The organism is Streptomyces sp. NPDC043738 (assembly GCF_056436545.1).
The window spans coordinates 47303-95495 of the sequence record NZ_JBWKCJ010000023.1 but is presented as its reverse complement, the minus strand read 5'-3'; the positions used below and the strand labels follow the sequence as shown (position 1 = coordinate 95495).

The window sequence follows — 48193 nt, the reverse complement described above, 5'->3', positions numbered from 1 at the left end:
AGGAGGGGCGTTCCGGCGTTGCCCTTCCTGGGGGGGTTGTTGGTGGGTGGGGGGAGGGGGGCAAAGCCCAGCGGGGGGCGGCGGTGCCCCAGCCCCCCCCCCGCCCGTGAGAGGCGTCCCGTCCGGTCAGCGGGAGGTCACGGACGCCCGCTCGGTGTTGCGGCCGAGCCGGTCGCGGAGCAGGGAGATCGCGACCACCACCACGGCCAGCAGCACCGACAGCAGCACCTGGATCCGGCCGCCGCCCGGGCTGTCGTCCGTGAGCATGTAGACCAGCACGAAGGAGATCATCGCGATGGTCGCCCAGGTCAGGTAGGGGAAGAGCCACATGCGCACGACCAGCTTGTCCGGGTTCTCGCGCAGGATGATGCCGCGCATCCGCAGCTGGGAGAAGCAGATGACCAGCCACACGAAGAGCGCGACCGCACCCGACGAGTTCAGCAGGAACTGGAAGACCGTGTCCGGCCACAGGTAGTTGAAGCCGACGGCGACGAAGCCGAAGACGACGGAGACCAGGATCGCGGCCTGCGGCACGCCCCGGGAGTTGGTGCGGGCGAAGCTCTTCGGCGCGTCGCCGCGCTGTCCGAGCGAGAACGCCATCCGGGAGGCGGTGTAGAGGCCGGAGTTGAGGCAGGAGAGCACGGCGGTCAGCACGATGACGTTCATGAACTGGCCGGCGTGCGGGATGCCGATGGAGTCCAGGGCCGCGACGTAGGAGCCCTTCTTGGCGATCGAGGGGTCGTTCCAGGGCAGCAGGGAGACCACGACCAGGATCGAGCCGAGGTAGAAGACGCCGACCCGCCAGATGACGCTCTTGGTGGCCTTGGTGACCGCGCGCTGCGGGTCCTCGGACTCGCCGGCGGCGAGGGTGACGATCTCGCTGCCCATGAAGGAGAAGACGACCATCAGGACACCGGTGAGGATCGCACTGGGCCCGTTCGGCAGGAAGCCGCCGTGCGCGGTGAGGTTCGCGAAACCGGAGGCGGGGTTGTCGGAGCCCGGCAGGAGGCCGAACATCGCAAGGCCGCCGAGGGCGATGAACGCGACGATGGCGACGACCTTGATGCCCGCGAACCAGAACTCGAACTCACCGAACGAGGCCACCGAGGCCAGGTTGGTGGCGGTGAGCACGACCATCACGATCAGCGCCCAGGCCCACTGCGGGACGGCCGGGACCCAGCTGGTGAGGATCGCCGCACCGGCGGTCGCCTCCACGGCGAGCACCACGACCCAGAAGAACCAGTACAGCCAGCCGATGGAGAAGCCCGCCCAGCGGCCCAGCGCCCGGTCCGCGTAGGCGGAGAACGAGCCGGAGGTCGGGTTGGCGGCCGCCATCTCGCCGAGCATCCGCATCACGAAGACGACCAGCGCACCGACCAGGGCGTACGACAGCAGGATGCCGGGGCCGGCCGCGGCGATGCCGGAGGCGGATCCCACGAAGAGACCGGCGCCGATGACCCCACCGACGGCGATCATGGACAGATGGCGGTTCTTGAGGCCGGAGTGCAGTCCTGATTGCCCCGGAGCCCCACCGTTGCCCGGGGGAGCGGGCGGTGCGGCCACGTGGCTGGAGGGAGGTGTAGTCATCTCGACATCCGTTGAGGGTTGGAGGGGTCATGCACGGGGTGCCTGCTGGGATCGCCTCGGAGTGGACGCACGAAAGGGCCGGGTGCTGGCAGGTGGCGATCAAGGCCCTGACGGATTCGAAGGCGGCGGCACGGGGCCGCGGTCTTCGGATGCCCGCGCGGGTGGGGGAGCGCTGGTCGCGCCTCCGCGCTGTTGCCCGTCCTCCTTATGAGAGGTGAGCCGCATCACGTCCGGATATGGATTTGCGTCAGCGTATGTGGCGGTGCGCGGTGGCGTATTTGTGAGGCTCGACAAATTCGTCCCCGATGGCTGTGCGACCGGCCAATGCACATTGCCCGATGTGTGGACTCGCGACCTGGTGCGGGCCGCTGGTCCGGCCGTACAACGGCGCCCGCGAAGACTTGGCCGACCGGACAGATGCCTCCGACGGCCCGCGCCCTAGCGTGAGTTGGGCCCACACCACCAGTGCTGTGCGACCACAGCGGGACGGGGGACAAAATGCCCGATGAACGGGACGCGGAAACCGGCGCGATCGTGGTGATCGGGGCCACGACGCTGGCCCGCCGGGTCTGTGCCTCACTGCGGGAGGCCGGCCGCCCGGTCGGCCACCTCGCCGCACCGGACGACCAGGACCTGCGACGGACGCTCGCCGCCCGGCCGTCCGCGGTGGCCGTCCTGGTGGGCGAGGACCTCGCCGCACTGCGCTACGCGCTCGCCGTACGGCACGTCTGCGACACCGTCCGCATCGTCGTCACCGTCTTCGACCGGACGGTGGCCCAGCAGCTCCGGTCGCTGTTGTGCCACTGCGTGACCGTCTCACCCGCCGACCTCCTGGCACCGACGCTGGCCGGTCTGTGCGCGGACGCCGACACGCTGGCCGTACGGCCCGAGGGGCGCGGCGCGGTGGCGGTCCGCCGGCGGGCGGGACGGCTGGTGGAGACGGCGTGGCGGCCGAGCGCGGCCGCCCGCCGGCGGGGCCTGCTCGGCCGGCTGCACGGACACCTGCAGCCGCACGACGCGGACGCCCGCCTGCTGCTCATCGGGCTGCTGGGCATCGTGACCGTGCTCGCCCTGGACTGGCTGTGGCTGGTCACCGCCCTCCACACGCCGGCCGCCACCGCCTTCCTGGAGGCCGCCCGGGTCGTCGCCGGGGTCGGGCCGGCCGCGCCGCACCCGGGCCATCCCGGGTACGAGGTGGTGTCCGGGGTGGCGATGCTGGTGACGGTGGGGTTCACCGCCGTGCTGACGGCGGGCATCGTCGACCGGATGCTGGGCCCGCGGCTGGTCGGCGTCCTGGGGCCGCGGGTGCTGCCGCGTTCCGGCCATGTGATCGTGGTCGGACTGGGGCAGGTGGGGCTGCGGCTGTGCCAGACGCTGCGGCAGCTGGGCGTCCCGGTGATCGGGGTGGAGCGGGAGCCGGCCGCCCCGAACCTGCGGCTCGCGCGGTCCATGGGGATACCCGTGGTGCTGGCGCACGGCGAGGACCGGGCGGTGCTCGCCCGGCTCGGCCTGGGGCGCGCCCGGGCGCTCGCCGCGGTCGGCTCCGACGAGCTGGACAACATCGCCGTTGCGGTCGCCGCCCACGCGGTGGCGCCGGACGTCCGGGTGGTGCTGCGGGCCGGCGAGGACGAGGCGAGCGCCGAGACCCGCTCGCTGCTCCCGCTCGGGCTGACCCGCGACATCACCAGGACCAGCGCGGCCTATGTGACCGCCCATCTGACCGCCGGCCCGGCGGGCACCGCGCCCCGCCACGTCGTGGCCGACACCGACTGCGACTATGTGGCCCTGCCCGGGGACGGCCTGGTCGCCCGTCCCGTCCCGGCGGGGGACGACTGCGGCCATGTGCCCGGGACGGGTCCGCACGATCCGGTCGTCTCCCCGAGGGCCGGGCGGGACTTCGTGGATGTGCCTTAGGGGCTGTCACCCATCGGACAGACCCTGATCCCCGGCCGGCATGCTCTGCTCGGTCCAGATGACCTTGCCGGTCGGGGTGTAGCGAGTGCCCCAGCGCCCGGCGAGCTGCGCGATGATGAACAGCCCGCGCCCGCCCTCGTCGGTGGTCCGGGCATGGCGCAGATGCGGTGCCGTGCTGCCGGCGTCGAAGACCTCGCAGATCAGGACGTCCTGCCGGATGAGCCGCAGGGTGATCGGCCCGGTGCCGTGACGGATGGCGTTGGTGACCAGCTCGCTGACGATCAGCTCGGTGGTGAACTCCAGCTCCTCCAGGCCCCACCCCGACAGCTGCCGGCCGGCCAGCGACCGCGCCCTGCCGACCTCGGCCGGATCGGTGGCCAGATCCCAGGACGCGACCTGGTGCCCGCCCAGCGCGCGGGTCCGGGCCAGGAGCAGCGCGGCGTCGTCGGACGGGGGACCGGTCAGCAGCGCCTCGACCACCGTCCGGCCGATCTCCGCCAGCGCCGGTCCGGACGAGGTGAGCGCGGTGCTCAGCCGGTCCATCCCGACGCCGATGTCCGGGTCGCAGGTCTCGATGAGCCCGTTGGTGAAGAGGGCGATCAGACTGCCCTCGGCCAGCTCCAGCTCCCTGGACTCGAAGGGCAGCGTCCCCAGGCCGAGCGGCGGCCCGGCGGGCAGGTCGGGGAGGTCGACGGCGCCGTCGGGCCCCACGATCGCGGGCGGGAGGTGCCCGGCCCGTGCCATGCCGCAGTGCCGGCTGACCGGGTCGTACACGGCGTACAGACAAGTCGCCCCCATGAAGGTCGCGGCCACGTTCGCGTTCTCGGTGTCCGCCCCCGGGTCTGCGCCGTGCGTCTTGACCAGCCCGATGACCAGGTCGTCCAGCCGGGCCAGCAGCTCGTCGGGCGGCAGGTCCAAATTGGCCAGCGTGCGGACGGCGGTGCGCAGCCGGCCCATCGTCGCCGCGGCGTTGATGCCGTGCCCGACCACGTCCCCCACGACCAGGGCCACCCGGGCCCCGGACAGCGGGATCACATCGAACCAGTCACCGCCCACCCCGCTCGGCGCGTCCGCCGGGAAGTACCACGACGCCACCTCCAGCGCGGAGCCTCCGGACAGCTCGTGCGGCAGCAGGTTCTGCTGCATCACCCGGGCCGCGGTGCGCTCGCGGGTGAAGCGCCGCGCGTTGTCGACGCAGACCGCGGCCCGGGCCACCAGCTCCTCGGCGAGTCGTACGTCGTCGGGCACGAAAGGGCCCAGGCGCCGGGTGCGGAAGAAGGTGGCGGCGCCCAGTGTGACGCCGCGGGCCTGCACCGGCGCCACCATCACCGAGCGGAACCCGAACCTGCGGATCGCCGCGGCCCGCGCCGGGTCCTCGGTGACCCAGGCGCTGTGGACGAAGTCCAGCTCCGGTTCCACCAGGGGCTCGCCCGCGAGCAGACAGCGGGCGATCGGCGAGGAGGGGGAGCGCTGGACGGCTTCGCCGACGGCCAGTCCCGCCTCCGGGCAGCCCTCGTTGACCGACTGCTGCCCGGAGCGGCGCATGGTGGGAACGTCGTCGACCGGCCCGGGACTCGGCTCCTCGCCATGGAGGACGGAGTCCAGCAGATCGACGGCGACGAAGTCGGCGAGCGCCGGCACCGCGACGTCGGCCAGCTCCTGTGCGGTCCGGGTGACGTCCAGCGTGCTGCCGATCCGGACGCTGGCGTCGTTCAGCAGCGCGAGCCGGTCCTGCGCCCGCCAGCGCTCGGTGACGTCGATGACCATGTACCAGATGCCGATGCGCCCGCCCCGGGGGTCCGCCAGCCCGAAGAAGGACGCCGAGTAGGCGCGCTCCTGGGTGGGGTCCGCGTAGGTGGGGCTGCGGAACTCGTAGTCCATCTCCGGTGAGCCGGTCGCCAGGACCCGCCGCATCCGTTCCTCGAACGCCTCGGCCTCCAGTCTCGGCAGCACCTGGTCCACCGTTCTCCCCAGCCGGCGCTCCAGGGGGATCAGGCGCTCCAGTACCTCGTTCACCCAGACGTAGCGCAGTTCGTCGTCCAGTACGGCCATGCCGACCGGCGCATGCGCCAGGAACGGTTCGAGCATCAGCTGGTTCACCCCGCCGCCCGGCAGCCGCCCCTCCTCCAGCGCGAGGACCGACCACCGCTCGCGGTCGCCCCCGTCGAGCACGGGGGTGACCTGCACCGCCAGCCGCAGCTCCCGGCCGTCCCGGTGGCGCACCGCCACGGAGCCGCCCCAGCCGTCCCCCGCCCGGCACCAGCGGGCCACGGCGGCCACCCGCTCCTCGTCGCCGGGGAACGCCAGCAGCCGCGTCGCCGGGCGGTCGAGGACCTCCTCGGCCGGGTAGCCGAGCAGCCGCTCCGCCGCCCGGGTCCAGGAGACGACCCGACCCCGCGCGTCCAGCTCGGCCGTGGCTGCCTTCGCGATGTCACACGCCCGGCCGGACCCGCCCGGCAGCGCATTCTCCGAGGTCATGATCGCCAGCCCGTCAGCTCAATGGGGCATATCGCTCAGTTTAGGAGAATCCCGGACGAGGGGGTTGATCGACGGAGTGGCGGGGGCTGCCCCATGGAGGCCTACGAGCCCCCCGGGTGGTGGGTGGTCGCACCGGCTCCGGTCCATGGGAGCGGCCGCCGGCGGATCAGGTGGCGGGCGGCAGTCGCAGCTGAAGCATGGCCAGCAGCCGCTGGTCCGGCCGGCTCAGATCGAGACCGGTCAGCTCCTCGGCCCGGCGGATGCGGTAGCGCAGGGTGTTGGGGTGCACATGCAGCTCGGCGGCCGCGGCCCGCACATCGCCGAAGGCGTTCAGGTAGGCCAGGACGGTCTCCGCCAACTGCCCCTGGTGGCGGGTGTCGTGGGCGACCAGAGCGGTCAACCGGGGGTCCCGCATGGCGGGGTGCGCGGAGAGCAGCGCCAGCACCTCGCTGACGAGCACCTCCGCCTGGATGTCGGGCAGTGCGGCGACGGTGGTGGCGAATCCGACGCTCACCATCGCGTCGAGTATCCGGTCCGCCTCCCGGCGCGACGCGGGGACCTCCCCGAGCGCCGGCACGATGCAGCCGACCGAGCCGCGCAGCGACAGCCCCAGGTGGCGGCGCGCGGCGTCGGTGATCTCCTGCCCCCAGCCGCGCAGGATGCCGAGGTCGATGCTGCGCGGCAGCTGGGGCAGCAGTACATAGATCCGCGAATCGCCCTGGGTGACCAGCGCGCTGCGGTGCCGGGCCGCGGTGTGGACCGAGACGAGGTTGCTGACCTCGGCACGGGCCAGCTCCGGCGGGGTGGCCTCGGTGGAGCCGTAGGAGAAGCCCAGGACGGCGGCCGGCCGGGCCGGGTCCAGCCCCAGATGGGACGCCAGCGGCTGCGGCCCCGTCGTACCTTCCAGCAGCCCGGCCGCCAGCGTATGGGTCAGCGTCAGGTCCGCCGACAGCTCCCGGCGGCGGCGTACGAGATGGTGTGCGGCGACCCGGGCCGCGCCCACCAGTGCCTGGTCCGACTGCTCGGTCAGCGGCGTCGACCCCTCCTGGACCCAGATGATGCCCAGCTGCCGCTCCCCGGACCGGATGGACACCGCGAGCCGGCGGCGGATGCCCAGCTCCGGGTGGCCGTCGATGTTGATCACGTCGTCGGAGGCGCGCAGCCGCTGGAAGACGCCCCACTCGCGCAGCCGTGAAAGGTACTGCTCCGGGCCGTGCCAGCCCAGGATGGACAACCGCCGCAGGTCGTCGACCTCGTCGGAGTCGGTGGACCGCGAGTAGGCCAGCACGCGGTTGGCGGTGTCCTCGATGCTGACGATGCCGCCGGTGAGGACGGCGGTGGTCTGGGCGAGCGCGAAGAGGTCCCCTTCCTGGGCCTCCTCGCCGGGGCGCCCCGTAGGCGCGCTCTCCAGGGCCGCCCGGGCCAGCGCGTCCACCTGCTCCCAGCGCGCCTCGGTGCGTACGGACAGCAGCGCGACGCCGGCATCGACGGCGGTCTCGCTCAGTGCGGCGGCCTGGCCGGGGGTGTCCATCTTGACCGCGACGGCGCCGGCCCCGTCCCGTCCGCCCGCCCGCAGCGCGGGGAACGCGGCGCGGCCCCGGGCGCCGATGGCGAGGACCAGCTCGCCGGGGCGGGCCATTGGCGGGTCCTCGGGGTCGAGCAGGGCGACGCTGCGGATCTCGACGTCCAGCCCGGCGGGCGCGGCCTGCAGCTCGACCAGGGGGTCGCCCAGTGCCATGAGCAGCTGGCGCAGACTGATGCCCGTAGGGGGTGACGGTGCCGCGGCGGCTGGATCCATGATCGGCGCCTCTGCTGGGTTCGGGTGGCGTGGGCTCACTTCACTGCCGGCCCTCGCGCATACGGTCCCGATGTGTCACGCCAAGCAGCCGATCGGCCAAAGGCTGAGCCGCAACCGCGCGAATGAGCCACGCCAACAGTACTGATGCTATCCGCCGGGACGATCGCCCCCGCCCCCGCCGCCGTGGGCGTCCCACCGGACCGTGCGCGTCCCGCCGGGAGCCGGAGGTGTCCGCGCACCGTCCTCCTTCGTCTACAGTGTTGTAGACCGTCTGGGGCGCGGTGGACGCCGCTCCGCCCCGAGGTGTGGCTGCGCCCCCCGTCCACCCGTCGCCAGAAACGGATCCCATGAGCGCGATCAGCATCGGCCAAGCCGTCGTCCTCGGAGCCATCGAGGGGGTGACGGAGTTCCTGCCCGTCTCCTCCACCGGCCACCTCAAGATCGCCGAGGGGCTGATGGGGATCCCCGTCGACGACCGGACCGTCGTCGGCTTCTCCGCCGTCATCCAGGTCGGCGCGATCGCCGCGGCACTGGTCTACTTCGGCAAGGACATCGTGCGCATCGTGGGCGCGTGGTTCCGCGGGCTGCGCGACCGCGAGGAGCGCTACCACCACGACTACAAGTTCGCCTGGTGGGTCGTCTTCGCCACCATCCCGATCGTCGTCGTCGGCCTGGCCGCCAAGCCCCTGATCGAGGGCCCGCTCGCCTCCCTGTGGGTGGTGGCCGGCTCGCTGATCGCCGGCAGCGGCGTGATGTGGGCGGCGGACCAGATGGGCCGGCACAAGCGCGGAGAGGACGACACCTCCCTCAAGGACGCCATGTGGGTCGGCTGCTCGCAGATCCTCGCCCTCCTCTTCCCCGGCTTCTCCCGCTCCGGCGCCACCATGTCCACCGCCCTCATCCTCGACCTGGAGCGCGTCGCGGCCACCCGCCTGTCCTTCTTCCTCGGCATCCCGGCCCTCACGGGAGCGGGCATCTACGAGCTGAAGGACGCGGTCGGCAGCGGCGCGGCCGTCGCTCCGCTGGCCATCGGCACCGTCGTCTCCTTCCTCGTCGCCTACGCCTCGATCGCCTGGCTGCTGAAGTTCGTGGCCAAGCACTCCTTCAACTCCTTCGTGCTCTACCGGATCGTCGTCGGCGCGCTGCTGTTCGGGCTGCTGGGCATGGGCGTACTGCACTGACGGCCGCCGCGCCGGACCGGGATGCGGCCTCGCCGGTGGTATGGGTGCATCACCGACGCACCCGCCCGACGCGGGCGCCGCGCCCTGGAGGTGGCCTTGTCGAACCGGGACGGCTCGGATGCGGGCCCAGACGCCGATCACGCACGCGTACTGGCCCGCCTGCGGGTGATGGAGGAAGCCGCCGAGCACGTCGGCACCACCTTGGACGAGCAGACGATCTGCGCCGAGCTGTCGCGGTTCGTGTGCCGGCACCTGTGTGACGCCGCCGCGGTGGACCTCCTCCCCGAGAACACCGCGGCGGCCCGGCCCCGGTCCCGGGAGCCGGCGCTGCGCCGGGTGGCGTCGGCGGGTCTGGTGAGGGTGCTCCAAGCGCAGCCGTCGGACGACGGCGGCGGCGCGCCCGGCGGTGGCTCACCCGCCTCGCGGGCACTGGAGGAGGGGCGCCCGATTACCACCACCGCCGCCCTGGGGAAGGGCAGGTCCGCCGAGGCGGTATCGGTGCCGCTGCTCGCGCAGGGCCGGCGCTACGGCGTGCTGCTCGCCCTGCGCGCGGGCGGCGGCTTCACCGAGCACGAGACCGCCACCATGCAGTACGCGGCCCGCCTGGCGGCCGTCCATCTCGCGCACGCCCGCCGCTACGCCTCGGCGCAGCGCACCGCGATGGACCTGCAACGGGCGCTGCTCGCCGAGCCGGGCCGGCCGCACCCCAACCTGGAGCTCGCCACCCGCTACCTCCCGTCCGGCACCAGCGCCCTGGTCGGCGGCGACTGGTTCGAGACGGTGCGGCTCCACTACGGGCGCACCCTGCTGGTCATGGGCGACGTCATGGGGCACGGGCTCGACGCCGCCGTCGACATGAACGCCTACCGCTCCCACCTGCGCTATGTCGCCTCGACGGACCTGCCGCCGCACCGCGTGCTGCGTCAGCTCGACGCGGCCGTTGCCCAGGACGAGGCCCGCCGTCCGGCGACCTGTCTGCTCGCCCGGGTGGACCCGGCGCGCGGGCTCGCCGGCTTCGCCAGCGCCGGCCATCTCCCCCCGGTGGTCTTCCGCGGCGACGGCGGCGCCGACCTGGTGCGCGTCCCCGTCGGCCCGCCCCTGGGCACCGGCGTGGGCGGCTATGAGCTGATCACCCGCACCCTCACACCGGACGACACCCTGCTGATGTTCACCGACGGCCTCATCGAGCGCCGCGGTGAGGACATCGACGACTCCCTGGCCCGGCTGGCCCGACTGCGGCTGCCCGCACGGGCCGGCGTGGCGGAGCTGCTCGACGAGGTCCTGCTCCGCCTCGACGGACTGCACGCCGAGGACGATGTCGCCGTCCTCGCCGCACGGCTGCGCCGGCACCCCGGGCCGGAGACCGACCCCGAGGCATGAGTCACCGCCTCCTGGCGCCGCGCCCACTTCCTGACGCCGCATCATGCATCTGCCCGCTCCGCCCTGGAGGCGGAAGCCGAAGGGGCGGCCACGGCACCGGGCCATGGCCGCCCCTGGGGCTGCGCCGGGTCAGGCGCTCGGTGGGACCCGGGACGGGCGGCCCCGTCCCCGGGTGGCGCGATAGCCGGCGATGCCCGCGAGCGCGGCGAGCGCTCCGCCCGCAGCGGTCCAGATCCAGCGGTCGGACCACCGTCCGGAGGACCAGCCGCCGTCCGGCTCACGCAGCGCCGCGGGCCGCGGGGACGAGGCGTCCTCGTCGTCCTTCGACGCCGCGGCCGCGGCACCCGGCACCAGGGGCGCCGCGAGCCTGCCGTCCACCGCGTGCGCGCCGCCCTGGTCGGCAACGGACGCCTCGACCTCGGCGTGCACCGGAAGCCCCAGGTCCTCCTGCGCAAGATCGGCGACCGTCAGGCGTACGTAGTAGCTGCCCGGCAGCGGATCGTTCGCCCAGGGCTCCGCCCAGCCGCGCACCGTACGCAGCGTGCAGGACAGCTCCACCGATCCGGCGTCCTTGGCCGCCGCCCTGGTCCGGGTGCCGTACACACACGCCTGGCGGCGCCGCAGCCCGTCGTACACGTCGAGCTGCCAGGTGGCCGCGCCGTGCCGGGCGGCGGCCGCCGGCAGCGTCACCTTGGCCTTGACCGTGGCGCGCTGTTCGGCGTCCACGGGCAGCACCCAGTAGAGGTAGTCGCCGGTGGAGGCGTCGGCCGTCGCCGGCTGGTCCGGCTTGATGGCGGTCGCCGTGCGGAACGAGGTGCCCGCCTCGGTCGGACCGGCCGTCTCCGCGCTCTCGCTCGCGCTCGGAGTCGGCGTGGGGCTGTCGGCGACGGCGGCTCCCGCCAGGCCGAGGAGGCTCGCGCCGGCCAGCGCGGCGCTGGTCAGTAGGCGTACGGTGCGCATCAGTTGGTCCTCCAGACGGTCACGCGCCAACGGGAGATCCAGCCCCACAGCAGCCCGGCCAGCAGCCCGGCGAGGGCCAGTGAGACCAGCAGCCACCAGCCGTGGCCGAGGCCGAAGGAGGCCGCGTCGGAGGCGTCACTGGGACCGTCCACCAGGTCGATGGACAGCTCCATCGGCAGGCCGGGGTCGGTCTTGACCGATGCGGGCGCCGAGAAGGAGTTGCTGACCTGCAGGCAGACCGTCTCCGCCGCCGGCTTGTCGTCGTCGCCGTCGGTGAGCGGCGACTTGGGGTAGCGCAGCCCGGAGGAGATCACGTCCGTACGGCCGTCGCCGGCCTCCGCGCCGCGGACGATCTCCCGGCCGTGCACGGTCGAGGCCCGCAGCAGGACCCCGTAGTCGTTGTTGACGGCACGGTCGGCGGCGATGCTCACCGACGCGCGCAGTTCCTGGCCGGGGCGGACGTCCACCCGGTACCAGCGGTGCTCGGCGAACTTCTCGCGGTCGTTGTAGAGACCGGGCTTGAGCTTCGGCGCGGTGGCGCACTGCCGGGCACCTTCAGTGGGCACCGGGGTGACCACCGGATCGGCGGCCCGGTCCACCAACTGGTGTACGCGGTCGCGGAGTTCCTTGGTGTGCTGCACGGAGGTGTAGGTGCCGCCGGTGGCCTCCGCGATGCAGCTCAGCTGCTGGCGGGTCTTGGCGTCCGGCAGCAGCCCGAGGGTGTCGACGGTGAGGTGGATGCCCTCGGCGGCGATGTCACGGGCCACCTGGCAGGGGTCGAGCGGGGCGCAGGTGTCCTCGCCGTCCGTGATGAGCACGATCCGGCGCGTCCCGTCACCGCCCTTGAGGTCCTGGGCCGCGCCCAGCAGCGCGGGGCCGATGGGGGTCCAGCCGGTGGGGGTGAGGGTCGCCACCGCGGTCTTGGCCTCGGTCCGGTCCAGCGGACCGACCGGGTAGAGCTGGCGGGTGTCCTTGCAGCCGACCTTGCGGTCCTCGCCGCGGTAGTTGGCGCCGAGGGTCCGTATGCCGAGCTGTACGTCCTCGGGCACCGCGTCCAGCACCTCGTTGAACGCCTGCTTCGCCGCGGCCATCCGGCTCTGCCCGTCGATGTCGCGGGCCCGCATCGAGCCGCTGACATCGAGCGTCAACTCGACTTTGGGTACCGGCTTGGCGGACGGCTCATCGGCGACGGCGGGTGTGGGCGCAAGGGCGGCGGCCATCGCGGCAAGCAGCCCGCACACCCCGACCGCCAACCGTTTTCTTGTGATCATCGCTGGATCGTATGGAGAAAACCACCCCGCTCCAAAACGGTCCCGAAGCCGGGGCCCGGCCAGGCGTGTTGACCGTCTGCCGGCGGTTGCTCCAGGGGAAGGGCGGAGGGACCGGCGGGCGCGGGCGAGTCCGGCGCCGGCTCCGTCGCCGTGGCGTCAGGCCGGAGTGGCGGCCATCCGCCGCACCGCTTCCGTGAGCACCTCGGGGGAGGTCGCCAGATTGAGCCGTACGTGGCCGGCACCGCCGGTACCGAAGTCCGGGCCGGGACTGAGGGCCACCCTGCCGCGGGCGAGGAACACCGCGGCGGGGTCGTCGCCGAGGCCCAGCCGGCGGCAGTCGAGCCAGGCCAGACAGGTCCCGGGGGCGGGGCGGTAGCGGACCGCGGGCAGATGCTCGGCCAGCAGTTCGGCCAGCAGCCGCCGGTTGTCGTCGAGGCCGGCGCACAACGCGTCGAGCCAGCCGCCGCCGTCCCGCAGTGCGGCGGTGTGGGCGATGACGCCGAGGTGGCTGGGGCCGTGGCCGACCTCTTCGGGTACGCGTGCCAGGTCCTCGGCGGCGGCGGGCCCGGCGACGGCGAGCGCGGCCTTGAGGCCGGCCAGGTTCCAGGCCTTGGTCGCCGACATCAACGACAGCCCGTTCTCCGCCCCGGGCACGCTCAGGTAGGGGACGAAGGCGGTGCCCGGCGCCACCACGGGGGCGTGGATCTCGTCGGCGACGACCCGTACGCCGTACCTGTCCGCCAGTGCCGCGACGGCGGCCAGTTCCTCGGCGCTGTGCACGGTGCCGGTGGGGTTGTGCGGGCTGCACAGCAGATACGCGGCCCGGGACCCCTCCGCTGCGGCCTGCCGGAACGCACCCTCCAGCGCGGCGAGGTCGACCCGCAGATCCGGTCCCAGCGGCGCCTCCACCACGCGCCGGTCCATATGCGCCACGAACTGGTAGAACGGCGGATACACCGGGCAGTTGACGATCACCGGATCGCCGGCGCGGGTCACCACCTTCAGGACCTCGACGATGCCCAGCATGACGTCGGGCACGATCGTCGTCCGCGGTACGGCGAGCCCGTGCCAACCCCAGCGCCGGCGGGCGAAGCCGGCCAGTGCCTCGGCGTACGCAGTCCCCGCCGGGTAGCCGGTGTCGCCGAGCCCGACCGCGTCCGTGATCGCCCGCACGACCGGTGCGGCCAGCGGCACATCCATCTCCGCCACCCACAGGGGCAGCACGTCGGCCGGATGGGTGCGCCACTTCAGGCTGGTACGCCGGCGCAGCTCGTCGAGGGAGAGCCGGCGCAGCGGATCGGTGTGGTCCGGGTCGTCGGATGGTGTCGGCGCTCTTCGCCCCATGAGGCCAAAATAGGCGTGCGTGGCTGGTCGGTCCATGCGGCCTGGTGCGGCCGACCGCGAGGAGTTCGGCGTGCGGAGTTCAGGCGGCCGTGTTCAGGTGGCCGTGACAACCAGCGCGGCCTGGTCGTCGGGTGTGGAGTCGCCCGCGAACGCGGTGACCGCGGCCGTGACGGCCTCGATGAGCGTGGCGGCCGTGGGGGAGGTGCGGCCGCGGAGTGTCGTGCGGCAGCGGACCGCGGCGAGGGCGTCGGCGAGGCGGTGTTCGTCGAAGAAGTCCCCGTCGGTGGCGCGGGCTTCGGTGATGCCGTCGGTGACCAGCACCAGGCTGTCTCCCGGACAGAGGTCGACCCGGCAGGGGGACCCGTCGAAGTCCGGGGCGATGCCCAGCAGCAGGCCCGGCTCGGCGATCTCCTCGACTCTGCCGTCGGCACGGCGTACGAGCGGGGGGACATGGCCGGCGCGTATCAGATCCAGCGTCAGACGGGAGTCGTGGTGCCGCAGTTCGCCGTAGACGAGTGAGACGAAGTTGTCCTCGGTGGTGCTCTGGGCGAGCGCGTCGTTGATGGCCGCGACCACGGCGGCCGGGTCGGTGAGCAGCCGGGCGGCGGCACGCGCGGTGTGGCGGACCATGCCCGTGGTGGTGGCCGCCGCCGCCCCGCGACCGCAGACATCGCCGATCATGAACGCCCAGCGGTCGCCGGGCAGCGGGAAGACGTCGTAGAAGTCGCCGCCCACGTCGAGCCCCTCGCCGGCCGGGTGGTAGGACGCCGCGAGATCGGCGCCTGGTATCCGGGGCAGCGCGGGCGGCAGCAGACCGGCCTGCAGATCGCGGGCGAGCCGGACCCGGTCGGTGAACTGGTGGGCGTTGTCGGCGCTGGAGGCCGCCCGGCGGGCGAGCTCCTCGGCCAGGGCGATGACATGGCAGTCCAGGGGCCGGTCGGTGGCCACCAGGGTCAGCACGCCGAAGGTGCGGCCGCGGGTGGTCAGCGGCACGCAGACGTACCGGGTGACGTCGGGCTCCGAGGCGGGTGCGTCGAGGCTGTCGAGATCCGAGGCTGGTGCGTCGGCGAAGTCGGGCTCCGCCAGGGGAGTCTCCGAGTGATCGGGCTCCCCGGGAGGAGCGACGGCGCGGTGGTGGTCGGTCTCCGTGATGCCCGAGGCGAGGACACGGGCGACCGCGTGGTCGATCTCGCCGGCGATGCCCGGCGAGGTGAGGTACTCCTCCGCGGCCCGGCATGCGGAGGCCACGGCGATGCGCCGGGTCCGGCCGTCCTCGACGACATGGACGGTGCACAGCGGCGCCAGCGCGGGCACGGTGAGCCGGGCCATGCACTGCAGGCAGTCGAAGTAGTGCGGCTCGCGCGTGATCGCGGTGCTGGCGTCGAGCACGAAGGCCAGGTCCTCGCGGGCGGCCTTCTCCCGCTCCTGGGCGGCGCGGCCGGCCTCCATGGCGCGGTGCCGCTGGATGGCCAGCGCGGTGATCCGGGCGAACGCGGCGCTGAGCGCCACGTCCTTGTCCTCGGGGGCCTTGGGGGTGCGGTGGTACATCGCGAAGGTGCCCAGCAGCTCGTCGTCCGCGCCCAGGATCGGGGTGGACCAGCACGCCGCGAGGCCGGCCCGGCGCGCCAGGTCCTGGTAGCCCTCCCACCGCGGGTCGGTGGCGATATCGCTGACGATCACCGGGGCGCGCAGGTAGGCGGCCGTGCCGCACGAGCCCACGTTCGGGCCGGTGGCCACTCCGTCGATCGCCTCGTTGTAGAAGTCGGGCAGGCTGGGGCCGGTGCCGTGCCGCAGATGCCGGCCGTCGGGGTCGGCGAGGAGTACCGAGACGATCAGCTCCGGGGAGAGGTCCTCGATCGCCCGCGCCATGTCGGTGAGGATCTCGCGGAGCGGGGCGTCACGCGCGATCTGCTCCAGCAGGATGCGCTGCTCGGCGGCGAGCAACTGCGTGTGGTGGTGCGCGGTGGTCTCCACCGCGATCACGATCACCCCGTCGACCTGGCCGACCGCGTCCCGCCGGGGCTCGTAGGTGAAGTCGAAGAACGCCTCCCGCTCCGCCCCTGGCGCACCGAGCACCAGCCGTCCGCCCCGGGCCCGGTACGCGGTACCGGTGGCGTACACGGCGTCGAGACGGTCCAGGACGCCCTGGGGCCCCAGCTCCGGATAGAGCTCGCCAACCGGCGCGCCGGTCTGGGTGCGCTCGCCGCCGAACACCTCGAAGAACGCCGGGTTGGCCACTTCCAGCACATGCTGCGGTCCGCACAGCGCAGCGAAGATCACCGGGGCCTGGTCGAACAGGTCCTCGTACTCCTCGGTCCGCGTGTACGCGGTCGTGGACCGAGCAGTGACCGCTTCGAGGCGGTCCGACGGTATGGACATCGCAGGCCGCCCTCTCTGGCATTCGCCGACCGCGCCGTCGAGCCCTCTCTTCACTCTTACACACGGCGACGCCGATGTGAGCGAGCCGACCGCCCGGGCACGCGTCCGCCAGGTGCGCCCGCGTGTCGGTGACATCTGAGCGGCATACGGAGGAAGGCCACGGCGACGGTGCCCGGCATCCCCACGCCGGCGTGGCTGTCTCGTCGATGACGGACGGCAGCGGTACGACAGGAGCGCATGATGGCCACTTCCGCCCCCGCGGGCTCTTCTCCCCCGGCCGGGGTGCGCCACCGATTTCGCGCATGGATGCTGGAAGGCCTGGTCGACATGGCCAAGCGCCACCCCGGTCCGCACGCCGGGCCGCAGAGTGCCCACAAGGGACAGCGGTGGTGGCGGGTGATGTGCCTGACCGGTGTGGACTACTTCTCCACCCTCGGCTATCAGCCGGGCATCGCCGCCCTGGCCGCCGGGGCGCTGTCGCCGATCGCCACCATCGTCCTGGTCGTCGTGACGCTCGCCGGCGCGCTGCCGGTCTACCGGCGGGTGGCCAAGGAGAGCCCGCACGGCCAGGGCTCGATCGCGATGCTGGAGCGGCTGCTGTCCTTCTGGAAGGGCAAACTGTTCGTGCTGACGCTGCTGGGGTTCGCCGCCACCGACTTCCTGATCACCATCACCCTGTCGGCGGCCGACGCCGCCACCCACCTCGTGGAGAACCCGCACGTCAGCAGCGCCCTGCACAACCAGCAGATGGTCATCACGCTGATCCTGGTCGCCCTGCTGGGCGCGGTCTTCCTCAAGGGGTTCCTGGAGGCGATCGGGGTGGCGGTCGTGCTGGTCGGCCTCTACCTCGCCCTCAACGCCGTCGTGGTCGTCGCCGGGCTGTGGCATGTGGTGACCGCGGCGCACGTCATTCCCGACTGGTCCCATCTGCTGACCACCGAGCACGGCAGCGCGCCGGCCATGGTCGGGGTGGCGCTGCTGGTCTTTCCGAAGCTGGCGCTGGGCCTGTCCGGCTTCGAGACCGGTGTGGCGGTGATGCCGCACATCGAGGGCGAGCCCGGTGACACCGAGGCCCGGCCCACCGGGCGGATCCGGGGCGCGAGGAAGCTGCTCACCACCGCCGCCGTGATCATGAGCGTCTTCCTGATCCTCACCAGCTTCATCACCACCCTGCTCATCCCCGCGGAGGCGTTCCAGCCCGGTGGAGAGGCCAATGGGCGCGCGCTGGCCTACCTGGCCCATGAGTACCTGGGCTCGGCCTTCGGCACCGTCTATGACATCTCCACCATCACGATCCTGTGGTTCGCCGGCGCCTCGGCCATGGCCGGACTGCTGAACCTGATGCCGCAGTACCTGCCGCGCTACGGCATGGCACCCCACTGGGCGCGAGCCGTACGCCCGATGGTGCTGGTGTTCACCCTCGTGGCGTTCCTGGTGACCTGGATCTTCAACGCCGATGTCGACGCCCAGGGCGGCGCCTACGCCACCGGCGTCCTGGTCCTGATCAGCTCCGCGGCGATCGCCGTGACCATCGCCGCGCGGCGGGCCCGCGAGCGCGGCTGGACGATCGGCTTCGCCGTCATCTCCGTGGTGTTCCTCTACACCACCGTGGACAACGTCATCGAGCGGCCGGACGGTGTGAAGATCGGTGCCTGCTTCATCGCCGGCATCATGCTCATCTCGTTCCTCTCCCGCCTCGCCCGGGCCTTCGAACTGCGGGTGACCAGCGTCCTGCTCGACGAGACGGCCGAGCGGTTCGTCCGCGACATCGCCCACCGCAAGATCCGCTTCATCGCCAACGAACCCGACCAGCGCGATCTGGCCGAATACCGCGACAAGCTCCAGCAGATCCGCACCGACAACGACCTGCCGGCCGACGACGACTTCGTCTTCGTCGAGGTCACCATCGGAGACCCTTCCGAATTCGAGAGCGAACTGCGGGTGCGCGGGGAAGTGCTGCACGGCCGCTACCGCGTGCTCTGCCTGGAGAGCTCCACCGTCTCCAACGCCCTGGCCGCGCTGCTGCTGCACGTACGCGACGAAACCGGGGAGCGGCCGCACATCTACTTCGAGTGGACCGAAGGCAACCCCTTCGCCCAGCTGCTGCGCTTCTTCCTCTTCGGCCAGGGCGAGGTCGCGCCCGTCACCCGCGAGGTCCTCCGCGAAGCCGAACCCGACCGCTCCCGCCGCCCACGCGTCCACGTCGGCTGAGCACGAGCCCGCGCGCACGGCGGTCCCGGTCACCGGATCACCGGGTGAAGGGCTGGACGGACTGGGCGTGCCGGAAGACGTTGCGCGGGTCCCAGTACTCCTTGGCCTCCTGCAGCCGCCGGTAGTTGTCGTCGCCGTAGTAGAGGCGGTGCGAGGGCTGGCCCGAGGTGTTCCAATCGGGGTCGTCGAGGTCGGTGTCGGGGTAGTTGATGTAGCACCCGTCCGTCACCGGCGCCGGCTTCCCTTCGACCGGGGGCTCGGTCGGCGCCAGAACCGGCACTCCACCGGTGTCCTTGTAGACATCGCGGTAGAACTCCCGGATCCAGCGCAGGTGCGGCGCGGCGATCGAGGGGTCGATCTCGGCGTCGTGGTGGTCGGCGACACCGTCCTTGTTGGAGTCCCGCTTCCAGCTCCAGTAGGTCTGGTACTGCAGCTTCAGCACGGAGCTGCGCTGGTAGACCGCGGTGTCCCGGCTGTCGGGGAGGTTGATCGCGCCACCGTAGGAGTCGACCTGGAGCAGCGCCTGCGGATTCTTGTAGCCGTCGTCGCGGGTCAGCGCGCCGTAGATGGCGGTGAGCTGCGCCTCGGTGAAACCACGTGTCATATACGCCGACTTGTACTTGCCGCACTGGTTGTCACCGGAGCCGTTGAGGGTCTGCGTGGCCGTGAGCCAGGGCAGTCGGGTCGGCACGTGCAGCCCGCCCATGGGGGCGTGCTCGCCCATCCGCCGGTCCAGCGGTGTGGGGTCGACGCCCAGGTCCTTGGTGATCCAGTCGAGGAAGGCGTTCAGCCGCGCGACGCTGTCCGGCCGGGTGGCGTCGAGCTGGGTGATCAGACCGATCTTGCCGTTGGAGTGGTGGGTCAGCTTCAGTAGCGTGAACATGTCGGTGAAGTCGCCGCGGAGGGACTTCGGCAGCTGCCGGGTGTTCTCGTACTCGAAGAACAGCCCGTAATTGCGCACCAGCGACTTGAAGCGCTCCGGCTTCTTCCTGAGCTTGTCCCAGGGCCAGGCGACGGCGTGCAGCAGGACTTCGCCCGGGGGCTTGGGCAGTCCCTTGAACCAGTAGCGGGTGACCACACCGAAGTTGCCGCCGCCCCCGCCGGTGTGCGCCCACCACAGGTCTCGCAGCCGCTCGTCGGGGGAGTCCCGGCGGGCCACCACGACCTCCGCATGCTGGCCGTCGCGGACGACGACGACCTCCACCGCGTACAGGTAGTCCACCGTCAGACCGTGCTGCCGGGACAGCAGTCCGTATCCGCCGCCCGACACATGGCCGCCGGCGCCGACCGAGTAGCACGACCCGCCGGGGAGGGCGACGCCGAACGGCGCGTAGAGGTGGGTGGCGACATGCCAGTTGTTCGCGCCGGCCTCGACGCAGTACGCACCCATCTCCTGGTCGAGATAGGCCCGGTCCATCTGCCCGAGGTCCAGGATCACCCCGACGTCGTCGCCGCAGACGAAGTTCTCGTAGCAGTGGCCGCCCGAACGGACCGTGATGCGCCGGGCGAGGCTCTCGTCGGGGCGGTGGCTCGCCAGGTACTTGTTGAGCGCGGCGACGGCCTCGTCCGTCGAGCTGATCACCGACACATAGTCAGGGCTTGCGATGAAGCGCTGGTTGAAGCCGCGCCGCAGGGCCGCGTAGCGGGCGTCGCCCGGCCCCACCTCCGTACCGCACTCGGTTCCGGCCTTGGTCTGGTAAACGGTCATGTGCTCTCCCTGCGATGGAGCGATGGCGCCGTACGACCACCTCGAACGGCAGCTCTGCGTAATCACTGACTACTATCCGTGACCATCGTGGGGATGCAAATGCCCGGAACGTGTCCCTCCGCGTGTCCTGGGTTGACGGCCGCGCCCCTGCGTCAGGGAGCGACGACCGGTGTGGCCGGTGGCGCGATCACTGGGAGCGATCCAGCTGGGCGTTGCGTCACGGCTACGGCGATCGCCTCGCCGTAGCCGTGACGGCGATGCTCCCGGTGCCCGCCCAGGGGTTCGAGCCATCCGGGCCTGCCCGGCCCGGCCGACCACACCGTCACCGCGTTGCCCCGGTCGTCGAACGCGACCAGACACCGGGCGTCCGCGCACGGCGATCCGGCCGCCATGGCGTGCCAGCGCTCGTCCGTGAACGCCGCACCGACGGTCCGCACGTGGCTTCCGGCCGGCCGGCGCGGTGCGGGTCTGCGGACTCGGGCGGGCGGCCGATGAGCGAAGGGGCCCGCCTGGGCTTCCCCGGCAGTCGTATCGCCCCGTTACCGCCCCGGCGGACACGTCCTAGCCTGGAGGAATGGGCGGCGACGTGCTCACGGTGTTCCTCTGCGGGGACGTGATGCTCGGTCGCGGCGTCGACCAGATCCTGCCGCACCCGGGCGACCCCGCGCTGCGGGAGGGGTATGCCCGCGACGCCCGCGACTATGTCGCGCTGGCCGAGGCGGTGAACGGCCCCATTCCCCGTCCGGTCGACTTCTCCTGGCCGTGGGGGGAGGCGCTGGGGGTGCTGGACGAGGCCGCGCCCGTCGCGCGCGTGATCAACCTGGAGACCAGCGTCACGCGAAGCCACGCCTTCGCCCCCGGAAAGGAAGTCCACTACCGGATGAACCCCGCGAACCTCCCCTGCCTGACGGCCGCCCGCCCCGATGTCTGCGTGCTGGCCAACAACCACGTCCTGGACTTCGACCGCAGTGGACTGCGGGAGACGCTCGACACGCTCGCGGGCGGCGGACTGCGGACGGCGGGAGCGGGCATGGACGCCGACGCGGCCCGGCGGCCGGCCGTCGTCCCCGTCGAAGGCGGCCGGCGCGTCCTGGTCTTCTCCTTCGGCCTGCCCTCCAGCGGCATCCCCCGGACCTGGGCCGCGGACGAGGGCCGCAGCGGGGTCGCGTTCGTGGCCGGGCCGTCCCAGGCCGCCGCCCGGGAGTGGGCCGTCCGCGTCCAGCGGACGAAGCGACCGGGGGACATCGTGGTGGCCTCGGTCCACTGGGGCCCGAACTGGAGCTACGGCGTCTCCCGCGCCGAGACCGCCTTCGCCCACACCCTCCTCGACGGCGGAGTGGACATCGTGCACGGGCACTCCGCGCACCACCCCCGGGGCCTGGAGGTGCACCGGGGCAAGCTCCTGATCCACGGGTGCGGCGACTTCATCGACGACTACGAGGGCATCACCGGCTACGAGCACTACCGGGACGATCTGCGGCTGCTCTACCTGGTGTCGGTGGAAGCGGACACCGGACGGCTCCAGGACGTACGGATCACCCCGCTCCAGGCCCACCAGATGAGGCTGCGGCACATCTCCTACGAGGACTCCCGCTGGCTGCGCAGGCTCCTCGACCGGATAGCCACCGGTTTCCAGGCGTGCGACGCATCCGAACCCGGTGGCACGCTGACGCTCCGGCCCGCCTGAGGCACGCACCCTCCCTCCCCGACCGGCGTTCCCGCAGCCCGGGACGGGGGATCAGATGTGCAGGGTCAAAGGCGGGTGCGTGCCGTTCAGAAAGTGATCGCCGATGTCGCGGAGGCGGTGCGTGGGAGAGCCCTGCGCCGTCAGGACGCGCGCGTTGCGCCAGAACCTGTCGAACCCGGGGCCGTCGGCAGGGGAGTCGGCGCCATCGGTGAGTTCCAGGATCCGGGTGGTGATGCGCATGGCGGACCGGCTGGTGACGGCCTCCGCCGCGGCGACCAGGACGGCGATGTCGGCGCGCGCTTCGACGCCGAGTTCGCGCCCGGCCACAAGGCCCCTCGCCAGGGCCTCCGTCGCCGGTTCCACCACCGCCGCCGCGGTGTGCGCGGCGGCCACCAGCTCCCCGTAGGCGAGCAGGAGGTACGGATCCCCGTCCGGCAGTCCCTCGTACGTGCCGCTGTCGGGACCCGAGGGTGGCCAGGTGCGCGGCGCGGCGCGACTGAAGTCCCGCGCCTCGGCCAGCGCTCCTTCGGCGATCCCCAGGCCGACGTGCACCAGGGCGAGCCGGAGCGCCAGTGGGGCGAGCGCGGCGAAGGGGGAGACGTCGTGCTCGTCGCGCGGGACGGCACCCAGCACCTGGTCCGGGGACGACACCGGGACGCCGTCGAAGCCGATGCTGCCCGCTCCGGTCAGCCGCTGCCCCAGACGGTCGTGCGACGGATCGGCCGTCACTCCGGGGTGGTCGGGGTCCACGAGCACCATCAGCGACTCACCGGTCTCGGTGCACACCGCGCCGAGCACCAGCCGGTCGGCGACGGCGACACCCGCGGAGAACGCCCGGTGGCCGTTGAGGAGATACCCGTCGGACGTCGGTGTCAGCGTCAGCTCCGGGCCGGTCTCCGTCCCCGTGTCCGCCTCCGTCCCCGGAACACCGGTGTCCCCGCCCCAGAGCCACTGCTCCTCGGCCGCCCGGAGCTCTAGTGCGGCGGCCCGCTCCGGGGTGCCGAAGAACCGGGCGCTCCACGACAGGGCGTAGTGCCGGCCGAGGAGTTCGCCGATGGAGCCGTCGGCCGCCGCGATCTCACGGATGACCGCGCAGGCGGTCCGCAGATCGGTGCCCCACGGGGAGCCGGGCGGCATCAGCAGGGCCGGCAGGCCGGCTTCGCGCACCCGCTGGATCTCGTCGAACGGCGGCTTGCCCGCGCGGTCGCGGAGGAGCGCGTCGACGGCGAGATCGTCCGCCACCTCACGGGCGACCAGCGGCCATATCCCGTCCTCCGAAGGGTCGTTGGCCGGCGGGGCGGCGGGACACGCTGCGGACCTCTTCGACATGACGCCGTTCACCGTCCCCTCTCCGATCCAGTTTCCCTAGTTTTCCCACTGGATTGATAGGGAATAGGATGCGTCCGGACTCCGCGCGCAGCAAGGGCCGTTCAAGGTGTGGACAGTGGCGTCTTGCAGTCTGGACGGCCTGGACGGTCCGCAGGGCGTTTCCCGTGGTGGGGGCGCTCCTTGAGGGGCGGTGCGGGAGGTTCCCCGGAGGTGGTGGCGCTCCTAGGGGTTCGTCCAGGAGTCGGGGTCCTCGGCCAGCGCCGAGACCGGGTTGGGCAGTTCGGCCGAGGCGACGTCGGCCAGGGACACCCCGTCCAGGATCTGGCGGACGTTGGCGCGCAGCGCGATCCACAGTGGCAGCAGCGACTCGGCCGGGCCGGTGTAGGACAACTCCGGCGGGCGGACCCCGCGTACGGACACCAGCGGTCCGTCCACGACGCGGATCACGTCCGCGATGCTGATGGCCTCCGCGGACCGGGCCAGCCGATAGCCCCCGTTGCCGCCGCGCTGACTGAGGACCAGTCCGCCCCGGCGCATGTCGTTCAGGATGCCTTCGAGGAACTTGTGCGGAATGTCCTGGGCGTCGGCGATGGCCTCCGCCTTGAGCGGCCCCGCGTCCCGGGCGTCAGCGAGTTGCAGCGCGGCGCGCACCGCATAGTCCGCTCTGGCTGAAATCCGCATGCCTGCATTATTCCGCAGCGGCGGTGCGGGCTCTCGCCGCGGCGGCCGCCCCGGTCGCAGGCCCGGCCGCAGCCCCCTTGACGCGGCTCGACGGCGGCTCGACACTCGGGGGCGGGAACCCTAGCGAACGGGTGGGAAATCATGGGGCGTGCAGGGTCGGCCGGTGACCGCGCGGTCCGCGCCTTTCGGCCGCTTCCCCCGCTGACCTCGCGCCGGCACATCGATCTCCTGCGCGTCTGCAGCGCGGCCAGTCTGCTCCGCTGAGGGCGGTCGCGGCCGCGCCGCGCCGTCCCTCGTTCCCCGCCGCACCCCCGCCGCGGCCGGGCCCGCGCCGACGCCGCCGCCTGCCCGCCGCCCGAGGCGCATCCGCCGTACCTCCACCCCTACCTCCGCCGGTCCGCGCGCCCGCACCCCGTCGTACGCCCGCGCACCGGCCCCGGACCCCAGGGAGCCGCATGTCCGCCACGTCCGCTGTGTCCGCCGCAGCCCAGCACTCCGCCACAAGCCAGGATTCCGCCACCTCCCCCAACGCCGTACCGCCCCTGCGCGGCAGGATCGGCGGCGATGCGCGCAGCGGCCACTACGCCGTGCCGCACCGCTACCGCCTGCACCTGACGCTGTCCTGTCCGCACTGTCTGAGCATCGCCATCACCCACAGCCTGCTGGACCTCGGCGACACCCTCCCGGTGACGCTGCTGCCCGCCGTCCCCGACGGCGCGGACGGCGGATACGCCACGCTGCGCCCGTTGTACGAGGCCAGTTCGCACCAGCACCCCGGGCCGGCCGCGGCGCCGGTGCTCAGCGACGGATGGACGGGGCGGATCGTCAGCACGCACACCCCCGACATCCTGCGGGACCTGGCCGAACGGTTCGGCGCCGAGGGGCCCGTGCTGTATCCGTGCGAGGCCCGCAGCGGCATAGCGGCGGTCGGGCGGCTCTGCGCGCAGGACGTCAACGAGGCCGCGCAGCGCGCCGGCCGGGTAGGCGTCGGCGGCCCGGCATACGGGGTCGCGCTGACGACCCTGCTCAGGGCACTGGAGTCACTGGATCAGCTGCTGGCCGGCCGGGAGTACGTACTGGGCGGTGAACTCACCGCCGCGGACGTCCAGTTGTGGGTGACGCTGGTGCAGCTCGACACCGTGCACCGCTGGCATCTGGACGCCGCGGCGGTACACCGCATCGCCGGCCACCGTCGGCTGTGGTCGTATGCGCGCCGGCTGGCCGCCCTGCCCGCCTTCGGCTCCCACCTCGACCTGGACGGCATCGCCCGCCGGCACCATGCGCGCTGTCAGGGGCGGGAGGCCGCCGGTGCGGCGGTGCAGATCCTGGACTGGACGGCGGCGCACACACCCGGGCGGGGCGCGCCCTGCCCCCGCTGACCTGAGGCGGGCGGATCCTCACCCCGTGGCCGGGCCGGGCGCGCAGTGCGGACCTGGTTCGGCCGGGGTGGCGGCCGTGGCGTGTGCGCCGGTCGGCGACGGCCGCACGCGCCCGCTGCCGTCGGCGGAAATGGCACGATCATGGATGTTCGATAGAATGATGCCATGAGGTCGATGTCATGAGGTCGACGCAGCAGCCGTCGCAGCCGTCCGTCCACCGCGTCGTCGTGCTGGCCCTCGACGGCGTCTACCCGTTCGAGCTGGGCATCGCGAACCGCGTCTTCGGCGAGGCGAGGCACCTGTACGAGGTGGTCACCTGCACCGCCGACGGCCTCCCGGTGCGGACCGGTGCGGACTTCTCGGTCACCCCCGACCACGGCCCCGAGGCCCTGGAGACCGCCGACACGGTCGTCGTCCCGCCTTATGACCACAGCCTGCTCTCCGACCGGCTCGCGCCGGCCATGGCCGCTGCCATGGCCCGTATCCGCCCCGGTACCCGGCTGGTGTCGATCTGCACGGGCGCCTTCCTGTTCGGGGCGGCCGGCCTGCTCGACGGACGCACCGCCACCACCCACTGGGTCCTCGCGGACACCTTCCGCCGGCTGTTCCCGCACGTCACCCTCGACCCCGACGTGCTGTTCATCGACGACGGGGACATCCTCACCTCGGCCGGCGCCGTCTCGGGCGTGGACCTCTGCCTCCACCTCGTCCGCAAGGACCACGGCAGCGAGGTCGCCAACCACATCGCGCGCCGCTGCGTCATACCGCCCTGGCGGGACGGCGGTCAGGCCCAGTACATCGAACAGCCGGTGCCCGGGCCGGGCACGACCGGGACCGCCGCCACTCGCGAGTGGGCCCTGGAGCGCCTCGACCAGCCCCTCACCCTCGCCGACCTCGCGGCGCATGCCGAGATGAGCCCCCGTACCTTCGCCCGCCGCTTCACCGAGGAGGCCGGCACAAGCCCGGGCCGCTGGGTGATCCAGCAGCGCGTCCATCAGGCCCGCCGGCTGCTGGAGACCACCGACCTGTCCGTCGAGCGGATCGCCCACGAAGTCGGCTTCGGCGGCGCCATCTCGCTCCGCCAGCATCTGCACTCGGTGATCGGCGTCTCCCCGCTGGCCTACCGACGAGCGTTCCAGGCGACCAGTGACGCATGACCCGGTGACGCATGACCGGTGCAGGGCCGGCGACGCATGAGCGGCATGTGGGCGCGGACCGCCACGAGCGTGAGCGTGGCACGATCCCATCGAATGCTGTCTATCTTGCCATTGTCGTGTGACGCGGATGCCGCCAGTCTGGGGATATGACCGACTCGACGGCGCACCGCGCCACATCTCCCACCATGCGTGCCATCAGCCAGAACGCCCACGGCGGCCCCGAGGTCCTCACCGAGGTCGAGCTCCCGCGGCCCGCACCCGGCATCGGCGAGATCCTCGTCGCCGTCCACGCGGCCGGCGTCAACCCGACCGACTGGAAGCACCGCGCGGGCGCCCTCTCCGTGGGGCCGCCGCCGTTCGTCCTCGGCTGGGACGTCTCCGGCGTCGTCGAGGCCGTCGGCCTCGGTGTCACCCTCTTCAAGCCGGGTGACGAGGTCTTCGGGATGCTGCCCTACCCCTCCGGTGTCGGCGCGTACGCCGAGTACGCCATCGGCCCCGCGCGGGCCTTCGTCCCCAAGCCGTCCGCCATCGGCCACATCGAGGCGGGTGCCATCCCGCTCGCCGCCCTCACGGCCCATCAGGCGCTGGTCGACACCGCGGACATCCGGCCCGGGCAGCGGGTGCTGATCCACGCGGCCGCCGGCGGCGTGGGCCACCTCGCCGTACAGATCGCCAAGGCCCGGGGCGCCCACGTCATCGGAACGGCCAGCGCCGCCAAGCACGACCTGCTGCGGGAGCTGGGCGCGGACGAGCTCATCGACTACCGCACCACCGACTTCGCCGACGTCGTCAGCGATGTCGACATCGTCCTGGACACCCTCGGCGGCGACATCCGCACCCGGTCCCTCGACGTGCTGCGCCCGGGCGGCCTCGTCGTCTCGATCGTGCCCCCCGTTACGGAGGAAGAGGCCAAGAAGTCGGCCGAGTTGGGCGTCCGGTTGGAGGCGATGATCGTCGAGGCCGACCAGGCCGGCATGCGGGCGGTCGCCGACCTCGTCGAAGCCGGCACGCTGCGCGTCCACGTCGACGCGGCGCTGCCGCTCTCGGAAGCCGCCAAGGCGCACGCGCTGGGCGAGACGAACCGCACCACCGGCAAGCTCGTGCTCACCGTGCGCTGATCCCCCGCCGCACCGGCTGATGCTCCGTGGGACCGGCCGGCCGCCCCTCGCGACACCGGGTGCAGAACACGACGTTCGCGTGGTGCGTGGTGGTTGTGTGATTGGCCCGGAATGGCCGAATTTGCGGTTGGTCGGGCTCCCGGAGCGCGTGCAGGATTCAGATGCGGAAGACGGCCGCGATACCGGTGCGCGGCCGTGTCATCGACAGGGGGGACGTTCCATGCGTCAGGTCCGTGGCACGATCAGGAAGACGGTGGCGGCGGCCGCCGCGCTCGCCGGCGGCGCGCTGTTGACGCTCGGTGTGAGCGCGGACGCCGCGCACGCGGCCGGCACGGCGGGGGAGTACCAGGGATGCCCGTCCGGGTATGTGTGCCTCTACCCGAACGCGGGGTGGAACGGCGGCCATCCCACCTACAAGTGGTACACCTACGGCGCCCACAACCTCAGCAACCAGTTCGGCGTCAAGAGGCTCTTCAACAACCAGACCGGCGGCGCCATCGCCCGCAACTGCACCGGTTACAACGGCACCGGCTGCCAGGGCATCCAGAGCGCCGGTACGTACGCCGACTACGACTACACCCCGTACAACTCCGTTCTGCTCGCGCCCAACTGACCTCCCCGCCCGCGGCGTCGCCGCCACCCTCGCCCTCCCCCTGAGCAGACGGCCGCATCGCAGGTCCCGGTCGCCGGGCCGACCGCGCTCGCGCCCGTCGGCCTACTGCTGGTCGAGGAACGCCGCGACGGCCTGGACGAACAGCCGCGGGTCGTCCAGCCAGGGGTAGTGGCCGGCTCCCGGCTGGACGGTCAGCTCGCCCCGGGGCAGCAGCCGCGCGATGTCGGCGGCGACGCGGGGGAGCGGACCGCTGTCCAGTTCACCCGCGAGGACCAGGACCCGCGCGTCCCACCCGGCGAGGGCGGCCCGCGCCGCGGCCGGTTCGAACGCGCCGGCCGCCGCGTACCGCTCCCCGGCCTCGTCGTTGCACTGGGCCACCTCGGATGCCGCGTGCGCCTGCGCGGCCGCGTCCCAACGGCCGTAGAAGAACGGGGCGACGGCGTCCCAGTCGTCGTCGCTCGTGGAGCCGGCCCAGACGGCCTCGTAGGCGGCGTACGCGGCCGGGAACCAGGGCTCCGGGGCGCGCAGGGCGGCCGCCTCGCGCCGGTGCTCCTCGGTGAAGTCGACGCCGAGGGCGCGAGCACGGGCGGTGATCAGGGTGAGGCTGCGGACGCGCTCCGGGTGCCGAGCCGCGTACAGCAGGGCGAGATCGCCGCCCGCGGAGTGCGTGAGAAGGTCGATCCGGTCCAGACCGAGGTGCGCGCGGAGGGCCTCGACATCGTCGACCTGCCGGTCGCAGCGGTACGTCGCCGGGTCGCGGGGGATGCCGGAGTCACCGGTGCCGCGCAGATCGAGCAGGACCAGCCGGCGCCGCTTCGACAGTCCGCCGAGGTCGCCGAGGTAGGCGGAGGCGCGCATCGGGCCACCGGGCAGGCAGAGCAGCGGCTCGCCCTCACCCACCTCGTGGTAGGCGAGTTCGGTGCCGTCGACAGCGGTGAGAGTGGGCATGGCGCCATCCTCATCGCCGTACCGGGCCGCGACAAGCGAATTGGCGCGCACGGTCCGCCAGGACCGACCCGGCTCCTTCCGTCACCCCAACGCAGGAACTCCGGGCGAATGCGGAGGTCGCACACGAGTCCGGCACCGTGCCCTGCTTACCATCACCGGCATCCCCGGGATACGCAGCCGGGCACCTCGCCATGAACAAGGTCTTTCCGTCAGGAGGCGGCATGAGTGCGGAATCGGGCTCGGCGCAGACACTCGTCATCCAGCCGACCGGGGGCACGGGGCAGCACGCCGGCCGCCGTGACACCTTCGCCCAGCCGCTGACGGCCCGGCTCGTCGACAGCGGCTCCCGCCGTCCGGTGTCCGACGCCGAGGTGACGTTCTCCTGGGTGTCCACGAGCGAGCAGGCCCTCTTCGAAGGGGACCGGCAGACCATCACGGTACGGACGGACGTCGACGGCTATGCGCGGACGTCGCCGCTCGTGGCCGGCGATTCCGACGGCGTCGCGGTCTTCGTCGTCACCGCTGCCGGCGCGGCCCCCGAGCAGGTCGAGGTCACGGTCGATCTGTGACGCCCACCCCGCCGGCCCGGAGTGCGGGCCGGCGGAGGCGTGGCGGCCGCTGCGGGCTCAGCGCCGCTTGACGACGCGCTGGATGTTGTTCTTGCTCCCCTGCGCGGCACCCTCGACGAAATTGCTGCTGGTGGTGGACCCGTTGGTGCTGGTGACGTTGCCGCTGTCGTTCGGATTCCCGTGGTTGCGGAAGTTTCCGCCGTGCAGGGTGTTACCGCTGTGCACGGGGCCGTTCAGACAGGCGCGGGAGTCCCTGGTCGCGGGTGCGTGGTAGTTGATGTTGCCGAACCGGTTGTTGCACGCCACTCCCTGAGGCGCACCCGTAAGGGAGACGAGGTCGGCGCCCACCGCGGCGTCCAGCAGATCCGGAATGGGCTGGGCCCGGGCGATTCCGGCGCTCAGCAGAACGAGGCCGCAGGCCCCGGCGATACTTCCCGCCCGCACAACGCTTCTCACGATGCTCCTTGCCGTTTCCTCTTGTGATGCCGGAGGTATCGTCCTGCCGCCGGCGGCCCGTGACGCCGGCAACCCGCTGGAGCCGAAACGCTCGCCGGCCACAATCAGCCGGGTGGCGCAATGAAGACCCGCCGCCGTCCCGCCGCGCGTTTCGCGCTTTTCACCCCTACGGCCCCCCGTACACACGCGATGGCCCGCCGGGGAGCGGCCATTATGGCGGAGAGGAATTTCCGCGGTGGGATGTGTCGAAGGTGGAAGGGGCGTAGTGGCGGAGGTTGAGGAGGCCGAGCGGTCGGCACCGGAGAAGGACCGTTCGAGGCCGGGCCGGGTCGTGCTGGGATGGCTCACGACGACCGATCACAAGGTCATCGGCAACCTGTACATGGTCACCGCATTCGGATTCTTCCTCTTCGCCGGAACGCTGGCCATGCTGATGCGGGCCGAACTCGCCGAGCCCGGACTCCAGCTGGTCTCCCACGAGCAGTACAACCAGCTCTTCACCATTCATGGCACGGTCATGATGCTGCTCTTCGCCACCCCCATGTTCGCGGGCTTCGCCAACGCGGTGATGCCGCTCCAGATCGGTTCGCCGGACGTCGCCTTCCCGCGGCTGAACGCCTTTACATACTGGCTGTTTCTGCTCGGCGGCCTCATGGTGGTATCGGGCTTCATCGTTCCCGGTGGGGCCGCGTCGTTCGGCTGGTTCGCCTACGCACCCCTGAACGGCCCGGTGTTCTCGCCCGGACCGGGCGGCGATCTGTGGATCATGGGGCTCGTCGTGGCCGGTCTGAGCACGATCTTGGGCGCGGTGAACTTCATCGCCACGATCGTGTGTCTGCGCGCCCCCGGCATGACGATGTTCCGGATGCCGATCTTCAGCTGGAACGTGCTGTTCACCTCCATCCTGGCTCTGCTGGCGTTCCCGGTGCTGGCGGCCACGCTCCTGGTGCTGGAGGCGGACCGGAAGTTCGGTGCGCATGTCTTCGACGCCGCGAACGGGGGCGCGATCCTGTGGCAGCACCTCTTCTGGTTCTTCGGGCACCCGGAGGTCTACATCGTCGCGCTGCCGTTCTTCGGCGTGATCTCCGAAATCATCCCGGTGTTCAGCCGCAAACCGATCTTCGGGTATGTCGGTATGGTCGGTGCCACGATCGCCATCACCATGCTGTCCGCCTCGGTGTGGGCCCATCACATGTTCGCGACCGGGGCGGTGCTGCTGCCGTTCTTCGCCGTACTGTCCTTCCTGATCGCGGTGCCGACCGGTGTGAAGTTCTTCAACTGGATCGGCACCATGTGGCACGGGAGCCTGTCGTTCGAGACCCCGATGCTGTGGAGCATCGGATTCCTTGTCTCCTTCCTGCTCGGTGGGCTCAGCGGTGTGCTCATCGCGTCCCCGCCCCTGGACTTCCAGGTCACCGACAGCTACTTCATCGTGGCGCACCTGCATTACGTGCTGTTCGGCACGGTCGTCTTCGCGATGTTCGGCGGATTCTATTTCTGGTGGCCCAAGTGGACCGGGAAGATGCTGGACGAGCGGCTCGGAAAGGTCCACTTCTGGACGCTGTTCCTCGGCTTCCAGTGCACGTTCCTGGTGCAGCACTGGCTGGGCGAGATGGGGATGCCCCGCCGATACGCGGACTACCTGGCCGCCGACGGCTTCACCGTCTTGAACTCGGTCTCCTCGGCCGGCTCCTTCCTGCTCGGCGCTTCCACACTGCCGTTCCTGTACAACGTCTGGCACACCGCCCGTTACGCCCCGCACGTGGGTATGGACGACCCCTGGGGCTTCGGCAGATCGCTGGAGTGGGCGACCTCCTGCCCGCCGCCCCGTCACAACTTCCACACGATGCCGCGCGTCCGCTCCGATTCACCGGCCTTCGATCTGCACCATCCGGAAGTCGGCGAACGGGTGCCCGTGCCCGCCGCCGGTTCCCGGCCGCCGATCGACCAGGAATCCCCCCGTCCCCCCGACACCGCGGCCGAGTGATCGACGATGAAGATGGAAACCTGTCTCTTCGGCGGCGTCACCCTGTTCTTCGCCGTGACGGCGATCGGCTATACGTGGTGGTCGGACGCCGAACCGGTCGGCTCGACCGCGCTCACCGTGTCCTTCCTCATGAGCGCCCTGGTGTTCCTCTTCCTCTACGTGCAGCAGCGCAAGCACGGCTCCCGCCCCGAGGACCACAAGGACGCCGAGATCCAGCAGCGGTCCGGGCCGGTGGACTTCTTCCCGCCGCGCAGCATCTGCCCCTTCATGACCGCCGTCGGATACGCCGTGGCCGCGCTGGGTGTCGTCTACGGGCTGTGGCTGTTCCTCATCGGCCTGGGTCTCCTGGCCGGCGGCGTCTTCGGCTTCCTCTACGAATACGGGGATCGCGAACCCTGACACTCCTTCAGAAGCCACGGACCGGACGCTACGAGCCGTCCGCCCCCGGCCCGCCGGGGACCGGCGCGGCCTGCTGCTCCTGTTGCCGCACGGACGGCAGGACCACCTGGTCGCGGTAGTACCAGCGGCTCAGTGCGAGGCGCAGCCGTTGCCGCCGGGGAAGGGCTTCGGCGACCTCGGCGGGGGGCGCCTCCAGGGCCCGCGACGCGGGCCGCGTCAGGACCGTGTGGCGCTGCGCGGCGGGCAGCGGCCGGTGCTCCTCGTAGAGGCCGCCGTACACGGACTGGTGGACCTGCCCGGTCTCCTCGCCCTCGGCCAGCCGCTCCCGATCGCGGTGCTGCAGTGCCAGGCACAGCCACTTGGTGACCAGGAACCCGAGCACGGGAACGATCACCACCGCCGCGCGCAGCACCCAGGTCAGGGCATTGATCGACAGGCCGAAGACGAAGGCGATGACATCGTTCCCGCCCGCCAGTTGGAGCACCGCGTAGAAGCAGATCGCCGCGACTCCGAAAGCGGTACGGGTGTGCTGCTCGCGCGGGCGGTCACACAGATGGCGTTCACCGCGGTCGGCGGTCACCCACCTCTCGAAGAAGGGGTAGGCGTACAGCACACCGAAGAGCACTCCGGGAAGCGCCACCGCGGGGATGAAGACGTTCCACATGATGGTGTGACCCCACAGGTCGGTCTCCCAAGGAGGCATCAACCGCAGCGCGCCTTCCAGGAATCCCACGTACCAGTCGGGTTGCGCGTTGGTGGACACCTGGTCCGCCTGGAAGGGGCCGTAGTCCCAGACCGGGTTGATCTGGCCGACCGCCCCGAGGACGGCGAAGACCGCCGACAGGATGAGGAGGAGCCCGGTGGACTTCGTGAGCCATTGCGGAAACATCGGCTGACCGAGCACATTCCCGTTGGTTCTTCCCGGGGCGCGCCACTGTGTGTGTTTGAGATACACCACAAGAATGAGATGCACCGTGACGAGCCCGATGAGGAGGCCGGGTACCAGGAGAATGTGAAGGGCGTACAGACGCGGAATGATGTCGTTTCCGGGGAACTCGCCGCCGAAGGAGAAGAAGGAGAGGTAGGTCCCGACGACGGGAATGGAGCCGATGATGGTGTCCGCGGTGCGCAGACCGGTGCCGGACAGCAGATCGTCCGGCAGGGAGTATCCGCAGAATCCCTCCAGCAGGGCCAGCAGAAAGAGCGTCACACCGATCAGCCAGTTGCCCTCGCGGGGCCGGCGGAAGGCACCGGTGAAGAAGATGCGCAGCATGTGCACGCCGATACTGGCCAGGAACGTGAGGGCCGCCCAGTGGTGCACCTGGCGGATGAGCAGTCCGCCGCGCACATCGAAGCTGATGTGGAGGGTGGAGGCGTATGCCCGGGTCATCCGCGTGCCGTGCAAGGGGGTGTAGGAGCCGTGGTAGGTGATCTCGGCCATGTCCGGGTCGAAGAAGAACGCCAGGAAGACGCCGGTGAGCACCAGCACCAAAAGGCTGTAGAGCGCCAGCTCGCCGAGCAGAAAGGCCCAGTGGTCCGGAAACGCCTTGCGCAGGAGTTTTCCCGCCGATGCCGCCGGCAGCCGCTCGTCGAGGCGACGGAAGCCTTGTTCGGCCGCGCCCTGCAGCCTGCTCCCGAGCCATTCTGTGCGCTTCCGGAAAACCATGCACCGCGCTCCTCACGCGTCGACTGGCCGCTGTCTGGTCGCTTCAACCGGATGGTGCCCGAGACACCCCCTCGTGCGTAATGTACTGAGAATTGCACCGGGAACACGGCAGGGACGGCCGCCAGTCGTCGGCAGGAGTTTTCCGCCAGGGGTTACGGGACGGCCCTTGGTGAAGTCGGCGGTCCGGTGCGGAATTCGGCGGGCCGCCGCGGAATGCGCCTATCCACCCGCGCCGTGCGGCGGTTCCCAGACCGAGCAGTCGTGGGCGAAGAGCACGCGGCGCGGGTCGAACGCGGTGAGCCGGTCCAGCCACGGCCGGTAGGGGGGAAGGGGCCGCTCGTCGCCCGCCCGCTCGGCGTGGCGGGCCAGATGGTCGGCGGCGAACCCGGACGCGACGTCATGGGCCTGTCCGGCGAGGACGACGGAACCGTCGTTCTGACGGACCACCAGCGACTGGTGCCCCTCGGTGTGCCCGGGTGTGGGGATGATCCAGACCCCGGGCAGGATCTCGGCCTCACCGGCGAGCTCGTCATACGTCGCGCCGCGGAAGTCGACGAGCGCGTCGATGGTGTAACCGCCCCGGCGGGCGGCGGCCAGCTCCGCCTGCTGCACCAGGATGGGCACACCGCCCAGCAGGGGATTGCCGCCGCAGTGGTCGAAGTGCAGATGGCAGTTCACGACCAGGGAGACATCCGCGAGGGCGGCGCCGGCGGCCGCGAGGGCGTCCGGCAAGGGGCGGCGCCGGGGCCGGTAGTGCGCGTCGGCCTCGGGGGATCCGCTGCCGATGGCGGTGTCGAAGAGGATCAGCCCCTGGTCGTGCCGTACGAGGTAGCCGAGCACGGGCTCGACCCGTGGGTGCGGGCCGCCGGCCTCCGATGCCGGTCGGATGAAGTACCCCAGATCGAGTCGGCGTACTGGCGTGTTCTTCCCCATCGGTGCGTTCCTCCGCCTCAGGTCGTCCGTTCCTCGGGGCACTCCTCCCCGTCGTCATCCTGGCAAGACCGTGGGCGGCCGTCCGCCCCGTACGCCGGCAGCGGACGGGGCGGGGGAGGGACGGGCGCCGGCCGGCCCCCTGGTGGTGCTCAGCCGAGCCCGGGGATCTGGGAGACCAGCAGGTCGATGAGTTTGATGCCGACGAACGGGGCGATCAGGCCGCCGAGTCCGTAGCGGGTGAGGTTGCGGCGCAGCAGGTCGTGGGCGGAGGCGGGGGTGTAGCGGACGCCGCGCAGGGCGAGGGGGATCAGGGCGATGATGATGAGCGCGTTGAAGATGATCGCGGAGGTGATGGCGGAGGTCGGGCTGTGCAGACCCATGATGTTCAGGGCCGACAGGCCCGGGTAGGCGCCGGCGAACATCGCGGGGATGATCGCGAAGTACTTGGCGACGTCGTTGGTGATCGAGAAGGTCGTCAGCGCGCCCCGGGTGATCAGGAGCTGCTTGCCGATCTCGACGATCTCGATGAGCTTGGTCGGGTCGGAGTCCAGGTCGACCATGTTCCCAGCCTCCTTGGCGGCCGAGGTCCCGGTGTTCATGGCCACGCCGACGTCCGCCTGGGCCAGCGCGGGGGCGTCGTTGGTGCCGTCACCGGTCATCGCCACCAGCTTGCCGCCCTCCTGTTCCTGGGCGATCAGGGCGAGCTTGTCCTCGGGGGTGGCCTCGGCGAGGTAGTCGTCGACGCCCGCCTCCAGGGCGATGGCCCTGGCCGTGAGCGGGTTGTCACCCGTGACCATGATCGTCCTGATGCCCATCCGGCGCAGCTCGGCGAAGCGTTCGCGGATGCCGTCCTTGACGATGTCCTTGAGGTGGACGACGCCGAGTACCCGCGCCCCGTGCTGGTCGTGCACCGCGACGAGCAGGGGAGTGCCGCCGGACGCCGCGATCGCGTCGGTGAACATCCGTGCCTCGGCGGGCACTTGGCCGCCGAGACCGGTCACCCACGCGACGACCTGAGCCGTCGCGCCCTTGCGGACCCGGCAAGCGGACCCGTCCGCCCAGCGCAGATCTACGCCGCTCATCCGGGTCTGCGCGCTGAAGTCGACGTACTCGGCGTGCTGCAGTTCCCCTTCGGCAGGCGCCCGCAGCTCGTACCTGTCCTTCGCGAGGACGACGACGGAGCGGCCCTCGGGCGTCTCGTCGGCGAGGGAGGAGAGCTGGGCCGCGTCGGCGAGCCGGAGTTCGTCGATGCCGGGCAGCGGGACGAAGGCGACCGCCTCGCGGTTGCCGAGGGTGATGGTGCCGGTCTTGTCGAGCAGGAGGGTGTTGATGTCGCCGGCGGCCTCGACCGCACGCCCCGACATGGCCAGCACGTTGCGCTGGACGAGCCGGTCCATCCCGGCGATGCCGATCGCGGAGAGCAGCGCGCCGATCGTCGTCGGGATCAGGGTGACGAGCAGCGCGACGAGCACCGCGGTCTGCTGGGCGGCGCCGGCGTAGGAGGCCATCGGCTGCACCGTGACGACGACGAGGACGAAGACGATGGTGAGCGCGGCGAGCAGGATGTGCAGCGCGATCTCGTTCGGGGTGCGCTGCCGGGTCGCGCCCTCGACCAGGGCGATCATCCGGTCCAGGAAGGAGTGCCCGGGGCGGGAGGTGACGCGGACGACCAGCCGGTCGGACAGGACCGTGGTGCCGCCGGTGACGCCGGAGCGGTCGCCTCCGGACTCGCGGATGACGGGTGCCGATTCGCCGGTGACCGCCGATTCGTCGACCGCGGCCACGCCGTCGACCACCTCGCCGTCCGCCGGGATCACCTCGCCCGCCTCGACCAGTACGAAGTCGAAGGGCTGCAGGTCGGCGGCGGCGACCGGTTCGGTCACGGCGCCCCGCAGGTCGATGCCGACCCGCCAGTTGTCCCGCAGCCGCCGTGCGGAGATGTCCGTACGCGCCTTGCGCAGCGACGCGGCCTGGGCCCGGCCGCGGCCCTCGGCGACCGCCTCCGCCAGGTTGGCGAAGACGACGGTCAGCCAGAGCCAGCCGCTGATGACCCAGGTGAAGACGGACGGGTCGCTCAGCGCCGAGAGCGTGGTCAGGCCGGAGCCGCAGGCCACGACGAACAGTACGGGGTTGGTGGCCAGCGCCCGAGGGTGCATCTTGCGCAGCGCCTCGGGCAGGGAGGTCAGCAGCACCTTGGGGTCGAGGAGCCCGCCCGGCTCCCGTCGTCGTCGCCGGCGGCCGCCCTGCGCCGGGGCGCCTTGCGGGGGGTGGGAGCCCGTCCCGGTGGCCGAGGACGTCGGCGTGGTCGGGGCGTGGGGTGGGGCGGGAACCATGGGAAGACTTTCTGGGAGCGCGGCCTCCTGCCTGGGCGGGCGGCCGGACGGCCTGGGGACGGTGGCCGAGGACGGCGGGCCCGGTGGGCGGAGCGTGGCCGCTTCGCGCATCCGTCAGCCGGGACCGAACCTACGGCGACGCGGGGCGCCACAAGCCCTGCCCCGTAGGGAATTTGCGGCTCTCTTACGGCCCCGGTCCGCAAATCCGGCCCGGCCTTACGCGACCTTGACGCCCGGCCGCAGTTCCGGCCCGCCCTCCGCATGTGCTGCCGGGGGGCGCCACGCGGAGCGGCGGCGTGCGCTGCTCAGCCGTTCTCCACTTCGCGCGCGGTATCGTCGAGTCGACCGCTGACCGTGTGGGTACCGTCAGCACGCCGTCCGGCCGGGCGCGGACCCTGTGAGGAGGCCCCGTGGCGGAACTGCGCCGACTGGTCGTCCTGCGACATGCCAAGTCCGCCTGGCCGCCGGACGTGGCAGACCACGAGCGGCCGCTCGGCAAGCGCGGACGGCGCGACGCCCCCGCCGCGGGCCGCTGGCTGCAGGCCGCGGACTGCGTCCCGGACCTGGTCGTCTGCTCCACCGCCGAACGCACCCGGCAGACCTGGGAACTGGCCGCCGCACAGCTCGACCAGCCGCCCCCGGTCCGTCACGACCCCCGGCTCTACGGCGCGGAGGCCGCCGAGCTGCTCGCCGTCGTCCGCGAAACCCCGGACAGCGTGCGCACCTTGCTGCTGGTCGGCCACAGTCCCGCGGTCCAGGACCTGGTCCTGCTGCTTGCCGCGGAGGCGCTCGGTGACGCCCTCGAACGAACCCGGGAGAAGTTCCCGACCTGCGCGATCGCCGTGCTCACCCAGCAGGGCGCCTGGCCGGCGGCCGCGCCGCGAACGGCGCTGCTCACCGACGTGGCGGTGGCGCGCGGGTCGCGCTGATCCGGCGGTGTCACCGGCGCGCTACGGGGCCGGTCGGCCGCGTCGTCCCAACTCGGCTTCTCGGGCCCGGGGTTGGGGCTCCCGGCCGCTCGACCGTCACCATGCCCGCGACGGCCGGCCACCGCCGATCAAGCCACCGTCTCGCCGTCCCGCCGGCGCACGATCTCGGTGATCCAGAGGGGCGCGAACGGAGACGTGCAGCCCGGGGAGGTCGGGTAGTCCTTGAGCACCTCCAGGCGCTCACCGATGTCGATCGCACGGGCGCGGTACTCGGCGTGCTCGATCCCGATCTGCGCCAGGCAGTGGTTCATCGCCCACTGCAGGCGGTCCGGGGCGTCCGTCATCTCCGCCTCGACGACGTCCAGCAGTCCCGCGAGGTCGAGGCCCTCGGGCTGCTTCGCCACGCGTTCGGCGGTCAGCGCCCAGCCGGCGCTCGCGACCACCGGATCCGGATCGGCGGACCAGGAGAGGCGCAGCTCCTCGGCGTGCGGGTTCTTCTTCACCACGTAGTTCACGAGCCAGTCGTGCACCTTGGGTGTGCGGGCCTCGCGCAGCATGGCGTCCAACTCGTCGCGCGCGAAGGCCTTCGGGCGGCAGATCAGGATCGCCAGCAGCCTCGCCGCGCTGTCGTTGGTCGCCCAGAGCTGCCGCGCGAGTTCCCCTTGCGTCTTCAGCCGCTTGGCGAGCGCGCGCAGCCTGCCGAGGTTCACACCGTGATCGTCACCGTGCTTCTCGTTGACCTTGCGTGTCCTGGGGTCGTCGAGCCCGGCCAGTTCGGCCATCACCTCGGCGACCGTCGTCCCGGTCCCTGCCGTCCCGGCCACCTCGGCCTCCCGTCCTCACGTGCGAGATGCAGCCTATGACGGAAGTCGGCCCCCCGCCGTGCGCACCGGTCCGGCGTCCATGACCGCCTCGGACGGCTTCTCAGAGGCGCACGGCCACAAGGGCGATGTCGTCGCGTGCGCCGGCGCTGACGCCGAGGCGGGCCAGCAGCGCGTCGGCGAGGCGCTCCGGGCTGAGTCGGCTGCAGGGGGCGAGGGCGTCGGTGAGGCGGGCCAGGCTGGTGTCGATGTCCTCGTCGCGGCGTTCGATGAGCCCGTCGGTGTAGAGGACGAGGGAGTCGCCGGGGGTGTAGGGCAGCTGGGCCTGGGGGCGGAGCACGTGTTCGGGGCGGGCGCCCAGAGGCGGGTCGGTGGCTCCGTCGAGGATGTCGTGGGTGCCGTCGGGGTGCAGCAGGACGGGCGGCGGGTGACCGGCGCTGCTGTAGAAGATCCGGTGGTCGGCGGTGTCGACCAGTGCCTGGACCGCGGTCGTGGCCAGGGCACCCTCGATGGAACGGGCGTACAGGCCCAGCACCGTCAGTGCCCGGGCGGGGTCGTGCACGGAGCGCGCGGCGGCGCTGAGGGCGCTGCGGAGCATGCCCATGACGGCGGCGGCCTCCAGGCCGTGCCCGACGACGTCGCCGACCGCGACGGCGAATCCGTTCTCCGGCAGGTCGATGATGTCGTACCAGTCGCCGCAGACGTTCAGTGAGCCGATGGCGGGGAGGTAGCGCACCGCGATGTCATGGTGCCGGGCGAGGTCCGGGGAGTGGAGCATGGCCTCCTGCAGGGTGAGGGCGACCTGGCGTTCGCGGGCGTGTGCCCGGCGGAGTTCCTCGTTGAGCCGTTGCAGCTCACGCGCCCGGACGTACAGCTCGGCCTCCATCGCCTCCTCACGTTCGCTCAGCTGTCCGCCGGGCAGCTGCCGGGCCCGGCGGGAGCGGACGAACGCGGTCACGTCCTCCACCCGGTGGATGATCCACGCCACCTTGCCGTCCGGCCCCAGGACCGGGGTGTTGATCGTGGACCACCACCGCTCCTCGAACACCCCCGGCCGGCCGCGGACGGAGATGTCGTACCTCTGGACCGCCATGGGGCCCGGTTCCCGGGAGACCAGTACCTGGCGCAGCGAGTCGGTCAGCTCCTGCACGCCCGCGGCCTCGGGGTCGGCGGGGTTGTCCGGGAAGGCGTCGAAGACGTACTGCCCGATCAGCTCGTCCCGGGTGCGGTCGGTCGCCTGGAGGTACGCCCGGTTGACGTCCACGATCATCAGCTCCGGATCGAGGACGAGGCATGCGCTCGGTGTCGCGGCGAACAGCGCCGCGTGATCGAGATCCGGTCTCCTCACGCGCGCCCGCCTGTCTTCCCGCAGCCCACGGACCCGCTCACCCGACCAATCTATGAGGCGCCGGGCGCCCGCGCGCGCCGGGCCGCGGCCGGTGCCGGTGCCGGTGCCCCTTCCTCCGGCGCGACCGGCCGGCCGGGGTGCGCCGCGCGACAGCTCAGGGCGAGCCGTCTCCCCAGCCCTGTTCCAGCAGGGTGAACACCTCGTGCAGGGCGCGCCGGGGGTCGTCGTGCCCGCGGACCAGGCGCGGGCTCTCCATGACGAAGTGGGCCAGCGCCGCGGCGCCGATATCGCCTTCGGGGGCGCCCGTCGCCTCGGCGATGGCGGCTGCCAGGGCGGTCTCGTGCCGCAGCCACATGCGGTCGACGTACTCCTGGAGGGCGGGGGTGGCGTTCACCAGCCGGATGAAGGCGGCCGCGTCCGCGGCGCCGTCGGGGAGGGACAGGCGGGTGCGCGCCACATGGTCGCGCAGGGCGTGCAGGACGGGCCGGCCCGGGGCCCGGTCGCGCACGGCGGCGACCAGGGCGGCCTCATGGTCCTCGTCCTCGTCGAAGACGAGCGCCTCCTTGCTGGGGAAGTGCTTGAACAGGGTGGTCACCGACACGTCCGCCGCTTCCGCCACGTCCCTGACGCCGACGTTGTCGTAGCCGTGCTCCAGGAAGAGCCGCAGGGCGGCGTCCGCCAGGGCCTGGCGCGTTCGCGCCTTCTTGCGCTCGCGGCGCCCCGTCGTCTCGGTCATGACGTTCACCCTACCCGCCACGGTTGACCTGATGCGAAAGTTGATCCGTTACACCTGCGGGTCCGTGCCGGGGGCCCCGGTGACGTCGATATCCGAGCAGTGCCGGGCAGCGTCGAATTGCGCCATGGCCGCCCCGGTTCACGGCACGGATGCGTGGCCAATTCCCTCGCGTTCCAGGCGGGGTGTGCGCTTATCCGTGCGCCCCGTGCGCTCTCCGTGCCACTGGCGGATATCCCGGATTCATTGCCATGGCCGCCGGCGACGATCACAATGCAACGCTGTGATGTCCCCTTTTTCCGCCGTTTCCGCTCCTTCTGCTGCACCGCGGACCGCCGCGGGAACGGTTGATGCGGACGGCGACGTCCATGTCGTTTCGTTCCCCAAGTGCGGCCGGAGCTGGCTGCGTGTCCTGATGGCCAAGGCCATTTCCGAGACCCGCGGCCTGCCGATGGAAATCTGCCGCGATCTGGAACTCACGGAATTCAGTGCGGTCGATTCCGCTGTGCCGCGCATCGTCTTCCGGCACGACGACCGGGTCGGCCGGCGGACCCCGGAACAGCTGTCCTGGGACAAGAGCTTCTACCGCGGCCGGAAGGTCGTCCTCCTCCTTCGCGACGTCCGGGACACCGTCGTCTCCTGCTACTTCCAGCGCACCCGCCGGAAGGACGATCCCTACTCCGGTGAGCTCGGCACGTTCCTGACCGAGGCGGAAGGCAGCGTGCGCACCTGCCTGACCTTCTGGAACATCTGGCACGCCCGTCAGGACGTGCCGGCGGCGTTCCTGCTCACCTCCTACGAGCGGCTGGCCGCCGACACCGCCGGAGAGCTCGCCCGCGTACTGCGCTTCTGCGGGCTGCCGCCGGCCGGACCGGAGGCGCTGCGCGGGGCGGTGGACTTCGGGTACCCGGAGTCCCTCAAGGCCCGCGGCGTCGCCGTCGGGGGTTTTCGCGCCCACCTCACCCGCGAGCAGACCGGCCATGTCAACGGTCTGGTGCGTCGCCGTCTGGTCCTGCCATGGCAGGAGGCCGCCCTGGCGGCGGAACCGCGCCCTCGGCGGCACGCCGGCGCCGTCCCCCGGGCGTGACATCGACAATGGCCGGTTTCCCGGTGTGAGCGGGGGTGCCGGTACGGCTTGGCTGGAGGGGTTCGTGTGCAGGCCGCGGGAGGGGGACGGGTGTACGACTACATCATCGTGGGTGCCGGCTCGGCCGGGTGCGTGCTGGCGTCCCGGCTCACCGAGGACCCGGACGTCCGGGTGCTGCTCGTCGAGGCCGGGCCGACGGACGACGCGCCGGAGATCCATATCCCCGCCGCCTTCAGCAAGCTGTTCCGTACGAAGTACGACTGGAGCTACCTGGGCGAGCGCGAACCAGGGCTGGGCGGCCGCCGCACGTTCTTGCCCCGGGGCCGGATGCTCGGCGGCTCGTCGTCGATGAACGCGATGATCTACATCCGCGGCCACCGCCACGACTACGACGGCTGGGCCGCCGCCGGCGCCGAGGAGTGGAGCTGGGACGACGTCCTGCCGTACTTCCTGCGTGCCGAGGACTTCCAGGGGCGCAGATCGCCCTGGCACGGGACCGGGGGACCGCTCACGGTCAGCGAGGGCCGCTCCCGGCATCCCCTGATGGCCGCCTACGTTGCGGCCGCCCAGGAGGCCGGCCACCCGTACACCGCCGACTTCAACGGCCCCGAACAGGACGGCGTCGGCTACTACCACCTCACCCAGCGCGAGGGCATGCGTTGCAGCACCGCGGACGCCTATCTGCGACCCGCCCTGACCCGCCCCAACCTGGAGGTGCTCACCGGCGCCACCTGCACGCGCGTGCTGTTCGACGGCGAGCGCGCGAGCGGCGTCGAGCTGGACCGCGGCGGTGAGCCGCGGCAGGTGCGCGCCGGACGCGAGGTGGTGCTCTGCGCCGGTGCGTACAACTCCCCGCAGCTGCTCATGCTGTCCGGCATCGGTGTGGCCGACGAGCTGGCGGCGCACGGCATCACACCCCGGGTGGACCTCCCGGTGGGGGAGAACCTGCAGGACCACCCGCACGTCGGGCTGTTGTACCTGACCGACACCGAAACCCTGCTGACCGCCGAGTCACCGGACAACGTCCGCCTCCTGGAGGCCGAACGCCGCGGCCCGCTCACCTCCAACGTCGGCGAGGCCGGCGGATTCCACCGGACCCGCGAAGGCCTCGACGCCCCCGACATCCAGGTGCACGCCACCCCGGTGATGTTCCACGACGAGGGCCTCGGCCCGGTCTTCGACCACGCCTTCATGTGCGGCGCGGTCCTGCTGACCCCCACCAGCCGGGGCAAGGTCTCGCTGCGCTCGGCGCTGCCCAGCGCCCAACCGCGCATTCTGCACAACTATCTGGCCACCGAGGACGATCGCGCGACGGTCGTACGGGCCGTGCGGTTGCTGCTGGACGTCGCCGACCAGCCGAGCCTGCGCAAGCACCGCAGGGCCGACTTCCGCGTCCCCGAGTCGCTGACCGACGACGGCCTGCTGGACTTCGCGCGGCGGGAGTTGCAGACCTTGTACCACCCGGCGGGCACCTGCGCCATCGGCCCGGTGGTCGACGGCCGGCTCAGGGTGCACGGTGTGCGCGGGCTGCGGGTGGTGGACGCCTCCGTGATGCCCACCGTCGTACGGGGCAACACCAACGCCCCCACCATCATGATCGCCGAGAAGGCGGCGGACATGATGCGCGACTTCCCGGCGCCGGCCTGACCTTCCCGGCGCGAGGACGGCCTGCTCGGCGGTGCGACGGAGACGTACTCGCCGTCGGAATCCACCGTGCCGGGGCCGGAAATACCGGGCGCCACGACGCGGGCCGGCCATGCCCCCGTCGAGGCTTCTCCGTGTGTACAAGCCGCCTCGGAGTGGCCCGTTCCCGGCCAGTCGGACCAATCCGAACAAGGCCTGCGTAGTAAGCAGTTCAATTAGTCGCGCTATCGCCCGGGGCCGTGAGTTACTTCACAGTACAAACCCCGCTGTTAGGGCTCGTTAACGGGTTCGCGGGGCTGCCCTTTCCTATTCTCATTCGCGGTATCTGGTTACACTCACGCTCCATGCGAACCGCTACCCCCCACAGCATTCGCCCCGGTAAGCAGCGCAATCGTCCGGTATTTGTCGACACGTCAGGCAGGCGTCGACGCCTCCTGGGACATGCAGCGCTGACCGCAGGGTGCATGTGCACCGGATATCTCGTGCTCCTCGCCGTCGTGTTCGGCGGCCTCCAGCAACCGGACGCCAAGCCGGCGCCGGGAAAGGCCGGACCGCTACCGGGGCACACCGCCCACCACGAGCCCGGCGTCCCCGACGACGCCCGTCCTGCGGCGCCCGCCCACACCTCCGGGCCGGCGGTACCCGTCGGCCACCACGCATCCCGGGCCCCCGTCGAGACCAGACCTGCCCCGTGAGAAACGCCGGACCGGCGCGCCGCACCCACCGGGTGTGAAGCCCGGCCGGTCCCATCCCGAGGCGTGTCCGTCCGCGCCCCCCATCCGCGCTCGCCGCCCGGCGAGCCGGCGCGGACGCACGCCTCGCACGTGGCATGTCTCCTCGACGGAAAGGGCCCATTGTGGCGTTGTCAGGGCAGGCGCGGCACGCGCTGCGCCACTCCCCACGCTGGCACTGGTTACTGCTGGTGCTGATCCTCCCCATAGTCGCTGCGTCGCTGCTCTTCGAAGGCTGGACCACCCACGAGGTCGACGGTGCCCGCACCAGGCGCGCGTGCACCAGCCCCATACCGAAGTCCGCGGACAACGGAGCCCCCGTCCTGCGCGTCACCGGCACCGCCGCCGAGACCGCGCAGATGGCGCACCGGACCGCCGCGCTCACCTTCGACGGCGGACCCGACCCGGTGTGGACACCTCGACTGCTCGACCTGCTGCGCGCCCAGCACGCGCACGCGACCTTCTTCCTCTACGGAACCCAGGCGGCCCGCCACCCGGAACTGGTGCGGCGCATCCGCGACGAGGGCCATGAGATCGGGTCGTACACCTACACCGGCGGCGACTTGGGCAGTGCCTCGCGGCTCCGCTCCCAACTGGAGCTCTCGCTCACCCAGACCGCGCTGGCGGGAGCCGCGGACGTCAACACCCGGCTGCTGCGGCTGCCGCACACCACCACCGCCGACACGATGTGCGGTGCGGAGTGGACGGCCGCACGGCGCGCCTCGGACCAGGGGTACCTCCTGGTCGCCGCCACGCACCGCTCCCGCAAGCCCCCGCAGGGCGTGGTGCGGCAGTTCAGCCACACCGCCCTGGGGTACCAGGAGGCCAAACAGCTGCTGGCCGACCCGAAGGTGGGACGGTTCACCACCGTCACGCGCGGGCTCGGCCGGCCCTCGCTCACCACTGCGGCCTCCCTGCCCGAGCGGGTGCAGGGAGAGGCGCTGATCTGGATCCAGTCCATCGGGCACACCTTCGCGCGCTCGATGACCTGGGCGCTGGGGATCGCCGGCGGGCTGGGAGTGCTCCGGCTGCTGCTGCTCGGCTTCCTCGCCCGCGTGCACGTACGGCGCCGGCGCCGGCACCGGTCCGGTGCGCCCTGGCTGCGCGAGGTGACCGATCCGGTGACGGTGCTGGTCCCCGCGCACAACGAGGAAGCGGGCATCGAGGCCACGGTGCGCTCGCTGCTGGCGTCCACGCACCGGGACCTGCAGATCATCGTCATCGACGACGGGTCGACGGACCGTACGGCGGAGATCGCCCGGGGCATCGCCGACCCCCGGCTGACGGTGGTGCAGCAGCCCAACTCCGGTAAGCCCGGGGCGCTCAGCACGGGCCTGAGCTACGCGCGTTGCGACATCATCGTCATGATCGACGCGGATACGGTCTTCGAGCCGGACGCCCTCCACCGGCTCATCCAGCCGCTCGCGGACCCCACGATCGGGGCGGTCAGCGGCAACACCAAGGTGGGCAACCGGCGCAGCCTGCTCGGCCGCTGGCAACACCTCGAATACGTCCTCGGGTTCAACCTGGACCGGCGGATGTTCGAGGTGCTCGAATGCATGCCGACCGTGCCCGGTGCCATCGGCGCCTTCCGCCGGGACGCGCTGAGCGCCATCGGCGGGATCAGCGACGACACCCTCGCCGAGGACACCGACCTCACCATGGCCCTGTGGCGGGTGGGCCGGCGCGTGGTCTACGAGGAGACGGCCATCGCCTGGACCGAAGTTCCCAGTACCTTCAGCCAGTTGTGGCGGCAGCGCTACCGCTGGTGCTACGGCACCCTGCAGTCGATGTGGAAGCACCGCCACGCCGTGCTGGAGGTCGGCCCGGCCGGGCGCTTCGGCCGTCGCGGGCTGACCTATCTCGCCCTGTTCCAGATCGTCCTGCCGCTGTTCGCGCCGGTCGTCGACGTCTTCGCCCTGTACGGGCTGTGCTTCGGCGACACCGCGCAGGCGATCGGGGTCTGGCTCGGCTTCCTCGTCGTCCAGCTGATCACCGCGGCGTACGCGCTGCACCTGGACCACGAACGGCTCCGCGCGCTGTGGGCGCTACCGCTCCAGCTGTTCTTCTACCGGCAGTTGCTGTACCTCGTGGTCATCCAGTCCGTGGTCACCGCCCTGCTCGGCACCCGGTTGAAGTGGCACCGCATGCACCGTACCGGCACCGCCAACCAGCATCTGCTCTCGGAGCCCGTGCCGCATCTGAGCGGCGTGGTGCCGAAGTGACCGAGGAGAGTGAGAAATGAGCGACTCGCCAGGCCGCAGGGCCGGCAGCGGCATATCCGACGGCGGCGGCCCGATTCCCGACGGGCCCGGGCAGCCGCCCCCAAGGCCCCGGTCCCACCGCTCCCGGCGCCGGCGGCCCCTGCTGCGGACGGCCATCGCGCTGCTCGTGATCCTCCTGGCCGTCCCCGCCGGCGCCCTGGCCTGGGCCGGCGGCAAGCTCGACAGCCGGATCGACCTCGGCACACCGGAATCCCGCCGGCACACCGGCAAGGGCACCAACTACCTCCTCGTCGGATCCGACAGCCGCAGCGGCCTGACCGACCGGGAGAAGCGGGACCTGCACACCGGATCGGCCGGCGGCCGCCGCACGGACTCGATGATCCTGCTGCACACCGGCGCGGGCGGCACCACGATGGTGAGCCTGCCACGCGACTCGTGGCTGACCATCCCCGCCTACACCAGCCCCATGACGGGCAAGCGCCACGCCCCCGCGAAGAACAAGCTCAACGCGGCGTTCGCGCTCGGCGGCCCCAAAATGCTGGTGCGCACGATCGAGCACAACACCGGCCTGGCGATCGACCACTACGTGGAGGTCGGCTTCGCGGGCTTCGTGAACCTCGTCGACGCGGTCGGCGGCGTCCCGATGTGCCTGGAGCGGGACCTGAAGGACGACAAGTCCGGCGCCGACCTGCGGAAGGGCTGCCAGACCCTCGACGGCACCGCGGCGCTCGCCTTCGTCCGCCAGCGCCACCAGGAGGCCCAGGGCGATCTGGGCCGTACCCGCAATCAGCAGAAGTTCCTGTCCGCCCTCGCCCATCAGGCCGGGACGCCGGGGACCGTGCTCAATCCGTTCGCCGTCTTTCCCGCGCTGGACGCGGGGTTGGACACCCTCGTCGTCGACCGGAACACCGGCCTGCTGGACCTCGCTTCCCTGTTCCAGGCCGTCCGTGGGGTCACGGCCGGCCGCGGCAAGCAGGTCAACGTCCCCGTGTCCGCCGTCGGCATCCCCACCTCCAAGGGCAGTGCCGTGCTCTGGGACCGGACACGGGCGGGACGGCTCTTCGGCGAGCTGAACGACGACCGGCCGGTGAGCCTGAAGAACGGGACGACCCGGTGAGGGCGGCGGGGGGGGGGGGGGGGGGGGGGGGGGGGGGGCGTGGGGGGGGGGGGGGGGGGGGGGGGGGGGGGGGGGGGGGGGGGGGGGGGGAC

Annotated in this window: 37 protein-coding genes; 18 read left to right on the top strand and 19 right to left on the bottom strand. The window is 71.9% G+C overall.

Translation table 11 applies throughout. The annotated features are described in order from the left end of the window. Positions 1–126: 126 nt before the first annotated feature. Entirely contained in the window at positions 127–1587 is a 1461-nt protein-coding gene (locus AC0680_RS26825) for an amino acid permease (RefSeq protein WP_478633369.1), read from the bottom strand. 498 nt (positions 1588–2085) lie between these two features. Here AC0680_RS26825 and AC0680_RS26820 point away from each other — a divergent pair, with 498 nt between their 5' ends. Beyond that, entirely contained in the window at positions 2086–3501 is a 1416-nt protein-coding gene (locus AC0680_RS26820) for an NAD-binding protein (RefSeq protein WP_478633368.1), read from the top strand. A gap of 6 nt (positions 3502–3507) precedes the next feature. On the opposite strand, the gene AC0680_RS26815 is transcribed toward AC0680_RS26820, so the two are convergent. Both AC0680_RS26815 and AC0680_RS26810 read right to left on the bottom strand, forming a co-directional pair. Beyond that, positions 3508–5979, bottom strand: coding sequence for a SpoIIE family protein phosphatase (locus AC0680_RS26815; RefSeq protein ID WP_478633365.1), 2472 nt, complete (start codon positions 5977–5979; stop codon positions 3508–3510). Between the two features lie 166 nt (positions 5980–6145). Continuing rightward, positions 6146–7777: a PucR family transcriptional regulator gene (locus AC0680_RS26810; RefSeq protein ID WP_478633363.1), complete on the bottom strand. Its 1632-nt coding sequence runs from the start codon at positions 7775–7777 to the stop codon at positions 6146–6148. A 347-nt stretch (positions 7778–8124) separates the two neighbouring features. Here AC0680_RS26810 and AC0680_RS26805 point away from each other — a divergent pair, with 347 nt between their 5' ends. Together AC0680_RS26805 and AC0680_RS26800 are read left to right on the top strand one after the other, a co-directional pair. Then, positions 8125–8958 (top strand): undecaprenyl-diphosphate phosphatase, encoded by an 834-nt coding sequence (locus tag AC0680_RS26805; protein ID WP_478633362.1) that lies wholly within the window; start codon positions 8125–8127, stop codon positions 8956–8958. Between the two features lie 168 nt (positions 8959–9126). Beyond that, positions 9127–10338: a PP2C family protein-serine/threonine phosphatase gene (locus tag AC0680_RS26800; RefSeq protein ID WP_478633474.1), complete on the top strand. Its 1212-nt coding sequence runs from the start codon at positions 9127–9129 to the stop codon at positions 10336–10338. A 129-nt stretch (positions 10339–10467) separates the two neighbouring features. Here AC0680_RS26800 and AC0680_RS26795 read toward each other — a convergent pair whose 3' ends face one another. The 4 genes from AC0680_RS26795 to AC0680_RS26780 form a co-directional block, all read right to left on the bottom strand. After that, a complete protein-coding gene (locus tag AC0680_RS26795; protein WP_478633359.1) occupies positions 10468–11298 on the bottom strand; it encodes a hypothetical protein in 831 nt (276 codons plus the stop codon). After that, a complete protein-coding gene (locus tag AC0680_RS26790; protein WP_478633357.1) occupies positions 11298–12569 on the bottom strand; it encodes a VWA domain-containing protein in 1272 nt (423 codons plus the stop codon). The genes AC0680_RS26795 and AC0680_RS26790 overlap by 1 nt, the downstream gene beginning before the upstream one ends. Positions 12570–12725: 156 nt before the next feature. Next, positions 12726–13913 (bottom strand): MalY/PatB family protein, encoded by a 1188-nt coding sequence (locus AC0680_RS26785; RefSeq protein WP_478633355.1) that lies wholly within the window; start codon positions 13911–13913, stop codon positions 12726–12728. Between the two features lie 93 nt (positions 13914–14006). Continuing rightward, complete coding sequence (locus AC0680_RS26780; protein WP_478633352.1) at positions 14007–16292, bottom strand: SpoIIE family protein phosphatase; 2286 nt, start codon at positions 16290–16292, stop codon at positions 14007–14009. A 240-nt stretch (positions 16293–16532) separates the two neighbouring features. Here AC0680_RS26780 and AC0680_RS26775 point away from each other — a divergent pair, with 240 nt between their 5' ends. Further along, positions 16533–18503 (top strand): APC family permease, encoded by a 1971-nt coding sequence (locus AC0680_RS26775; RefSeq protein WP_478633349.1) that lies wholly within the window; start codon positions 16533–16535, stop codon positions 18501–18503. A 37-nt stretch (positions 18504–18540) separates the two neighbouring features. On the opposite strand, the gene AC0680_RS26770 is transcribed toward AC0680_RS26775, so the two are convergent. Continuing rightward, complete coding sequence (locus tag AC0680_RS26770; protein WP_478633346.1) at positions 18541–20211, bottom strand: FAD-binding oxidoreductase; 1671 nt, start codon at positions 20209–20211, stop codon at positions 18541–18543. A 152-nt stretch (positions 20212–20363) separates the two neighbouring features. After that, positions 20364–20648: a hypothetical protein gene (locus tag AC0680_RS26765; protein WP_478633344.1), complete on the bottom strand. Its 285-nt coding sequence runs from the start codon at positions 20646–20648 to the stop codon at positions 20364–20366. A gap of 137 nt (positions 20649–20785) precedes the next feature. Between AC0680_RS26765 and AC0680_RS26760 the strand changes: the two genes are divergently transcribed. Continuing rightward, positions 20786–21898 carry a CapA family protein gene (locus AC0680_RS26760; RefSeq protein ID WP_478633341.1) on the top strand — a complete coding sequence of 371 codons (1113 nt, stop codon included), beginning with the start codon at positions 20786–20788 and terminating at the stop codon, positions 21896–21898. A 51-nt stretch (positions 21899–21949) separates the two neighbouring features. Here the strand turns inward: AC0680_RS26760 and AC0680_RS26755 are convergent, their stop codons facing one another. Together AC0680_RS26755 and AC0680_RS26750 are read right to left on the bottom strand one after the other, a co-directional pair. After that, entirely contained in the window at positions 21950–23227 is a 1278-nt protein-coding gene (locus AC0680_RS26755; RefSeq protein ID WP_478633339.1) for an acyl-CoA dehydrogenase family protein, read from the bottom strand. 222 nt (positions 23228–23449) lie between these two features. Beyond that, positions 23450–23908 carry an RrF2 family transcriptional regulator gene (locus AC0680_RS26750; RefSeq protein WP_478633338.1) on the bottom strand — a complete coding sequence of 153 codons (459 nt, stop codon included), beginning with the start codon at positions 23906–23908 and terminating at the stop codon, positions 23450–23452. A 455-nt stretch (positions 23909–24363) separates the two neighbouring features. Here AC0680_RS26750 and AC0680_RS26745 point away from each other — a divergent pair, with 455 nt between their 5' ends. From AC0680_RS26745 to AC0680_RS26730, 4 genes are all read left to right on the top strand, one after another. Then, on the top strand, positions 24364–25287 hold the full coding sequence (locus AC0680_RS26745) for a glutathione S-transferase C-terminal domain-containing protein (RefSeq protein WP_478633336.1): 924 nt from the start codon (positions 24364–24366) through the stop codon (positions 25285–25287). A 179-nt stretch (positions 25288–25466) separates the two neighbouring features. Beyond that, positions 25467–26444, top strand: a complete 978-nt coding sequence (locus tag AC0680_RS26740) for a GlxA family transcriptional regulator (RefSeq protein WP_478633333.1) — start codon at positions 25467–25469, stop codon at positions 26442–26444. A gap of 185 nt (positions 26445–26629) precedes the next feature. Continuing rightward, a complete protein-coding gene (locus tag AC0680_RS26735; protein ID WP_478633471.1) occupies positions 26630–27562 on the top strand; it encodes an NADP-dependent oxidoreductase in 933 nt (310 codons plus the stop codon). A gap of 220 nt (positions 27563–27782) precedes the next feature. Further along, complete coding sequence (locus AC0680_RS26730) at positions 27783–28175, top strand: hypothetical protein (RefSeq protein WP_478633331.1); 393 nt, start codon at positions 27783–27785, stop codon at positions 28173–28175. Positions 28176–28277: 102 nt separating this feature from the next. Here the strand turns inward: AC0680_RS26730 and AC0680_RS26725 are convergent, their stop codons facing one another. Further along, complete coding sequence (locus tag AC0680_RS26725) at positions 28278–29123, bottom strand: alpha/beta fold hydrolase (RefSeq protein ID WP_478633329.1); 846 nt, start codon at positions 29121–29123, stop codon at positions 28278–28280. 221 nt (positions 29124–29344) lie between these two features. On the opposite strand from AC0680_RS26725, the gene AC0680_RS26720 reads away from it, so the two are divergent. Continuing rightward, on the top strand, positions 29345–29692 hold the full coding sequence (locus AC0680_RS26720) for an Ig domain-containing protein (RefSeq protein ID WP_478633327.1): 348 nt from the start codon (positions 29345–29347) through the stop codon (positions 29690–29692). A gap of 57 nt (positions 29693–29749) precedes the next feature. Here AC0680_RS26720 and AC0680_RS26715 read toward each other — a convergent pair whose 3' ends face one another. Next, a complete protein-coding gene (locus AC0680_RS26715) occupies positions 29750–30148 on the bottom strand; it encodes a hypothetical protein (RefSeq protein ID WP_478633325.1) in 399 nt (132 codons plus the stop codon). A 331-nt stretch (positions 30149–30479) separates the two neighbouring features. On the opposite strand from AC0680_RS26715, the gene ctaD reads away from it, so the two are divergent. Both ctaD and ctaF read left to right on the top strand, forming a co-directional pair. Next, the gene (gene ctaD / locus AC0680_RS26710; RefSeq protein WP_478633469.1) at positions 30480–32135 is read left to right on the top strand and encodes an aa3-type cytochrome oxidase subunit I; all 1656 of its coding nucleotides are present in this window, start codon (positions 30480–30482) and stop codon (positions 32133–32135) included. Between the two features lie 6 nt (positions 32136–32141). Continuing rightward, the gene (ctaF, locus tag AC0680_RS26705) at positions 32142–32534 is read left to right on the top strand and encodes an aa3-type cytochrome oxidase subunit IV (RefSeq protein ID WP_478633322.1); all 393 of its coding nucleotides are present in this window, start codon (positions 32142–32144) and stop codon (positions 32532–32534) included. Between the two features lie 28 nt (positions 32535–32562). On the opposite strand, the gene qcrB is transcribed toward ctaF, so the two are convergent. The 3 genes from qcrB to kdpB all read right to left on the bottom strand — a co-directional run bounded on the left by qcrB (position 32563) and on the right by kdpB (position 37466). Then, entirely contained in the window at positions 32563–34200 is a 1638-nt protein-coding gene (gene qcrB, locus AC0680_RS26700; RefSeq protein WP_478633319.1) for a cytochrome bc1 complex cytochrome b subunit, read from the bottom strand. A gap of 219 nt (positions 34201–34419) precedes the next feature. Next, positions 34420–35133 carry an MBL fold metallo-hydrolase gene (locus AC0680_RS26695; RefSeq protein WP_478633317.1) on the bottom strand — a complete coding sequence of 238 codons (714 nt, stop codon included), beginning with the start codon at positions 35131–35133 and terminating at the stop codon, positions 34420–34422. 149 nt (positions 35134–35282) lie between these two features. Beyond that, positions 35283–37466 carry a potassium-transporting ATPase subunit KdpB gene (gene kdpB / locus AC0680_RS26690; protein WP_478633315.1) on the bottom strand — a complete coding sequence of 728 codons (2184 nt, stop codon included), beginning with the start codon at positions 37464–37466 and terminating at the stop codon, positions 35283–35285. Between the two features lie 410 nt (positions 37467–37876). On the opposite strand from kdpB, the gene AC0680_RS26685 reads away from it, so the two are divergent. After that, positions 37877–38395 carry a SixA phosphatase family protein gene (locus AC0680_RS26685; protein WP_478633312.1) on the top strand — a complete coding sequence of 173 codons (519 nt, stop codon included), beginning with the start codon at positions 37877–37879 and terminating at the stop codon, positions 38393–38395. 128 nt (positions 38396–38523) lie between these two features. On the opposite strand, the gene AC0680_RS26680 is transcribed toward AC0680_RS26685, so the two are convergent. The 3 genes from AC0680_RS26680 to AC0680_RS26670 form a co-directional block, all read right to left on the bottom strand. Beyond that, a complete protein-coding gene (locus AC0680_RS26680) occupies positions 38524–39177 on the bottom strand; it encodes a DNA alkylation repair protein (protein WP_478633467.1) in 654 nt (217 codons plus the stop codon). A 142-nt stretch (positions 39178–39319) separates the two neighbouring features. After that, complete coding sequence (locus AC0680_RS26675) at positions 39320–40564, bottom strand: PP2C family protein-serine/threonine phosphatase (RefSeq protein ID WP_478633310.1); 1245 nt, start codon at positions 40562–40564, stop codon at positions 39320–39322. A 154-nt stretch (positions 40565–40718) separates the two neighbouring features. Next, a complete protein-coding gene (locus tag AC0680_RS26670; RefSeq protein WP_478633307.1) occupies positions 40719–41300 on the bottom strand; it encodes a TetR/AcrR family transcriptional regulator in 582 nt (193 codons plus the stop codon). On the opposite strand from AC0680_RS26670, the gene AC0680_RS26665 reads away from it, so the two are divergent. The 5 genes from AC0680_RS26665 to AC0680_RS26645 all read left to right on the top strand — a co-directional run bounded on the left by AC0680_RS26665 (position 41299) and on the right by AC0680_RS26645 (position 48101). Further along, positions 41299–42384 carry a sulfotransferase domain-containing protein gene (locus AC0680_RS26665; protein WP_478633305.1) on the top strand — a complete coding sequence of 362 codons (1086 nt, stop codon included), beginning with the start codon at positions 41299–41301 and terminating at the stop codon, positions 42382–42384. The two genes, AC0680_RS26670 and AC0680_RS26665, sit on opposite strands and share 2 nt — an antisense overlap. Before the next feature lie 90 nt (positions 42385–42474). Continuing rightward, positions 42475–44031, top strand: coding sequence for a GMC family oxidoreductase (locus AC0680_RS26660; protein ID WP_478633302.1), 1557 nt, complete (start codon positions 42475–42477; stop codon positions 44029–44031). Positions 44032–44492: 461 nt separating this feature from the next. After that, the gene (locus AC0680_RS26655) at positions 44493–44723 is read left to right on the top strand and encodes a hypothetical protein (protein ID WP_478633300.1); all 231 of its coding nucleotides are present in this window, start codon (positions 44493–44495) and stop codon (positions 44721–44723) included. A gap of 161 nt (positions 44724–44884) precedes the next feature. Continuing rightward, positions 44885–46984 (top strand): glycosyltransferase, encoded by a 2100-nt coding sequence (locus AC0680_RS26650; protein WP_478633298.1) that lies wholly within the window; start codon positions 44885–44887, stop codon positions 46982–46984. Between the two features lie 16 nt (positions 46985–47000). After that, positions 47001–48101, top strand: coding sequence for an LCP family protein (locus AC0680_RS26645; protein WP_478633297.1), 1101 nt, complete (start codon positions 47001–47003; stop codon positions 48099–48101). Positions 48102–48193: the final 92 nt, after the last annotated feature.

Bases quoted from the DNA above. Each gene is read 5' to 3' on its own strand.
- AC0680_RS26730 (WP_478633331.1), top strand. From the start codon at position 27,783: ATGCGTCAGGTCCGTGGCACGATCAGGAAGACGGTGGCGGCGGCCGCC.
- AC0680_RS26725 (WP_478633329.1), bottom strand. From the start codon at position 29,123: ATGCCCACTCTCACCGCTGTCGACGGCACCGAACTCGCCTACCACGAG.
- AC0680_RS26740 (WP_478633333.1), top strand. From the start codon at position 25,467: ATGAGGTCGACGCAGCAGCCGTCGCAGCCGTCCGTCCACCGCGTCGTC.
- AC0680_RS26825 (WP_478633369.1), bottom strand. From the start codon at position 1,587: ATGACTACACCTCCCTCCAGCCACGTGGCCGCACCGCCCGCTCCCCCG.
- AC0680_RS26665 (WP_478633305.1), top strand. From the start codon at position 41,299: ATGACGTTCACCCTACCCGCCACGGTTGACCTGATGCGAAAGTTGATC.
- AC0680_RS26655 (WP_478633300.1), top strand. From the start codon at position 44,493: ATGTGCACCGGATATCTCGTGCTCCTCGCCGTCGTGTTCGGCGGCCTC.
- AC0680_RS26745 (WP_478633336.1), top strand. From the start codon at position 24,364: ATGTCCGCCACGTCCGCTGTGTCCGCCGCAGCCCAGCACTCCGCCACA.
- AC0680_RS26775 (WP_478633349.1), top strand. From the start codon at position 16,533: ATGGCCACTTCCGCCCCCGCGGGCTCTTCTCCCCCGGCCGGGGTGCGC.
- AC0680_RS26680 (WP_478633467.1), bottom strand. From the start codon at position 39,177: ATGGCCGAACTGGCCGGGCTCGACGACCCCAGGACACGCAAGGTCAAC.
- AC0680_RS26795 (WP_478633359.1), bottom strand. From the start codon at position 11,298: ATGCGCACCGTACGCCTACTGACCAGCGCCGCGCTGGCCGGCGCGAGC.
- AC0680_RS26810 (WP_478633363.1), bottom strand. From the start codon at position 7,777: ATGGATCCAGCCGCCGCGGCACCGTCACCCCCTACGGGCATCAGTCTG.
- AC0680_RS26645 (WP_478633297.1), top strand. From the start codon at position 47,001: ATGAGCGACTCGCCAGGCCGCAGGGCCGGCAGCGGCATATCCGACGGC.
- AC0680_RS26750 (WP_478633338.1), bottom strand. From the start codon at position 23,908: ATGCGGATTTCAGCCAGAGCGGACTATGCGGTGCGCGCCGCGCTGCAA.
- AC0680_RS26790 (WP_478633357.1), bottom strand. From the start codon at position 12,569: ATGATCACAAGAAAACGGTTGGCGGTCGGGGTGTGCGGGCTGCTTGCC.
- AC0680_RS26770 (WP_478633346.1), bottom strand. From the start codon at position 20,211: ATGACCGTTTACCAGACCAAGGCCGGAACCGAGTGCGGTACGGAGGTG.
- kdpB (WP_478633315.1), bottom strand. From the start codon at position 37,466: ATGGTTCCCGCCCCACCCCACGCCCCGACCACGCCGACGTCCTCGGCC.
- AC0680_RS26815 (WP_478633365.1), bottom strand. From the start codon at position 5,979: ATGACCTCGGAGAATGCGCTGCCGGGCGGGTCCGGCCGGGCGTGTGAC.
- ctaF (WP_478633322.1), top strand. From the start codon at position 32,142: ATGAAGATGGAAACCTGTCTCTTCGGCGGCGTCACCCTGTTCTTCGCC.
- AC0680_RS26820 (WP_478633368.1), top strand. From the start codon at position 2,086: ATGCCCGATGAACGGGACGCGGAAACCGGCGCGATCGTGGTGATCGGG.
- AC0680_RS26805 (WP_478633362.1), top strand. From the start codon at position 8,125: ATGAGCGCGATCAGCATCGGCCAAGCCGTCGTCCTCGGAGCCATCGAG.
- AC0680_RS26780 (WP_478633352.1), bottom strand. From the start codon at position 16,292: ATGTCCATACCGTCGGACCGCCTCGAAGCGGTCACTGCTCGGTCCACG.
- AC0680_RS26735 (WP_478633471.1), top strand. From the start codon at position 26,630: ATGCGTGCCATCAGCCAGAACGCCCACGGCGGCCCCGAGGTCCTCACC.
- AC0680_RS26760 (WP_478633341.1), top strand. From the start codon at position 20,786: ATGGGCGGCGACGTGCTCACGGTGTTCCTCTGCGGGGACGTGATGCTC.
- AC0680_RS26695 (WP_478633317.1), bottom strand. From the start codon at position 35,133: ATGGGGAAGAACACGCCAGTACGCCGACTCGATCTGGGGTACTTCATC.
- AC0680_RS26720 (WP_478633327.1), top strand. From the start codon at position 29,345: ATGAGTGCGGAATCGGGCTCGGCGCAGACACTCGTCATCCAGCCGACC.
- AC0680_RS26785 (WP_478633355.1), bottom strand. From the start codon at position 13,913: ATGGGGCGAAGAGCGCCGACACCATCCGACGACCCGGACCACACCGAT.
- AC0680_RS26800 (WP_478633474.1), top strand. From the start codon at position 9,127: ATGGAGGAAGCCGCCGAGCACGTCGGCACCACCTTGGACGAGCAGACG.
- AC0680_RS26755 (WP_478633339.1), bottom strand. From the start codon at position 23,227: ATGTCGAAGAGGTCCGCAGCGTGTCCCGCCGCCCCGCCGGCCAACGAC.
- AC0680_RS26670 (WP_478633307.1), bottom strand. From the start codon at position 41,300: ATGACCGAGACGACGGGGCGCCGCGAGCGCAAGAAGGCGCGAACGCGC.
- qcrB (WP_478633319.1), bottom strand. From the start codon at position 34,200: ATGGTTTTCCGGAAGCGCACAGAATGGCTCGGGAGCAGGCTGCAGGGC.